Here is a 57,671-nt window from a genome sequence, read left to right on the forward strand (position 1 = left end):
TCGTCGCGGCCGGCCTGAAATGGTCGGCGCAAATCAATCTGACCAACATAGCCAACACCAAATATTACTCGGGTGCCGATAATTACTTCAACAACTCCCCACGATTTGGAATCTTCCCAGGCGCGCCACGTGCGGTGACCGCGTCGCTGCGTGTGGAGTATTGAGCCATGCGCCGCCTGTGGGTTTTCATCCACCGTTGGACCGGACTCGTCATGGCGGGGTTCCTCATTATCGTCGGTCTCACCGGGAGCCTGCTCGCCTTTTACAACGAACTGGACCATCTGGTTGCCCCGCAGCTTTTTGCCACGCCGAGACCAGGCATCGCCCCGCTTGACGCGGCGACGCTCACCGAGCGAGTCGAGGCTCTGGCGCCCGAGGCACGGGTGACCGGAGTCTGGCTTTGGTATCCGGACCAGGTCTTGGTCTCGGTGGGCGGACGCATCGATCCTGAGACGAACCAACCCCATGAGCTGGCCTATGACCAGCTGTTGCTCGATCCCTGGACCGGGAACGAACTCGGCCGGCGCGCCTGGGGCGACATCTCGCAAGGCTCGATCAACCTGATGTCCTTCGTCTACAAGCTCCACTATGCCTTGGCGCTCGGGATGCCGGGCATTTGGATCCTAGGCTTTGTGGCGCTGGCCTGGACGATCGATTGCTTTGTCGGATTCTATCTCACCCTGCCTGTAGGCCATCACAAATTTTGGAAGCGATGGAAGCCTGCCTGGCAAATCAAGGCGGGCGCGGGAGTCTTTCGTCTCAACTTCGATCTGCATCGCGCGGCCGGCTTATGGCTTTGGGGCGTTCTTCTCGTCTTTGCCTGGTCGAGCGTCTACATGAACTTGTGGGACACCGTCTATACTTGGGCGACGCGGGCGGTCCTTGAGTATCATGCACCCTGGACTGAACTTGTCGATCGGCCCCAACCGCTAAAGACTCCCCGCCTCGATTGGCGCGAGGCGCAATCCGTCGGAGAACGCTTGATGGCGGAGGCGGCCGCGAGCCATGGTTTTAGTGTCGAAAACCCCATCGCTCTTTCGTTCGATTCAAAGAAAGGGCTCTATCGGTATGGCGTCCGAAGCAGCAAAGATATCCAGGACCATCGCGGCAAGACAGACCTTTATTTCGACGGCGAGACCGGAGCCATGACTTTGCTGTTGCTACCGACCGGCCAATTTGCCGGCAATACGGTCACATCCTGGATTTACGCGCTCCACATGGGAAATATCTTCGGACTGCCGTGGCGCATTTTCGTTTGCGGCCTGGGTCTTGTGGTCGTCCTTCTGTCGGTCACGGGGGTCTATATTTGGTGGAAGAAGCGCTCCGCCCGAAAATTAGCCCGATCTCGAAAGCGGCTTCCCACAGAGATTGACGATGCCGAGACCGCTGCTTACGGTAGATCAAAGCCCGCTTGAGCATTCGCATGAAGGATGTCCACGACCTCATTGTCGGAGGAGGCACACCGGCGATCGATCCCGCGGTCGAGTCTATCCTGCATGCAAAGAGTCATGCGGTGGCGCGTGACACCCTATCCTCGACCAAGCCGCGACGCCGGATCCGAATCTTGCCTTGGTCGATCGTGGCGCTGTTGACGGGAGCAGCCGCTGGCGCCTGGGTTCTTTTACGTTTCCAGGAGGCGCCGGCCGGAAAGCCTGCGCCTTTGGTCTCGGTCGCCGCCGCGACAGCGGTCAAGGGCGATCTCGATGTCACCCTTGCCGCACTTGGCACGGTGACGCCGCTTGCGACCGTCTCGATCAAGGCCCGGATCAGCGGCCATTTGGTGCGGCTTGGCTTTGAGGAAGGCCAAGAGGTCAAGGCAGGCGACTTCCTCGCCGAGATCGATCCCCGCCCCTACCAGCATGAATTGGTCCAAGCGCAAGGTCAGCTCACGCGCGATCAGGCGCTGCTCGACAACGCGCGGCTCGATCTTGAGCGCTATCGGCAGCTCGTCACGCAAAACAACGTCTCCCACAAGCAGTTTGACACGCAGCAGTCGCTGGTTCGCCAATATGAAGGCATGGTCAACATCGATCTGGCACTGCTCGATCGCGCGAGGCTCAATCTCGAGTATTGCCACATCACCGCCCCCGTCTCGGGGCGGGTGGGGCTACGCCAGGTCGATCTCGGCAATTATGTGCAGCCGAGCGATGCAACCGGCATTGTTGTGATCACGCAGCTTCAACCGATCGCCATCGTTTTTCCGGTCGCAGAGGATCATTTGTCCACGGTGATGGGTCCAGTCCTTGCCGGCAAAAAGCTGCCCGTCGAAGCCTATGATCGTGGCGGCGCCCGGCTTCTCGCCAAGGGGACGCTTGCGACCATCGATAATCAGGTCGACCCCGCGACCGGCACCGTTAAATTCAAGGCCCGTTTCGACAATACGGATCTGGCGCTGTTTCCCAATCAGTTTGTGAATGTGCACCTCCTTGTCGAAACTCTGCAGGATGCGACCCTCGTTCCGAGCACCGCCATCGAATACGGACCGAAGGGCGCCTTTGTCTTTGCGATCCAGAACGACGATACGGTCGCGATGCGGCCGGTGACATTGGGGCCCGCCGAGCGTGGAAGTGTCGCCGTGCTCGCCGGCATCGAACCGGGCGTCCGGGTTGTGACCGGCGGAGCGGATCGGTTACGCGACGGCACCAAGGTAAAACTCGTTGCGGACAGGAAGGCGGAAGCAAGCTCTCCCGATCGCGGCGGGCGATGAACCCCTGCGCATGGTTTATCCTACGGCCTGTGGCGACCACCCTTATAATGGTCGCGCTGTTGCTCGCGGGCGGCGTCGGCTTTTTCCTCCTCCCGGTCTCAGCATTACCGCAGGTTGATTACCCGACGATCATGGTTCGAACCTTTTATCCAGGGGCGAGCCCAGACGTCATGGCGACGGCTATAACGGCGCCCTTGGAACGCGAACTCGGACAGATACCGGGACTGGAGGAAATGAGCTCCACCTCGTCTGGCGGAGCCTCGAATATCACGTTGCAGTTTGCTCTCGGTCTGAGCCTCGATGTTGCCACGCAGGAAGTCCAGGCGGCGATCCAGGCGGCGGCCACCTTGTTGCCGAACGACCTGCCTGCACCGCCGATTTATGCGAAAATCAATCCTGCCGACGCACCGGTCATGACCCTCGCGGTCATGTCGAAAACATTGCCTCTGCCCCGCGTCCACGACCTCGCGGACGTGCGGCTTGCACAGAAGATCTCTCAGGTGCCGGGCGTCGGACTCGTCGGTATAGGAGGCGGGGGCCGGCCGGCGGTGCGCATCAAAGTGGATCATCGCGCCGTCGCCGCTTACGGCCTCAACCTTGACGATCTGCGCACCACGATCGGGAGCGCCAACGTCAATATGCCCAAAGGAAATTTTGAAGGGGCGAGGCGGGCTTATGCGATCAACGCCAATGACCAGATAAGAAGCGTCGAGGATTATCAAAAGATCATTGTCGCCTATCGAAATGGGGCGCCCGTCCGGCTCGAAGATGTCGCGAGTATCGAGGAGGGCATGCAGAACAAGGATCTCGCGGCCTGGGTTGATGAAGTACCGGCTGTCCTCCTCAACATTCAACGCCAACCCGGCGCCAATGTCATCGCAGTGGTTGACGCCATCAATGAGATGCTGCCAGCGCTTCAGGCCACATTGCCGGCCGGGATCGATGTCGTGGTGCTGAGCGACAGGACAACCACGATTAAGGCTTCGATCCGCTCGGTCGGATTTGAACTCGCCTTTGCAATCCTGCTCGTGGTCCTCGTGCTCTTTGTGTTCCTTGGCGATGTTCGCGCGACGTTGATTCCGAGCCTTGCCGTTCCGATCTCCCTGATTGGCGCTCTCGCCGCAATGTATCTTTTGGGACTGAGTCTCAACAATCTGACCTTGATGGCGCTCACCGTTGCGACAGGCCTCGTCGTCGACGATGCCATCGTGATGGTTGAAAATATCGCTCGCCACCGCGATGCTGGCCGCCGTCCCCTCGAAGCCTCGCTCATCGGGTCACGGGAAATCGGCTTCACCATCATCTCTCTGACCGTTTCATTGATTGCGGTTCTGATCCCGCTCTTTTTCATGGGCGATGTGGTCGGCAGGCTTTTTCGCGAATTCGCCGTCACCCTAGCAATGACGATTCTGATTTCTGCGATCGTGTCGCTGACCCTGATACCCATGCTTGGGGCCAGGCTCCTGCGATCCGATCTTCAATCCGACGAAAGCGCCATACGACGGATCACCCGTTCGTGGTCGGAAACTGCCGTTGCGTATTATGGCCGTTGTCTCGATGTTGTGCTCGCCCATGAAAGGCTAACCCTCGCTGTTGCGGGGCTCACGCTTGCCATCACCATCACCCTTGCGATCGTCATCCCGAAGGGATTTTTCCCGATCGAGGACACCGGTGCGTTGCGCGGCGTTTCGGTCGCACCGGGATCGATCTCATTTGCTGCGATGGCCGAACGTCAGCAGGCCTTGGCGGAGGTGATTCTCAAGGACCAAGACGTTGCGACGCTCGCCTCTTTTGTCGGGGTCGATGCCATCAACACGACCTTGAACAGCGGCCGATTTCTCATCAATCTGAAACCCTATGGCACGCGCAAGGCAAGCGCCGCGGAGGTCGCGCGGCGCGTGGCAAAGGCGGCGGAGACAGTATCGGGGATCTCGCTCTTCCTCCAGCCGATGCCGGACTTGGCGATCGATTCCAGCAGCGGACGTGCGCAATATCAGTTCATTCTCGAAAGCGCCGACGCTGCTGAATTCGAAGTTTGGATTCCAAGGCTTTTGGAGCGTTTGAAACAAGCGCCGCAACTCGAAAATGTAAGCAGCGATCTGGACACTCATGGACTCGCTGCGATTCTCACCATTGATCGTGACACAGCCGCGCGCTTCGGCATCACGCTCGCGACCATCGACAACGCTCTCTATGATGCTTTTGGGCAAAGGATCATCTCAACCATCTTCACCCAGTCGAACCAGCATCGCATCATTCTCGAAGCCAAACCCTCCCTGACACCGATGGCCGCGACACTTTTGGAGCTTCGTCTTCCATCCTCAATCGTGACGGGCGGCCAGGTGCCGCTGGACGTCATTGCACATGTGGAGGTGAAGCCCGCACCGCTCCTCTTCCGGCATTTTGGTCCTTATCCGGCCAGCGTCATTTCATTCGATCTTGCACCCGGCCGGTCGCTGGGAGATGCGGTGGCATCCATCCGCCAAGCCGAACGCGAGAGCAATCTGCCAGAGAGCATGATTACGCGGTTCCAGGGCGCGGCGCTCGCTTTCGAGGCCACGCTTGCCGATGAACTATGGCTGGTCCTCACCGCCATCATCTGCGTCTATATCGTCCTCGGTATACTCTACGAGAGCTTCATACATCCGCTGACCATCCTGTCGACCTTGCCTTCGGCCGGCGCCGGCGCGCTGGTCGCGTTATGGCTCGCGGGCATGAACCTCGACATCCTTGGCATCATCGGGATCGTGCTTCTGATCGGGATCGTGAAGAAAAACGCGATCATGATGATCGATTTCGCGCTTTCAGCCGAACGGAGCCAGCGGCTACCCCCCCGCGAAGCCATACGGCAAGCTTGCCTCTTGCGTCTGAGGCCAATCCTGATGACGACCCTCGCCGCGCTGCTCAGCGCCCTGCCCTTGATGATCGGAACCGGGATAGGCTCCGAGCTTCGCCATCCCTTGGGGGTAACGATCGTGGGCGGTCTGATCGTCTCGCAGGTCATGACGCTATTCACAACGCCGGCCATCTATCTGGCCCTCGACCGGCTGGGGAAAAAGCTCCACTCGACCAAACCAAGCGAAATCGAGCGGATTCAGCCTCTGGCCGGCGAATGAACGTCGCGGCTCCTTTCATAAGACGGCCGGTCGCAACCACGCTCTTGACCCTCGCGATTGCGCTGGCCGGCAGTCTTGGTTTGATGAAGCTTCCGGTGGCGCCAATGCCGGAGGTCGACCTGCCGTCCATTTTTGTCTTGGCTCAAATGATCGGCGCGAGCCCCGAAACCATGGCGACAAAAGTCGCGGCGCCGCTTGAGCGGCATTTGGGGGCGATTGCCGGCGTTCACGAAATGACATCGCATAACTCGGCGGGCGGCACCGAGATTATGCTCGAGTTCAATCTGGACCGAAACATTAATGGAGCCGCCCGCGACGTGCAGGCGGCCATCAACGCCGCACGCGCCGATCTGCCGCCGGGCCTTAGCACCAACCCGGTGTATTACAAAGCCAATCTCGCGGACTGGCCGATCACCTATCTATCCCTGACATCGAAGACGATGGGTCTCGCGCGAATCCATGATATTGCCACCACTCTCCTGAAGCCGAAGCTCGCCTCAATCGAAGGTGTCGCCTTGGTATATGTTCTCGGCTCGACATCACCCGCGGTGCGGGTCGAACTCGATCCCGATATTCTTTTTAAATATGGAATTGGTCTCGAAAGCATTCGCGCCGCGCTTGCCGCCGCCAATGCCAATAGCCCGAAAGGAGTGGTCGAGGAGGCAGGCCGGCGGTTTCAGATCTATGCAAACGACCAAGCCCAAAGCGCCGCGGCTTATCGCGATCTCGTCGTGGCCTTTCGCAATGGCCGTGCGATCCGGCTACGCGATCTCGGCGAGGTGACCGATTCGGTCGAGGATTTCCGGCCGGCGGCGAACAGCGATGGCGAGCCATCGATCCTCATCCGCATCTATCGTTTGCCCGGCGCCAATGTCATCGAAACCGTCGACCGGATTAGGACCAGGCTGGCGCAGCTGCAGGCAACCCTTTCACCCGCGATCGACATCGCTGTCGTCTCGGACCGGACCGCGACGGCGCGTGCCTCTCTGCTCGATCTCGAACATGCCCTCGTTGTCGCCGGTGTGCTCGTGATCCTGACCATTCTTGCTTTTCTGCAGAGCCTTCGCGCGATCTTGATTCCTGCCGTCGTCGTGCCGGTTTCGCTCCTCGGCACCTTTGGGATCATGCATCTCCTGGGCTACAGCCTCGATAGTCTCTCGCTAATGGCGCTTATTATCGCCACAGGTCTCGTCATCGACGATTCCGTCGTGGTCGTCGAGAATATTACACGTCACATCGAGAAGGGTGTCCCGCGCATTCAGGCGGCGCTCCAAGGGGCTGGCGAGGTCTCGTTCACCGTCCTTGCAATGAGTCTGTCACTGGTCGCCGCATTCCTGCCCATGCTGCTCATGGGAGGCATTCTGGGGCGGATCTTCCATGAATTTGCGGCAACGCTCTCGACAGCCGTCTTGATCTCGCTCCTCGTCTCGCTCACCACGGCGCCGACTCTTGCGGCGCTCGTTCTGAAGTCCAGCTCCGAACGCCATTTCCCGAGGGTCACCTCGATTTTCGGACAGGCCTATGCGTTTTTGCTCAAAGCCTACGACCGAACCCTCGTCGTGGCACTGCGTCATTCAGCATTTACTTTGACGATCCTGTTCCTGCTTCTCTGCCTCAACGTCTATTTGTACATGGTGGTACCAAAGGGCCTGTTGCCTCATCAGGATCCAGGCCGGCTCTTCGGAATGCTGGAAGCGGACCAGTCCACGTCCGTCACGCTGATGCAACAGAAGTTCGATGAAGCGACAAAAGTCTTTCTGGCCGACCCCTCGGTCAAGGGTCTTGCCGCCGTCATCGAAAGCGACGCCAACCGAAATACGGCCGAGTTCTATATTCAGTTGAAACCCAAGCCCGGCCGCAAGGAGAGTGCGGACGAGGTCAATGCCCGGCTGTCGGCCGCCGTGAGTGAAATCCCGGGTCTGGCGCTGCATTTAACCGCGCCGCAAGACATAGTCTTCACAACCGACTCCAACACGTCCGGCCAGTACCAACTGGCGCTTTCGGGCGATGACATCGCTGAACTCAGGACCTGGACGATGCTTCTGGCCGAGGCCTTGGAACAGGTTCCCCAGATCATTCGTCCGAGTGCGGACCAGAAGGAAGGCGGGCTTGAAACCCGTCTCGTGATCGACAGGGACAAAGCCTCCCGCTTCGGCATCAGCGCAAGTCAGATCGACAATACGCTTTACGACGCCTTCGGACAGCGGCAAGTTTCCACCGTTCACGCCCCTTCCAACCAATATCGCGTCGTGATGGAGGTCGCGCCCCGTTATCGGCAGGATCCCGACGTCCTGGACAAGCTTTATATCAGCACGTCGGCGGGGCCCGCCAGCGGGGTGCAAACCAGCAACGCGCCTGCGGGGACCATAAGCGGCATCGGACGGCTGGGGACCAACCCCTTGGCGGCAGCCTCCGTTGCCACGGACGCGGCCCGCAATCAAAACCTGAACGCGCTCGCCAACAGCGCGCGGGGCACAACATCGACCGGCGCCGCGATCAGCACCTTGGCGGAAACAATGGTTCCCCTCTCCACCTTTGCGCACTTCGAGCAAGGCGCGGCGCCGCTCTCCGTCACCCACAAGGGAAACGCCGTCGCAGCGACAATTTCGTTCAATCTCGCCCCGCAGGTCCCGCTCAGCGAAGCGATCGCGGCAATCGAGAGAACGATAGCCGATCTCCGCATGCCGGCCTCCCTTCACGCCGAGTTCTCAGGGACGGCCAAAGCTTACCAGGAGGCGGCGATCAAGCAGGTGCTGCTTATCCTTGCCGCGCTTGTAACGATCTATATCGTTCTCGGGATCCTCTATGAGAGCTTCATCCATCCGATCACAATCCTTTCGACCTTGCCCTCGGCTGGAGTCGGCGCAATTCTCGCGTTGATGGCCTTGCGTACGGAGTTCACAATCATTGCCTTCATAGGCATCATTCTCTTGATTGGCATCGTCATGAAGAACGCGATCATGATGATCGACCTTGCGCTTTATGCGCAGCGCCGACAAAATCTCTCTGCGCAAGACGCGATCCACGAAGCTTGTTTGCGGCGCTTCCGGCCCATCATGATGACGACCTTTGCCGCGCTTTTCGCCGCCCTGCCGCTTGCCCTCGGCACCAGCGATGGCGCCGAGCTTCGCCAGCCGCTCGGGATCGCGATCATCGGCGGCTTGCTGGTAAGCCAGGTATTAACGCTCTACACAACACCGGTGGTCTATCTTTATCTCGATCGCCTTCAGAGAAGATCGTCCCCAAGACGGCTGCGGAACTAGCGATTGACGCGCTCCGCTATTCGCAATCTCGGCTTCGCCAGCGGGAACACGGCTTTACAAGCCCCCGACGAGCCTTTTATATAACAAACTTACATAACGATTACCTTCCCCGCTGCCGCCGGTAAGGTGCGATCGGCCTAGGCAATTTCCCCTATCGGAGGATGCAGGAAATCGTGCACCGCCGCGGGTCGAATCTCGTTCTTGAGGGATCCGATTGAAATGGCGCTGTTTTTGCTTCGTTCTGAAATCCCTTTCCGCCTGGCTTTGCCGCCGGCTTGCACCTCTGGCTGATACCCTATCCATCGATCAGGACTTCTCAATTTTGCAAAAATGCAGCGTTGTGTCATGGCGACGGATTGAAAGCCCCGCCGCGTAGCTTGCTCTGTCCTTCAGGAACGCGTTCACAAAAATAAAGGAGCGCCGTTGTGTTCGATTTGTCGGCCGCGGAGTGGACCGCAATCTTGCTCTCGTTGCGAATTGCGATCGTCGCGACGATCATGAGTTTGCCGTTCGGCATCTTCACCGCCTATGCGCTCGCCCGTTGGCGGTTCCCCGGCAAGATGATCTTGAATGGCGTCGTTCATATGCCTTTGGTGCTGCCGCCGGTCGTCACCGGCTTCCTCTTGCTGATCCTTCTCGGCCGGAAGGGCGTTTTTGGAGGATTCCTCGCCGACATCGGCATTGTCTTGTCCTTTCGCTGGACCGGCGCGGCAGTGGCCTGCGCGGTCATGGGCTTTCCGCTCATGGTCCGCGCCATGCGTCTATCGTTCGAATCGATCGACAAGCGCCTCGAACTCGCCGCGGGAACCCTGGGCGCGAGCCCCATCTGGACTTTCTTTCTGGTCAGCCTGCCGCTGGCCATTCCAGGCATCGTCGTCGGTTCGATTCTCGCTTTTGCGAAGGCACTTGGAGAGTTTGGCGCGACGATCACCTTCGTCTCGAATATTCCCGGCGAGACGCAGACGATATCCGCGGCAATCTACTCTTACACCCAAGTGCCGGGCGGAGACGAAAGCGCGATGCGTTTGACCGTTGTTGCGATCGTAATTTCCTTTGCCGCCCTTGTTGCTTCTGAACTCATTCAGCGGCAGGCGGAAAAGCGGCTGGCGAGTTTCGAATGATCGAGGTCGACGTCGGACTCAAAGTGGGGTCTTTCGACCTCGAAGTGGCTTTCGGCAACGGTAAAGGTGTCGTCGCGCTTTTTGGCCATTCGGGTTCGGGCAAATCGCTGACCCTTAGTGTCATCGCCGGATTGTTACGGCCGGACAGGGGACGCGTGGTTTTGGATGGCACGGTTCTTGTCGACGCGGAGCGCGGTATTTTCGTTCCGATGCATCGGCGCCGAATCGGCCTCGTCTTCCAAGACTCTCATCTCTTCCCGCATCTGAGCGTCAGGCAGAATCTTCTATTCGGGCGATGGTTCGCGCCAAGGCGTGCGCGCGAGATCGATTTCGACGCGGTGACCGAAACCTTGGGAATCAAAGACCTGCTGTCGCGCCGCCCGGCGCACTTATCGGGGGGAGAAAGACAAAGGGTGGCAATGGGGCGGGCACTGCTTTCCTGTCCGAAACTTCTTCTCTTCGATGAACCACTCGCGGCGCTCGACATGCGGCGCAAACTTGAGATCATGCCGTTGATCGAGCAAGTGCGCGACGAGTTTAAAATACCGATTGTATATATTTCGCATGCCATCGAAGAAGTGGTCCGGCTTGCAACGACGATCGTCGTGATCGACGCCGGCCGAGTCAAAGCGATCGGAACACCCGACGAGGTTTTTGGCAGGGCTGCGACACATTCGGGCGAGGAGCGTTTCAATCGCTCTTCGGTGTTGACGATGAAAATCTCCGGCACCGACGCTGCTTATGGTCTGACCGAATTGAACCATCCGGCGGGCACCGTCTGGCTCGCCGGGCCGGCCGGGCCCATTGGAGGCACCATACGCATTATCGTCAAAGCCACCGATGTCACGCTCTCCCTTGGGCGGCCGCACGATCTCAGCGTCCGCAGCGTGCTCGCCGGTACAATCGATGGCATTGAAAAGGAAGGCCCGCTGTCGATGGTCGCAATCAAGCTCGACGGAGAAGGTCATCTCTTCGCAACGGCAACACGCCATGCTCTCGATGAGTTGCATCTCGATTACGGCGCCCGCGTTTTCGCATTGATCAAGACTTCGGCCCTGGACGAGCGAAAAATTGCGTCGGCGCCGCGGGGCTGAGGCGCGCGCCAAAGCTGCAAAATCCGTCGCGAGGGCGGGCGATCGTCTTAGATCACGATGATTTTGGATTGACTCAATCCAAAAGCTTAGAGCGGGATGCTGGCGGAAAACCGACTTCCACTTTTCCTCATCCCGCTTTAGAGTTCCAGCCTGAGTTGCCGCTCGCTTTTCGATTGCGTCTCGCCGAGGGACGAGAGGGTGATACCGAGAAGCCGGATGCCCTTGGATACGGGAAATAGAGGTTCGAGCAAGGAAAGACTGAGGCGCTCGAGTTCGCCGCGGGTTTCGACGGGATGCCCCGTTTGGCTTCGCGTGATCAGCTGGAAATCGGTATATTTGACCTTCAAAGTCACCGTCCGTCCGCGAATGCCGGCGCCTTCGCAATGGCGCCAAAGCTTTTCAATGATTGGAGCCAGGGCCTCGCGCGCATCCTCGAAGGTAAACACGTCGGTGAAGAAGGTATTTTCCGCACCGATGGACTTGCGGATGCGGTTGGGGCGGACCGGCCGTTCGTCGGTACCTCTTGCAATCCAATAATAATAGGGCCCGGACTTCCCGAAGTGCCGCTGAAGAAAGACTAAAGTCTGCGCCTTAAGATCGAGTCCGGTTTCGATTCCGAGGCGATTCATCTTCGCCGTCGTCGCCGGGCCAATGCCGTGAAACCGTCCAATCGGCAAGGTCTGGACAAAGGCAGGTCCCATCTTGGGGGTGATGACGAAAAGCCCGTCGGGCTTCTTGTGATCCGATGCGAGCTTGGCCAAAAACTTGTTATAGGAAACGCCAGCGGAGGCGGTAAGGCCGGTCTCGGCTCGGATCCTTGCCCTGATTTCCTCCGCGATCTGGGTGGCATTGCCGATGCCCTTCGCATCTTCGGTGACATCGAGATAAGCCTCGTCGAGTGACAAGGGTTCAACGAGCGGGGTGTGCTCGGCAAAAATCGCGCGGATCTGGAGCGATACCTGCCTGTAGACCTCAAACCGCGGCTTCACGAAAATCAGATCCGGGCATTTCCGCTTGGCGGTGACGGACGGCATGGCAGAATGCACGCCGAATTTTCGCGCTTCGTAACTCGCGGCCGCCACGACACCCCGCTCCCGCGATCCTCCGACGGCGACCGGTTTGCCGCGCAACTCTGGATTGTCGCGCTGCTCTACGGAGGCGTAAAAAGCATCCATGTCGATATGAATAATCTTGCGCTGCGGCGTCACGTTTTGCGACGCAGCGGCAACACGGCGCTCTGCATCGTTGGAATTGTTTTCCTTTCGATCGGTATTCGCCGACAGCATTATTTTAGACTGGAAGGCCCGCCTGATTCCGGGACGCGACAGGGCCTCGTCGCGCTGATGTTGCCCTAATTCTTTTTTATCATAGAGTGTCATACCCCAGAAATATTGGGGAGCTTAATTGGGCTCATTTGCCAACTGTTTGAAATTTTTAAAATCGAACATTTGTCGCTGCATCCATTTACCCAAAAGGAGATTCAAGGATGAACGAGACAACCCTCAAGACCCAAAAACCCAATCTATTCGAGCTGTCCGGCTACGGGCTGCAAGTCACCTATTCGCTAAGCAGCTTCGAGGGACCTCCACAATTCAATTTTCATGATGCGACACAGAGCAAGCTGTTCAAGGGCGACCAGATTCGAACCGTTGAAACAGAACTCGGTACGCTCGTAAGCGTCACCATCAATCTCACCGTCGACTCAGGCTCCACCACATTCACGCTCGTCGTGCCCTCAGTCAATTTGCGCGGGACAGAGTCCGTGCAGATCGAGACGGTCGGAATAACAACTCTGCACAAGACATCGATCATTGGGCCGCCGAATGGGCAGACCGATTTTTACACCGTCCAGGCGCTGCGGGGAACTGCGGCCAAGGTCGCCTTTTAATTGCTTTGTTGCTGGCCGGCGCGTCTTTGCCGCGTCGGCCCTTCACCGCGGGGCTCGATATACGCTTTTGCCCTGCAGCCCCTCGTGGGAATGATGTAGATTCAAAACACCGCGTGGGGCGGCGCGGAGGTTTTCGGACACGCTGGCGCCGGCGTCGCCTTTTGCAGGCGTCACGCCACCATCGGCCAGCCAGAGCGCCCCCGTCACATAGCTTGCCTCGTCGGATGCCAGGAAAGCAAAGATGTTGGCGATTTCCTCGGGCGTTCCCCGACGGCCTAAAGGTATTCCGTCGCCGATTTTTCGCTGCCCCTCGAGCGGGATGGGGCTTTGGTCGCCGCGCGTCCAGGCTGTATCGATGGCGCCGGGGCAAACGCAATTGGCGCGAACACCATACCGGGCCTGCTCCAAGGCGACGCCCTTCATGAAGGCGTGCAAGAAACCCTTGGAACCACCATAGGGCGTAAACATCGGAGATCCGTTCAATCCGGCCTCCGAACCTGTGCTGATAATGTTGCCGCGAGTCTCGCGCAGATGCGGCAACGCGAATTTGGTCATGAGGAACGCGGTGCGAATATTGTTTCTGAGCGTCCGGTCGAAATCCTCGATCCGGTAGGCGTCGGTCGTGGCGTTGGCAATGAAGATGCCTGCATTGTTGACCAGCACGTCGATGCGACCGAAACGGCGGAGCGCAAGCTCCACCAAGGCCCCGGCCTCGGCTTCTTCGGCCAAGTCGCCGAGATAGGCGTCGGCCTCCCCGCCAATTGCAACGATCGCCTCGGCCACTTTCTGCACGGGATCCGTCGGCAGCCCGCCGAGCACGAGGCGCGATCCTTCACGTGCAAATTTATGGGCAATTGCCTCCCCTATGCCCGTTCCGGCACCGGTGATGATCGCAACTTTATTTTCGAGCCTCATCGCAGCATTCCCTCTGTCTTGCGGAAATCATGACCTATTTCTGCAGAACGCCGCATGGAACCGAAATGTCCTTGATCAAATGAATGGCAAAGTCAGCAAAGGCGGCGGAAGGCGATTGTGGCCGCCTTTGCAACAAGGCTGCATTTCCTTTACGGTAGTATGAAACAGCCGGAAGAGTTGGGAAGGAGGCGTCATCATGACAGGTTCTCCTATGGGGGGCGCCGTGAACGGTCCGCGCTCGATCGCCTTGATCGGGCCCTATGGAAGCGGCAAATCGACCTTGTTCGATGCCCTGATGAGTGCCGCGGGCGCGCCTCCCAAGCGATCAACCGACAGCCGCAAGCGGGTGATGAGCACTGAGGTGCGGCTCGGTCACTGCTCGTTTCTTGGCGACCGCTGGTCGATTCTAGATTGTCCCGGTTCGGTTGAATTTTCCTTCGAGACGGAAGGGGCCCTGACAGCGGTCGATCTTGCCGTGGTGGTCTGCGAACCCTCGGCCGGACGGACGTCCAGCCTGCCGCTCCTCTTGAAGCTGCTCGAAGACTACCAGCTTCCCCATCTTGTTTTTGTCAATAAGATCGACACGCTGTCAGGGCCTCTCGACGATACGCTCGCGGCGCTCCAGACGCATTCGAAGTACCCGCTGGCGCCCCGGCAATTGCCGATTCGTGAAGGCGACTCGATCATCGGCTATGTCGACGTCGTGCGGGAACGGGCTTTCCGCTACCGCACCGACCAAGGCTCCGAGGCGATCGAGCTGCCCTCCGACCTGCGCGAACACGAAAAAGCCGCGCACGATGGATTGGCCGAAGTGCTGGCCGACCAGGACGATGCTCTCCTGGAAAAGCTTCTCGAAGAGATCGAGCCGACGACGACCGAACTTTATCAGCAATTGCACAAGGACCAGGCCAGCGGCACCATCGTCGAAGTGCTGCTGGGTTCGGCGGCACGGGGCCAAGGCATACTGCCCTTATGGAAGACGTTGCGGCACGACGTGCCCAGTGCGGCCGAAACCGCCAGCCAGCGCGGCGTGGCGCCTGGAGATCAGCCGCTGGTTCAGATTTTCAAAACGATCCAGACGGGCAAGCTCTCCTATGGCCGGGTCTGGCGCGGCCTCCTCCGCGACGGCGCAACCTTCGATGGAACCCGCGTCGGCGGTCTTCACCGCTATGCCAGCGGCGAAGCGCTCCGGGTGCCGGAAGCCGAGGCCGGAGAATTGGTCGCGCTCGGCCGCCTCGAGGGCGTGGCGACGGGAGCCGTCCTCGGCAACCCGGGCCCCACGGCCGCGCTGCCCTATCCCGCGCCGCCTCCGCCGGTCTATGCGCTTGCGATCACCACCAAAGACCGCAAGGACGATGTCAAACTTTCCGGTGCCTTGCATAAGCTCGTCGCGGAAGATCCGGCTCTCAGCATCGAGCACGACGTAGAAACCGGCGAGACGCTGCTCAGGGGACAGGGCGAAATCCATCTCAATGCCGCGCTCGAACGTCTCGCCTCGGTCTATAATTTGCAAATCGCGACCGCGCCGCCGAAGATTGCGTTCAAGGAAACAATCAAGCGCCACGTGTCGCAGCATTCGCGGGTGAAACGCCAAACCGGCGGCCATGGCCAATTCGCCGACGTCAAGCTAGAGATCGAGCCGCGCGCCCGGGGCGAGGGGTTCCTATTCACCGACAAGATCGTCGGCGGCGCGGTGCCCAAGCAATATATTCCCGCTGTGCGCGAAGCCGCCGAGGAAGCGATGCAAAAGGGCCCGAACGGCTATCCGGTCGTGGACGTTTCGGTCACCCTGGTCGATGGCACGTTCCACGCCGTGGACAGCTCCGACATGGCATTCAAGAGCGCGACCCGGCTGGCGATTGCCGAAGGGCTTGCCAAAGCCGAGCCGGTGTTGCTGGAGCCGATCGAACATGTGACGGCGAGCGTTCCCAACACTTTTACCGCCGCCGCTCAACGGCTGCTGACCGGCCGGCGCGGCCAGATTCTCGGTTACGCGGAACGACCCGGCTGGCCCGGCTGGGACGATGTCGAAGCCCTGGTTCCGGCCGCCGAACTCAATGACTTCATCATTGAGCTGCGCTCCGACACGATGGGCCTTGGACAGTATCGCCGCCGCTTCGATCATCTTGCGGAAACCCGCGGCTTCACGTCTTAGGGCATCCAAGCCTATAAGCCATTCAAAGCTTCGCGTGTCGGCGCCACCGGCGCACCGATCACGCTCGTGGTTTCCGGCTGCAACGGCTATATCAGCGCAGCATTGTCTCCCACCCTCGGACATCGGCCATGGGCCCTCCCTCGAAGGAAGCTGTTTCAGACCTTGCGAGCCGCAGCTTTGCTTATCACGTCGAAGCTGACCAGCGCGGCGAAAGGCTCGACCGCTTTCTTGCGGCGCAGGCGGCGGCCGCGGAAACCAATCTGTCGCGCACGCGACTCAAAACCCTGATCGAGGCGGGCCAGGTTTCGATCGACGGCGCGACCGTGACCGACGCGAGCCTCTTGCTGCGTGCCGGCCAAATCGTCGGCCTGCAAGTGCCGGCCCCCGTCGATCCGGTGCCCAAGGGAGAGGCGATCGATCTTTCGATCGTCTACGAGGACGACCACCTCTTGGTGATCGACAAACCGGCCGGGCTCGTCGTCCACCCGGCCGCCGGACATGAAGACGGGACGCTGGTCAATGCGCTGATCGCGCATTGCAGAGCCAGCCTCTCGGGAATCGGTGGTGTGAAAAGGCCCGGTATCGTGCACCGGCTCGACAAGGACACGTCTGGCCTTTTGGTGGTGGCCAAGACCGACGCAGCCCATCAAGGTCTCGCCAAGCTCTTCGCCGATCACGGGAAAACCTTGGCCCTCACGCGCGAATATCTGGCCTTTGTTTGGGGCGTTCCCGCGCGGCCGTCCGGCACTGTCGATGCTCCGCTCGCCCGTCATGCCACGGATCGCCAAAAGATCGCGGTTGTGAAGGGCGAACGCGGGCGCCATGCGGTGACCCATTGGCGGCTGATCGAAAGCTTCGCCGGAGAGGCAAGCCTTATTGCCTGCAGGCTGGAGACCGGAAGAACCCATCAGATACGGGTCCACATGGCGCACAGCGGACATCCAGTCCTTGGCGATCCCGTTTACGCGGCCGGCTTCAAAACAAAGGCGGCGCGGCTGCCAGAGGCCGCGCAAGCGCGCCTCAAAAGCCTTTCCCGGCAGGCCTTGCATGCGGCGGTGCTGGAGTTTCCGCATCCCGTGACAGGTGTGCAATTGCACTTCGCGAGCCCCCTGCCGAAGGATATGCAAGAGCTGCGGACATCCCTCGCGGGTGAACGCGCGCTTTGACGGGCCCAAATTCCAACCTCTGTCGCCCGTCGGGAAGGCCCATCATGGTCACCCAATAACAAAGCTGTGATCCTTTGCTTGTTTCGCTCAAGGTTTCACGCTTATTTTATCTCTAGGATGAAACTTCGCGGTCAACATTGCGATAATTTAACTTAACGGAAAGAAGCCGGGAACATCGCTTTTGTACAATAATCTCCTCATTGGAGGAGGAATATTGCTAATCTTTAATGTGAATGCGTTGAATTGCCCCCTTCCGGCCATCACGGGGGCGGTTTATATTGTTCGATCGCATGGCCGACAGTTTATGTGGCCGGTTAAGAACCCGCTAAACAGGGGTTCTAAGGAGAATCTGCAATGAGTGCCGCGCTGCCGATGATTTCAGGTGAAAGTGGGCTCGCTCGCTATCTCAACCAAATCAGACGGTTCCCAATGCTGGAGCCGCAAGAGGAATATATGCTCGCCAAGCGCTGGCGCGAGCACGAGGATCCCGACGCCGCGCATAAGCTTGTGACCTCGCATCTGCGGCTCGTCGCCAAGATCGCGATGGGTTACCGCGGCTATGGTCTGCCGATCAGCGAAGTGGTCTCCGAAGGCAACGTCGGCCTCATGCAGGCCGTCAAGCGCTTCGAGCCGGACAAAGGGTTTCGCCTGGCGACCTATGCCATGTGGTGGATCCGAGCGTCGATTCAAGAATATATTTTACGGTCCTGGTCGCTCGTGAAAATGGGCACCACCGCGAGCCAGAAGAAGCTTTTCTTCAATCTGCGCCGGGCCAAAAGCCAGATCTCCGCGCTTGAGGAAGGCGATCTGCGGCCCGATCAGGTCAAGACGATCGCGCACCGGCTGGGCGTCAGCGAACGCGATGTCATCGATATGAACCGGCGGATGTCGGGAGATGCCTCCCTGAACTCCCCCTTGCGCGACGAAAGCGAAGGCGAATGGCAGGATTGGCTTGTCGATGACAACGTCAGCCAGGAGCATAGTCTGGTCGAACGGGAAGAAAGCGACAATCGCCTCGGCGCCCTTCAAACCGCGCTCAGCGTGCTGAACCCGCGCGAGCGGCGTATTTTCGAAGCCCGCCGGCTCGCCGACGATCCGATGACGCTCGAAGCCTTGTCCGACGAATTCGATATTTCGCGCGAGCGGGTTCGCCAGATCGAAGTCCGGGCGTTCGAAAAGATTCAATCCGCCGTCAAAGCGGGCGTGGCCAAGATCGAAACGCTCCAACGCGGACGAATCGATAACCCCACCGCGCCGGTTTAAGCAGATTTCGTTCGAGGAGATCGCCGAGCTTTGGCAAGAGCTCGGCGAAAATAGCCCCGCCTCGCCTACGATGATAGGGCGACCCGCCTTGATCACGGCCCGCGGGTCTGGCTTGATGATCGCCAGAAACTGATTTTCCGGATATTTTGAGTTGTTGAAAGGGCCGCGCCCCGATTTCCGCGCGCGCATAAAAATTCGTCCCGCGCCGACCCCTCAAAGCATCGCGCTATGCTTTATTTCCTGCAGTCTCCGCCCTATAGAAAGCTCACCCAAGGGCAGATCGCGCCAGCGGCGGAACTCGCGCAGGCGGCGGCGACTGGATGCCAACGACAAGTAGCGGAGACGGGACCGAATGGCGGGACATAGCCAGTTCAAGAACATCATGCATAAAAAGGGCAAGCAGGATGCAATTCGCTCCAAGCTGTTTTCCAAGCTCGCCCGCGAAATCACCGTTGCCGCGAAAATGGGCCTCCCCGATCCTGCCATGAATGCTCGGCTGCGTGCCGCTGTGATCGCGGCCAGGGCCGAGAACATGCCGAAGGACAATATCGAGCGGGCCATCAAAAAAGCGTCCGGGGCAGACGCTGAGACCTATGACGAGGTTCGCTACGAGGGCTATGCGCCGGGAGGGGTCGCCGTCATTGTCGAAGCTCTCACCGACAATCGCAACCGGACCGCCGGCGAAGTACGCTCCTATTTCACCAAGGCGGGCGGCTCGCTCGCTGAGACCGGCGCCGTTTCCTTCCTTTTTGATCATGTCGGCGTCATCGAATTTCCGGCAAAAGCGGCTTCCGAGGACGCCATGATGGAAGCGGCGATCGAAGCCGGAGCCGAAGACGTGCAGTCCAGTGAGGAGGGTCACGAGGTGATAACCTCGCTGGAAGGGCTACGCGAGATCGCGCAGGTGCTCGAGGCCAAATTTGGCGAGCCACGCAAGTCCAGCCTGATCTGGAAGCCTCAAAACATGGTCAACGTCGATGACGAAGCGGGCGAAAAAATACTACGGCTCGTCGGCATGCTCGAAGACAACGACGACGTGCAAAACGTCTATTCCAATTTCGAGATTTCCGACGCCCTCATGGCCAAACTCGCCAGTTGAACGCCTCAAGCCGTGGCTTGTTGGGGAATGGTCTCTTCCGATAGATCGGCGGTTGCTTGGTTCGGGGTGGCTTCGTCCGGGTTGACCGCCATGCGGATGATGGCCGCCCCGATATCATTGATTTTCTGGCGCAGGATCTCATTCTCCTCGCGCTGCAAAAGGGCGGCGCTGGCGGTTTGCGGCGACGTCGCCGCATGCAGGGCTGCCAGTTCGCGGGCCAGGCCATCGCATGTGCGTCGGGCTGCCTCAAGCGCATCTTGCGAGGCGGCATGCGCGGCGCGAAGCCTCTCGATCTTTTCAACATAGCCACGTTCGGTGGCGCGCGCCGTTTCAACCTGCAGCTTGCGATGCTGAATGAGATCCTTTTCCCGCTTGGTTGCGGCTTCCAAAGCCTCTTCCCGATCGGCAATTCTCGCCGCCGCTGTCTTAAGAGTGACTTGGTCGGCTTGATGCTGAAGCTGCAGGGTGGCAACTTCCCTCTCAAGATGCTCGACCTTGGCGCTTTGAGTTAGCAGCGCCTGCTTTTGGTGGACCGCCGAGGTCTCAAACACAGTCAAAGCGTGCCGCTGTTTTGCCGCCAGCGCTCGCGCGGTCGCGAGTTCGTCCCGCAGCGCGGCGAGTTCAGCTTCTTTTCTTTTGAGGAGACCGCTGGCGTCATACACCTCCTTCCCCGTCGCCGCGAGTTCGGCGGAGGATTCGGCCAACGCGCGTTTCAGCGCGGAAAATTCGCTGTCGGCGTCGCTCGTTTGCTGGGAAAGCGCGACAAGGTCCGCCTCCTGCGCAGCAATCACCGCCGCGCGGTGCCCGAGTTCGGCCATATGGGCAGCATTCGTCGAGCTCAGCTTTTCAACTTTCTGCTCAAGCTGTCTGTATTCGACCGCAAATTCGGCCCTCAGAAGATCGCGACCGGCGACGATTTCCGCGGGCGAAAGCGGAACCAGCATCTCAAGCCGCCGCGTCGACAGCCTGATCGCCCGCCGCCAGAACGCCGGGGCGATCGCCAGAGCCAGCAGCCCTGCGATCAGAAACCCGAGCGTGAAAACCAATGCTTGTTCAATCACATCGCTGCCTGCTCATTCCGTCGCCGCGCGCCAAGCCTAGGAAAGAAACCGGAAAAAGCCAATCGGTTTCACAAAAATCCCTATCAGCTTTGATTTTACACTGAAATGATCGTGAATAGAACCGACGGTGTACAAGTCCGTCTTTGGCCCGATCGGCTCGAAAGTTCGTTTGGGGCTCGATTCGCTTGACCGGGGCCCAAGTACGGTCCCAACAGGAAATGGGACCGTAAGGCGGGGAAGCGGCAAAATTAGGTTAGCTTAACCTTAAAGCTTAATGCCGAGGGACTCGGAGAAAATATTCAAATCGTCAGCAAAACGCTGCCCGACGCCGATCAAAATCCCGGAAAACCGCACACGACGCGGATCTCGGAAGGGCGCCCTCATCAGCGCCAAAAATGATCAAATGCTTCGCGCGCGTGAACTCGTCAGAAGGGGTTCCAGGTCGAATTGGGGGTAAACTTCAAATAGCTGACATTGAAACCGAGACGTGCGCCAATTCCGGACCGGATCGGAACAACATAAACCTCGTCATTGACCAGCGCCGTCATCCCGAAGCCCCCGATCAGATAGGCCGAGCCGTCGACGCCCCCATAGCGGCGGAAGATCGCTTGGGTCGAAGGTAGATTATAAACGAGCATCATGGTCCGGTCGCCGTCCGCGCCGGCATCGAAGCCAAGCGACGGGCCCTGCCAGAACACTTTCAGATCTCCGGCATTGCGGGTGTACATGACGCCCTCGCCATAGCGCAGCCCGCCAATGAATGCTCCCCCTGCTTCCTGGCCTAAGACATAGCCATTGGGCTTGCCCCAGCGCTTGGTGGCTGCCTCGACGATGTCGGCAAGTCCACGCGAGACCGATCCGAAAAAGCGATGGCCATTGGCGACAATTTCGTTCGAGGAGAATTCACCCGGCCGACCGTATTGCGGATCCGGTTCCGCCAAAACAGTCTTTGCACGAAGAACCGAAACGCCGGCGGCAAAAGCCGCCAATTTCAGCGCCATTTCTCTTCGCGATTGCATAATTTGGTCCTCCGCCTAGAGCCCCATCCCACAAGGGGTTTTTGGGATGGGATGCACCAAAACAAACAAAAAGGAGCAGAATCGATTCACATGGAACGATGATGCTTCATGTTCCGCGACCAAGCCCATGGCCTGTATCGGTGCGGCCACTGCACCGAGCTTTGAGGCAATGGAGTTAATGAAGGATTGACGCACGCCGAGGTATTATCGTGTCATCAACAAGGCGAAGCTGTGCCGCGTGCAGAAAGCGGTCGTGGCTCGCACCAGTTCAGGCCGGCCCCGCGATCGATCGAGGGTCGCCCCAGGCAACAAAGGCTCCATTTCGAAACTGCGTGTCGGCCTTTCCATATCGGAGCGGATGCTTTTCTTCGTCGACAACAATACCGCCCGCGGCGCGCAACACCGCATCCCCCGCCGCCGTGTCCCATTCCATGGTCGCGCCGAAGCGTGGATAGACGTCGGCGTCCCCCTGAGCCAGGACGCAAAACTTCAGCGATGAGCCTGCCGCACGGCGCTCCTTGATGGGGAGTTTGGCGAGAAACCCTTCCGTCAGGGGATCCCGGTGCGAGCGACTCATCAACGCCGTTAAACCAAGCGCCGGGGCAGACCGCACATGAATGACGCGACGAGCGGAACGCGGAGGCAGCGGCGCGCCCGGCGCGACAGTGCAGACACTGGCGGTGGTCCCGCCGATCCAGAGCTGGTCCAACGCGGGAGCGTAGACAACGCCCGCACAAGGCGCCCCATCGATAATCAAGCCTATGTTGATCGTGAATTCGCCATTGCGGCTCAGAAATTCGCGGGTGCCGTCGACGGGATCGACCAGGATGAAGCTCGACCCGATGACCGGTCTTTCGCCGCGCGACATGGCTTCCTCGGCCAAGGCCGGCAAATCCGGCAGGCGCGCCGCAAGACGCTTCAGGATGATCGCTTCGGCAGCCTCGTCGGCGTCACAAACGGGGCTCGTATCGACCTTGCTTCTGACGTGGCTGTCGACACCATAGACGGCCATGACCGCGACCCCGGCCTCGATTGCGATTTCCGCAAAGACATCCGCCACGGCATCGCGATCGATTGATTCCCCGCCATTGATCTGATTCACGTGTTGCCAGTTACCCTGCTATTTCGCGCGGCTTTATGATTTGTGACGACAAATTTGAAATATGTGCGCATTGCGACGGAAGCAATTTACATTTGCCCCGGCCCGATCGAAAAATCCAATTGTATTCTTGCAAAAGAACACACTGAGCGCTGCGCTCTTCACGCTTGGGCCGCGATCTTTCGGTCCGACGATTTGTTAACCTATTGTTCGCACATTGAAGCGGGTCAGGCTCAGCCGGCTGCGCCGCGTGACCTGGGTCGCTGGCCCCCTTCGAGGGGGCGGCCCTGCCCCGAGGAGCAGGGCATCAGGGAATAACTAAGAATGCGCTGCAATCGTCATGAGTCCCCATGTCCCGGCCACGCCGTGCCGAGGGCCTAGAGCGCTTCCCGATCAGATGGAATCATCTGATCGAAAAGGAAACGCTCAAGTTCAACGAGTGGGAGCATGTTCTGATCGAAAAAGTCGGTCAACTTTTTCGGAACATGCTCTAGCTTTGAAAATCTTTGCGCCAAGAATGGATGAATTATGACGCTGTTTGCCATCGACCCCCTCGATCTCGCCGCGCTTCTTTGCTCGCGGGTGTGCCATGACGTGATTAGCCCCGTCGGCGCCATTATTAACGGCCTAGAGGTTCTCGAAGAGGAAAAAGATGCGGAAATGCGCGGTTTTGCCCTCGATCTCATCAAAAAAAGCGCCGAGACCGCGTCCGCTCGCCTGCAATTTTGCCGCCTGGCCTTCGGCGCAGCCGGTTCGGCTGGAGCCTCGATCGATACAGGGGAGGCCGAAAAGGTCGCGCGCGGTCTGTTCGGCGTCGAACGCACGGAACTCGTGTGGAATGCCCCGCGCCTTCTGATGCCCAAGAACATAGTGAAACTGGTCTTGAATTTGTGTCTCATCGCGGCCGCGGCGATCCCGCGCGGGGGCGTTATCACGGTCACTCTGGCTGGCGGCGAAGAAACAAGCATTCTGATCACGGCTGCCGGGCCAAATGCCAAGCTTGGCGGCCATGTGGCGCCGCTCCTCGCCGGAAATCCGAATCACAATTCGGTCGACCCACAAGGCATTCAAGCCTTTTATACCGGCCTCGTGGCAAAAGCCGCGAATATGACCCTCGGCGTCACGGCCGTTTGCGATCTCGTCACGCTCGAAGCCGAGTCTCAACCGGCGATCGCGACCGCCGAAGCGGTGGGGTAAGCCCGAGCTCCGGTTCGATCGGCGCGGAAATATTGATGCGGAAATATCAGCCGACAAGTTTTGCCGACGCGAATCGCGGTCGACTCACGCCGTGATTCGTTCCTCGTCCTCGCTCGGCTCGCGCAGAACATAACCCCGGCCCCAAACCGTCTCGATGTAATTGCGGCCGTCGCTGGCATTCGCGAGTTTCTTGCGCAATTTGCAGATGAAAACATCGATGATTTTCAGTTCAGGTTCGTCCATTCCGCCATAGAGGTGGTTCAGAAACATTTCTTTTGTCAGGGTTGTCCCCTTGCGGAGCGAAAGCAGCTCCAGCATCTGATATTCCTTGCCAGTCAGATGGACCCGGGCGCCAGCAACCTCGACGGTTTTCTGGTCAAGGTTGACGATCAGATCGCCGGTCGCGATCACCGATTGCGCATGACCCTTGGAACGCCGCACGATCGCATGGATGCGGGCGACGAGCTCGTCCTTGTGGAAAGGCTTGGTGAGATAATCGTCGGCGCCGAACCCTAGCCCCTTGACCTTGTCCTCGATGCCGGCGAGGCCCGAAAGAATGAGAATCGGCGTTTTGACTTTGGCAACCCGCAAAGTGCGCAACACCTCATAGCCCGACATGTCGGGAAGGTTCAGATCCAGCAAGATGATGTCATAATCATAGAGCTTGCCGAGATCGATCCCTTCCTCGCCGAGATCCGTCGCATAGACGTTGAAATTCTCGGATTTGAGCATCAACTCTATGCTTTGCGCTGTCGCGCTGTCGTCTTCAATCAATAAAACGCGCATGTGAGGTCCCAGCCTTCCCCCCGTCGGTCGCCTTGACGGCGCGCAAGATCGTTTAAAGTCCACCGCCGCGGCTGTTCAGCCAGTGGTCCAGCGATGGGTTGCTCGCTACGAATTCCGTAACCTTAACGGGCAATGGTTAACAAAAAGCATTCCCTTACAAAGATGGTGAGAAGTCGGCATCGCCATCCTGCTGGGGTCAGAAGGCCGATTCGTCCCCCGACCCTTGCCATCCTGGCAAACCAAGCTTGCGCGACGAAGAATTCCTCACGCACTGTCAGGCTTTACGAATACGCGTCTGATTGGACCTGCCCCGAGGCCCCGCGGCGTCCGCCCCTGCCTGGCGCGGCCGAATCGGGACGATTGCAACTATATACATCGACCGCGGTGGCGGAAGATTTTCGACTGCTCATGCCACAGGTAACGAATGGGCAACCTTACTGCGGCAGAGTTGGTTCGCGCAGAAAATCCCGCTGGTTATCGGCTTTGGGCAGGGCTTCGAAGATTGCAAATATGTGCGTTTCGAAACCCAAAATAGCAAAGCCTTGAGATATGAAGCCAATCCGACTGGGGATCACGGAGCGGGGATCAAGCCTGCGTCTTGGAGTTGAAATATGAAGTCGCGGGATACACTTGCACGCCTTAGGCGCTTTCAGGTCGACGAAACACGTCGTCGCGTTGCCCAAATCGAAACAATGATCCACGAGTTTTCCAGAATGGCGCGGGAACTCGATCGCGAAATCGCTGTGGAAGAACAGCGGGCCGGCATCTCGGATATGTCCCATTTCGCCTACCCGACCTACGCCCGCGCCGCCCGCGCGCGGCGCGACAATCTGCATCGATCGGCGGAAGAATTGATGAGCCAGCTCGACGAGGCGCGGCATTTCCTCGACGAAGCCCTGATCGATCTCGGCAAATCGAGAAGTCTCGAGGGCCGCGACAAGGGATCCGAACCGGACGCCGAAATCGACGCCGAAACAACCAAAACTCCGGCTGTGCATTTACGACGGATCGAAGCCTAGCCGTTTCCCCGGCTGTTTTCTTAAACTGACCCCTTGCGATCCGAACACGCATCGTGCAGGGATGCCGCCTGAACAGGCGGGGTCTCTCATCGAGGCGCGGGGCAGCCATCGTGTCCGGACAATAATGAAGCGCATTCTTGATTTTTTCTGGCCGCTTGTCGGCGTTGCCGCAGTTGCCGTTTCGCTCTGGCTTTTGTACCGGGAGTTTAAGGGCGCCTCGGTCGGGCCCGAGGTGTGGGACCATTTAAAATCGATTTCGCTGACGCATTACCTGCTTGCGATCGCATCCACCCTCGTCGCTTACGGGGCGCTCGCCTGGTACGATCGCATTGCTCTGCTTCATCTCGGCGTCAAGCATATTTCCTGGCTGTTTATCTCCTTATGTTCCTTCACGACCTATGCTATCGCGCATAACATAGGAGCGACCGTTGTGTCTGGCGCCATGGTCAGGTACCGGGCCTATCATTCGAAAGGGTTGAGCGCGGCGCAGGTCGCTGTGCTCGTCGCGGTCTGTTCGCTGACGTTCTGCCTTGGTACTTTGCTGCTCGGCGGCTTCATTTCGCTGTTGGAGCCCCATCAATTGAGCCGTTTCGGCAAGCTTTTGCCGGATTATCTGAAAGTTTTCACAAATCCGACGACAGCCCGGATCGTTGGCGCGGTGATGCTGGGGACCGTCGCGATCTATGTGATCGGCTCGGTGTTCAACTTCAAGCCGCTGATCATCAAGGGCTTTCGGCTTGAATATCCAAAGCCCGGCATTGCCCTTCGGCAACTCCTTGCGGCGCCGCTCGAACTTCTCGGAGCGGCCGGTATTATCTATTTCGCTTTGCCCGAGGCCGGAAATCCCGGCTATTTTGTCGTTCTCGGGGTCTTTCTCGCCTCCTTTTCGGCAGCCCTCATGTCCAACGCGCCCGGCGGATTGGGTGTCTTCGAACTTTTTTTCATTACCGCGATGCCGGCAATGCAAAAAACCCAGGTCCTCGCGGCCCTGCTCGTGTTCCGGCTTTTCTATCTGATCATTCCCTTGGCGATATCGATCTTCATTATCCTTAATTTCGAGCGCAACAGGCTGAAGGAAGTGCTTCATCACGAAGACCCGCAGGCGGACGTCAAGGTTAAGTCGAGCCCCGACCGGAAGCAGGCGGGCGTCCCTTAAGGTCTGAATTTCACAATTTGCCGGCGTGAGAGCCACAGCATTGGGGGTGGGGATAGCCCGCGCCTTATCGAAGGCCACTAGCCTCCGGCCGTCTTAAAACTACGCCCCGCCATCCCATTACTGACAAGGCATAGATCTGCAGAAGCTAAAACTTTAATGACAAAATAAATAAAGATTCGATTATTCAAACAATAAACCAAGTTTACATTGGTTTTCTTGCTGAATATATGGCCGTTTTTTCATCACATACTCCATGCACACATTACGAAGCTCAAGCCTTTGAGCTTCTTTATTCCTCAGCATGGGGTATGAGTATTGAAGAATATTATCCTTGTGATACTCGGTTTTCTTGTATGTACCGCCACCGCGCAAGCGCAAAGCTGGACCGGAAAAGCCTCCTACTACCGCGGGCGTGGTCAGATGAGTTGCGCCCACCGCTCGCTGCCGTTCGGAACGCATGTGCGGGTGACCAACCAATCGAACAACCGCTCGGCCGTGCTGGTGGTCAATGACCGAGGACCTTTCATCCATGGTCGCATCATCGACGTCTCGACCGGAGCCGCCGATGTCTTGGGTTTTCGTCATGCCGGCATAGCGAAAGTGATGGTCGAGACGGTGCCTGACTAGCTGCCTGCGCCCAACGCCGCAGCGCTCCCGTTCTAGAGCAGGATCGGTCCCACATCGCCGACCACGGTGGTTCCCGGCAACAGACCGCGGGCGCGGGCTTCGATCTTAAAGTCCGATCCGCTGCCGGTGATCTCGAACAGATGGTAGGCGGCCCGCTGATGCGGCGTGCCGCGAACGACGGAGGCGGAAGGCACGCCGACCACGGGTACGAGACCTTTTGGTCCTTTCATTCGCCCCAGGCACTGCCTGTGATTATGGCCGTGGATGATCAGTTCGGCGCCCACGCGGCGGATCAGCGACGCAAAACCGCGCGCGTCCTGAAGACCCCGCCCCAGCGACGAGGCCGTCGCCTGCGGCGGATGGTGCAGCATCACGACCCGCACAAGACCTTGGCGAGCGGTTTCCGCGAGGAGGATTTCCGCGGCGTCAAGCTGCGCGGCGCCCAAATAGCCCGACGCGACGAACAAGGGCATTGGGACGCCCGATGACAAACCGATCAGGGCGACCGCGCCGCGGACCCGCAAATAGGGGAATTGCGCGCCATTGTGCTGCGCCTCGCCGCGTGTCCAGGGCGCGAAAGTCCGCGCCAAATCGGGCAATGATCCTCGCACATAAGCGTCGTGATTGCCGGGCACGAAGCTCACATCTGCCGGTTCGCCTAAGGTATCGAGCCAGTTTCGGGCAATCTGGAATTCGGCCGGCAGTCCGATATTGGAGATGTCGCCGGTCATCGCGATATGGCTGGGATGATGCGCCTTCATATCGCGGACGATCTGATCAAGCGCCGTCATGTCGTGGATGCGCGAGCGGGAGCGTGTCCAGTTCAAATAGCCGGTGACGCGTTTGCCGATGAGTTCTCGGCGGCGGGGGCGCGGCATGGGTCCGACGTGGGGGTCGGACAAATGGGCAAGAAGGAAATTCACGCGGCCAGTTTGTCCGCTCCGCGCGGCGCGTCAAGCGGCGCCGGTGAGAATAGATGTCGCCAACAGAATGGCGCCCTTAAGAATGATTTGCAACACCGTCCGCAGAAAAGGCAGCGTTATGGCGGGCTTTTCCAGTTTGCTCCGTCTTGGTCATCCCCGATAGTTCGGCATGGCCGTTCTTGCCGCGGGAGTTTGATTTTTGTAATTGGAAGGCTTCTAACAAGGCGGCGAGGCGGGCGCGGACTCGCCGTCACCACGAATTGACTGGCGCGGGACAATCGTTTCTCTACCATTCAGAATCAATAAAAATACAAATTCGCAAATAATTGAACGGTGGCTCATGGCTTTTTTAAACCGCTCGGTCCTCATTGCGGGGGCCCGCGTGATGGCGATTATCTTGGCCGGCGCCCATCTCGGAGCCGGGCCGTTTAGTTCCGGCACGGTCAAATACGTCCTAGAGCTGTTTACAAGCCAGGGTTGTTCTTCCTGTCCACCGGCGGATCTATTGCTTGCCACCATGGCGCGACAGCCCGACGCCGTCGTCGTGTCCTTTCCCGTCGATTATTGGGACTACATCGGCTGGAAGGATACGCTCGCCTCGCCTGCCTTTACCGAACGGCAAAAGGCCTATGCGGCGGCACATCGGCAGGGACATGTCTATACGCCCCAGGTGATTGTGAACGGGCTTATCGATGTGGCCGGAAGCAATCGCGACGAGATTGGGGAAGCGATCCAGGAGAGCCGGGGCGTCGAAGGCGCCTTGAGCGTGCCGATGCACCTGTCCGAAGCCGGCGGCCGTTTTTCGGTCGAGGTCGCCCAGGGCGGCGGCGGTCCCGCGGGGGTTTTCCTGCTGCGAGTCGCCCGCGCCCGCACGGTTCAAATCAAGCGGGGAGAAAATGCTGGGCGCACTGTGACCTACACCAATGTCGTGCGCGCAATCGATCGGCTTGGCGATTGGAATGGCGAGACCACCACATTCGACATGCCGAGCTCGAATCGCGAGGGTGAAGGTTTTGTCGTTTTAGTGCAAAAGGGCACGCTGGAGCGTCCGGGCGTAATACTTGGCGCCGCCAAGACCGAAGGTTTGTGACGTATCGGCGACAAGCCAATCTGCCGCTCGAACCGGCCCTTTGCAAGCAGGAGCCCCGTGGCGCGGCGCATTTCCTCGAGTCCTCATGATTCATCAGACCCCGCTCATCGCGACGATTGTCGCAGGACTTGGCCTGGCCTTTATTCTGGGCCTCGTCGCCGTTCGGCTCCGTCTGTCCCCGTTGGTCGGCTATCTCTTGGCGGGTGTACTGATTGGCCCTTTCACGCCGGGCTTTGTCGCGGACCAGTCCCTTGCGAGCCAATTGGCTGAAATTGGCATCATCTTGCTGATGTTCGGGGTCGGACTTCACTTTTCGCTCGCCGATCTTCTTGCGGTTCGCGCGATCGCGGTGCCCGGAGCGATCGGCCAGATCGTGATCGCGACCCTTCTCGCCATGGCTCTTGCTTCGAGCGTGGGCTGGCCGCTGGGGACCGCGCTTATTTTCGGCTTGGCATTGTCGGTTGCGAGCACCGTCGTTTTGCTTCGCGCGCTCCAGGAGCGGCATCTGATCGAAAGCGAACGCGGCCGGATCGCGATCGGTTGGCTGATCGTCGAAGATTTGGTGATGGTCCTGGTGCTGGTTCTGCTGCCAGCGACGGCGGGTCTGCTCGGCGGCAAGAACGAAGGCAGCAGCCATCAAAGCAGCGGCGGCCTTTCCGCCCTCTTGCACGCCGATAGCATTTGGGCGGTACTCGGGGCCACCTTGGTGGAGGTTGCCGCGTTTGTCGGCATCATGCTCATCGTCGGGCGGCGGCTGATCCCCTGGATTCTGCACTTCACGGCCCATACCGGCTCACGCGAGCTGTTTCGCTTGGCCGTCCTCAGCATTGCGCTCGGCGTCGCTTTCGGCGCGGCGACCCTGTTCGGGGTCTCCTTTGCCCTGGGGGCATTTTTCGCCGGAATGGTCCTTGCCGAGTCGGCTCTCAGCAGCCAAGCGGCACGTGAAACGCTTCCCCTGCGCGATGCTTTCGCCGTGTTGTTTTTCGTGTCGGTCGGAATGCTGTTCGACCCCTCGATTCTGGTGCGCCAGCCCTTGCTGGTGCTTGGCACGGTTTCGATCGTCGTGATCGGAAAGTCGCTGGTGGCCCTTCTCATCGTTCGAGCATTCGGGCACCCCTTGGCGACGGCGCTGATGATATCGGCCAGCCTTGCCCAGGTCGGGGAATTTTCCTTTATTCTGGCCGGGCTCGGGGTCGGTCTCGGGCTTTTGGGCGAAGATGCCCGCGACCTGATTCTTGCGACGGCGCTGATCTCGATTCTGATCAACCCCTTGCTGTTCATCGCCCTCGATCGGTGGGAAGAGGCGCCAAAACCGTCAAAAGCGCCGCCGGCAAACGGTGGGCAAGCTTTAACCGAAGACCGGGCCATCCTGGTCGGTTATGGGCGGATCGGCCAAATTGTGGGCCAAGAGCTCGTCCGAAAAAAGCTGAAACTTGTCGTGATCGACGAACAGGCCGACGGGATGGAGCCGCTCCGAGAAGCCGGCGTCGAGACGATCATTGGCAGCGGAACGGATCCGAAACTGCTCAATTTGCTGCAGCTCGATACCGCGCGTTGGCTTGTTGTCACAATATCCGATCCGTTCGAAAGCGGCGATCTCGTCGAACGCGGGCGAGCTGCCAACCCGCAGCTGAAGATCATCGCGAGAGCCCATACCGATGCGGAAGCCGAATATTTGAAAAAGCTTGGCGCGGACCATGTGGTGACCGGCGAAGCGCAAATCGCCCGTGCCCTGGTCGCCCACATTGAGACCTCGTCTTAACAGGGCTACACGGCAGAGCACTCTCCCAACGCCGCCATGAATCCTCCCTTTTCCCGATCCCGGCCTCAGCCTATACAGGGGGCCCCCGCGCCTGTGCTTTTAATGCGGAACTGGCAGCAAGGAGTATCAACGCGCCATGATGAGCAATTTTTTTCGCGGTTGCGCCGCCGTTCAGATTCTTGCCGTCGCAGCCATTCTGGCAAGCAGCGGCGCGTCTATCGCGAGATCGGCCCGGCATAAGGAGACCAAACCCGCGCCAAAGGCCGAGCCAAAGCCGCCGGCAACGCCCGACGCGAAGAACAGCGGCAAGCCGGTGCAACTCGCGAGCTACGGGGATTGGGGTGTTTTTCTCGCGCAAGGCGCCAAATCCAAAACCTGCTATGCACTGGCCACGCCCAAGGATCGGGCTCCGGCTGCGTTGAAGCGCGACCCAGCCTATGTTTTTGTTTCCAGCCGCCCCGGCGAGAACGTCCGCGAGGAAATCTCGATCATCATGGGATTTCCGGTGAAGGAAGGCGCGCCTGTCCGCGCCGAGGTCGGCGGCGCCTCGTTCGATCTGATCGCCAAGGGGCCGAACCTATGGATCAAAAATCCCGCCGAAGAACCGCAATTTGTCGAAGCCTTGAAAAAGGGCTCGAAACTCGTCGTCCGGGCTCCCTCGCTAAAGGGCAATGTGACAAGCGATAGCTACCTCCTCGTCGGCCTTTCCCAGGCGCTCGACCGAGTTGGGAAGGAATGCCCATAAGGGCTTTTGCCCGGCGTTTTCGCATCCGGCGGCGCCATGGATCCTGCGGCATCAAGTAAGCGACGCATCCGCAGAATTGCTCGATCCTCCCGACGGGTTGGGAGTATGATGCAATTTGCTTGTCCCAGGCTCATCTTGGCGGCAAGGCGGATCGCGCGAACCTGCGGGCCATGGCCTGCATAGAAGAGTCGGGGATCCTCGGCAAACGGCGGCAGCCTTGTTCTGGGCCTGCCCTCTGGGAGGAGAGTAACCATGTCCGGTAAGATCTATCCTGTTGCGTCCGACTGGAGCAAACGGGCCTATATCGACAAAGCGAGATATAAGGATCTCTACGCCCGCTCGCTCGCCGATCCCGAGACTTTCTGGGCAGAGCAAGCATGGCGCATCGACTGGATGAAGCCTTTCACCAAGGTCAAGAATACGTCTTTCGGACCCGAATCGGTGTGGATCAAATGGTTCGAGGACGGAACCACCAATGTCGCGCATAATTGCATCGATCGGCATTTGCCCCGGCGCGCGGATCAGACCGCCATCATCTGGGAAGGGGACGACCCGAAAGACTCAAAACATATAACCTACAAACAGCTGCATGAGGAGGTCTGCCGCCTCGCCAATATCCTCAAGGCGCATGGCATCGGCAAGGGCGACACGGTGACAATCTATCTGCCGATGATTCCGGAGGCGGCTTACGCAATGCTCGCCTGCGCCCGGGTCGGCGCCATCCACTCGGTTGTCTTTGGCGGATTTTCCCCGGATTCGCTGGCCGGGCGAATTGACGGATGCCATTCGAAGCTGCTGATCACCGCGGATGAGGGGCTGCGCGGCGGCCGCAAGACGCCATTGAAGGCAAATGCCGACGAAGCCGCCGCAAAAAGCGGCGGAATCGTAAAGACCATGCTGGTCGTCCGGCATACCGGCGGCGAGGTCGAATGGACGCAGGGCCGCGATGTCTGGTATCACGAGGCCGTCGCCGAAGCCTCGACCAATTGTCCCTGCACCGAAATGGAGGCCGAAGATCCCCTCTTCATTCTCTATACGTCAGGTTCGACGGGCGCTCCCAAGGGGGTGCTTCACACGACCGCCGGCTATCTCGTCTACGCCTCGCTGACACATCAATATGTCTTCGACTACCACGAAGGCGATATTTATTGGTGCACCGCCGACGTCGGTTGGGTGACCGGCCATAGTTATATTGTCTACGGCCCGCTCGCCAATGGCGCGACCACTTTGATGTTCGAAGGGATTCCGACCTACCCGAGCATGTCGCGCTTTTGGGAGGTCGTCGATAAGCATCAGGTCAATATTTTTTACACCGCGCCCACCGCCGTCCGCGCCCTGATGCGGGCCGGCGAAGAGCCGGTCAAAGCCACAAGGCGCACGTCTCTTCGGCTGCTGGGCTCGGTTGGCGAGCCGATCAATCCGGAAGCCTGGGAATGGTACTATCAAGTTGTGGGGGACTCGCGCTGCCCGATCGTCGACACTTGGTGGCAAACCGAAACCGGCGGCATCCTCATTACGCCGCTGCCCGGCGCGACCGAGCTCAAGCCCGGCTCGGCGACGCTGCCATTCTTCGGCATCAAACCGGAAGTGGTGGACTTAGGAGGCGCTGTCCTCGACGGCCCCTGCTCCGGCAATCTGGTCCTGGCGGATTCCTGGCCAGGCCAGATGCGCACGATTTATGGCGACCACCAGAGGTTTGTCCAAACCTATTTTTCAACCTACCCGGGAAAATATTTCACCGGTGACGGCTGCCGGCGCGACGAAGACGGCTATTACTGGATCACCGGCCGGGTCGACGATGTGATCAATGTCTCCGGCCACCGGCTCGGCACCGCGGAAGTGGAAAGTTCATTGGTCGCCCATGAACTGGTCGCCGAGGCCGCCGTGGTCGGCTATGCGCACGATATCAAGGGCCAGGGCATCTATGCCTATGTCACCTTGATGATCGGGGTCGAGCAAAGCGACGAACTGCGCGCCGACCTCGTCGCCTGGGTCCGTAAGGATATCGGCGCGATCGCCTCGCCGGACATCGTCCACTTCACACCCGGACTTCCCAAGACCCGTTCCGGCAAAATCATGCGCCGCATCCTGCGCAAGATCGCCGAAAAAGAGTTCCACGCCCTTGGCGATACTTCGACGCTTGCCGATCCTGGCGTTGTCGACGATTTGATCCGCAACCGAATCGAGTGAACCGAGTTTAGGCACCGATACCGAACGGCCACAGATCCGCCATATTTTAACCATGCTTGGAGTTTCCGCAGCTAAAGCCCTCAACCCTTGATATATGGAAGCAAGCCTCGGATTTCGTGCGCTTATTCGGTCCGCTTCGATGATCGGTGGGTACGTCAATGGGCAATCAACGCGCAAACTTTCGACATATTTTTGACAAAATTATCCTCGGCACCGCACTTTTTGCGTGCTTAAGTATTTTCGGACCGACGAGGGAGGCGCAGGCGCGGGAAACCATCGCGTTTGCACCGAGCTACCCGGCCGGAACAATCATTATCAAGCAAAGCCAACGCAGGCTTTATTTCACGACTGGAGCTGGGACCGCGGTGAGCTATCCGATCGCGATTGGGCGCTCGGGCCGGGCCTGGCAGGGTGAAACCTTTGTGCAAGGCAAATTCGTCTCCCCGGCCTGGGTGCCGCCTGCCGTGGTCCGTCACGATCACCCGAACTTTCCGGCGGTGATCCCAGGTGGATCCCCGCGTAATCCCATGGGTGCGGCGGCGATTACTTTGAACCTCTCCGAAGTTGCCATCCACGGCACGACGCAGAGGATGCGGCGCTCGGTCGGCACCGCGGCATCCTACGGCTGCATAAGAATGTACAATGAGGATGTCGTTGACCTTTTCCACAGGGTTCAGGTGGGAACGAGGGTGGTCGCCATCCCTTGAATTCTCCTGGCGCCGACGCCATTTCGCCGATTTCTGTGGACGAGTTTCGACCCGTCCACAGCTGTCCGCCGAGCATTCTGCGACTGTGGATTCCTCCGTGTCTGGTCCGCGGCCCCCTCAACCGAGATCGGCGGACGACCTCTCATGAGCGCGCTACGCCCATGATTTGACCGGCTTTCGCGCCGCGGCCGCGGCGCGAGCCTGCTGTCCCGGCCTGACCGGGGTGCATTGACCCATTCGCGCGGGCCGCCGAACCCACGAAGCGCAAAGGTCTTTATTTTACCGCCGGATTGGTCTAACCATCTCATCGGTATGGGCGGTTGCGCCCGAGCCGTGGGCATCGGTCGGCCTGCTCCTTGCTTTACATCTGAGGGGTTCTGGCCAACCGCGTTCGATTGGCGTTATGATTTATTTATCTGGCTGATCCCTGGGTTCCGGAAGACAACTCCTGCAGCGCCGGAAAACAACCATGGCACCGACAATCAATTAGAGGAGCAATCGGTGGAAACGAAGGTTCTCGATCAAGCCGAGCTCGTCAACCAGATCTTAGATGTGATTGCCAAAGAAGGCATGGTGGCCCCCGAAAAGGTCACCCTGGACGCGACGATTGAAAGCCTGGATCTTAAATCAATTGATATTGTGATGATTTTAACAGCGATCGAGGAAAAGTTTGACGTCTATATTCCGATGGACGGGCCCTTCCACGAAGCAAAAAGCGTTGGCGATTTGATCGACGCTATCGCCGCCTACATCATCAAAGAAAAAGCCTGAATGGCTTCCTCCGCACCGCGCGTTGTCATCACCGGCATGGGAGCTGTTTCTGCTGCGGGTATCGGCGCGCCGGCCCTTTGGCAGGCCGCTCGCGACGGGCGCTCCTGCGTCAGTGAGATCAGCTTCGTCCGCCCCTATCGCGGCCGCATAAAACGAGCGGCCCAGGTGCAGGATTTCGATCCCGCCGCCCATGTTTCGCCCAGCGAAATGCCGTTTAGCGATCCCGTCACGCAATATCTGTTCGCGGCCGCGCAAGAGGCGGTCGTGCAGGCGGGACTGGGTAACGCCAAGCCCTTCGGTCCACGCACGGCCACCATCATCGGCACCGGCATCGGTGGCATGCACACCATTGAGAACGGGCTTTATCTGACGCTGGTCGAACAAGGACGTCCGGATCCCTTGACCGTACCGCGTCTAATTCCCAGCGCGCCGCCGTCCCAACTCAGCATCCGCTATGGCTCCACGGGGCCGTGCTTTACGGTGGCAAGTGCCTGCTCCTCGGCGACACAAGCCATCGGAATAGGCTTGCATCTCATTCGCTCCGGGCTCGTCGACCGCGCGATCGTCGGCGGAACGGAAGATTGCGTATCGAATAGCGCAATGCTCGCCTGGGAAGCGTTGCGGGTCCTTACGCCGGACCTCTGCCGCCCATTTTCCAAGGGCCGCAACGGCATGGTCCTGGGCGCCGGCGCCGCAGTGTTTATCCTCGAGAACGCGGAAGTGGCCCGCAGCCGCGGCGCCGAGGCATTGGCTGAACTCGCCGGCTACGGCACCTCGACCGACGCCAAGGATCCCGTCCGCCCCGATGTGCAAGGAGCGGCCGCTTGCATGCGGAATGCGCTTGCCGACGCCTCGGCCGAAGACGAGGAAATCGATTACGTCAATGCGCACGGGACCGGGACCACCGCCAACGACGCAACGGAATCCGAGGCGCTGGGGATTATCTTCGGCAAGAGACTTTCGCTTCTCCCCATCTCTTCGACGAAGCCCATTCATGGGCATGGACTCGGGGCCGGCGGCGCTCTCGAATTGGTGGTGACGATTGGAGCCATTCGCGAAAATATCGCTCCGCCGACCATAAATTGGCGCGAAGCAGACGTGAAATGCCCGGTCGATCCCGTGCCGAACGAAGCCCGCCCGATGCCCATCCGAACCGCTTTGACCAACTCCTTCGCGTTCGGCGGCATCAATGCAAGTCTCGTGGTAAGGCGCGCCGAGGCGCCATGATGGCGGCGCAAAATCCCGTGCATTCCCACGCCGAAGATCAAAAGGCGCGCGGCGAGGACGCTCCGGTCTGCCTGTCCCCCTTCGAGGTGCGAACCGAATCGTCGGTCGTCGCGGCTTTTTCACGGGAGACCGGTGGCCAAGAAACCGGCGATTTCGTTCCGCTCACTTTCCCTTTCTGCTGGCTGACGCTGCCAAAGGTCCGCGCTGAGATCCTCGAAATGATCGGCGGTGGAACCTTTGTGCCGGTCCATGAATCACAAAGCTTTGCCTACGAACGAGCGTTGCACCTCGACACCGATTATCTGCTCGCCTTCGAGCTATCCCAGGTCGCCAAGCCGCCGCGCGTCATCGTGCGTCTGACCATTTTGACCTTGGCGGATGAGGTTTGCGCCCGGTTGGAGACCGTGCTGCGGATTGTCGCGCTCACTTCGAAAGCAGCGACATGATCGAAGGCAGCCCCCAACCGGCGCCGCCCGACTGGCCCAAGGTCGGAGACGAGATCGACGAACAAAGCTTCGGACCTTTCGATCGCACCGCGCTCGCCCGCTATGCCGAAGTTTCCGGGGACGATAATCCCCTGCATCTCGACCCCGATGTCGCCAAAGCTGTCGGGCTCGCCGCACCGCCGGTGCATGGCATGCTGATGCTCTCCTGTTTCGAGCCGGCTCTCCGGGCTTGGCGGCCCGATCTTTTCATTGCGGGGCTTTCCGCCAAGTTCTTGCGGCCTGTGCTGGCCGGCGAGGCCATTCGCATTTCGGGCCGGGTCGTGCGCCGGCAAGATCTTCCCACGCCCAAACTCATGCTGCGCATGATTGCGCGCGGGCCCAATCAAGATTTGGCGATTCTTGGAGAAGCGACGGTGCTTCCCAAGACTCTCGCCCCGCGCTGAGATGCAGCCGCAAACCATTCTGATCACCGGCGCCTCGAGCGGCATTGGGCGGGCGCTCGCGCTGGTTTACGCAGCTCCAGGCATTTCCCTATCTCTGATGGGCCGCGAAGCCGAGCGGCTCGAAGCCACCGCTACCGCCGCCCGCGCGAAAGGCGCCGAGGTCACGGTCGGACTGGTCGATGTCCGTGATCAACAGGCGATGGCGCAGTGGATCTCGGTCAGCGACCTGCAGCGCCCCTTTGATCTCGTCATTGCCAACGCCGGGATCACCACGGGTTTGGCGCCAGGAGAACTTTCCGAAGATCCGGCTGCGGTTCGCGCCATTACCGCCGTCAATCTGATCGGGGTATTTAATACAGTCGAACCTTTGATTGCGCCGATGTGCGCACGGAAGTCGGGTCAAATCGCCTTCGTCGGCTCCATGGCGGGCTTGCGGGGGTTGCCCTACGCGCCAGCCTATTGCGCAACAAAAGCGGCGGTCCATTCCTACAGCGAATCACTGCGAGGACGCCTCGCGGCGAGCGGTGTCCGCATCAGCCTGATCATCCCCGGCTTCGTGAAGACGCCGCTCAACGACAGCATCGAAGCCGTAAAGCCGCTTGAAATCAGCGATACCCAGGCCGCCCTGCTGATTCGCCGCGGTCTCGCGCGCAAGAAGCCGATCATCGCTTTTCCACTGTCACTTTACCTGTTCACAAGGGTCGCGAAATTGCTTCCCGTCCGACTCACGGACACAGTCTTGGCGCAATTCAAGGTTAAAATACCGATAACACGAGAGCGTATTCGTTAACGAATACTTACGCCTTTAGTTTGTTTCCCCAAGCTCCCGCGCATCTTCTACTGGCTTAAGAGGCTATTCACTCAATTCCTGCAACAATTTGTTGCAAATTGTTGGTTGCCGGAAGAGCGCTTTCCATTCAAATCTTTATCATGTTGATGCCTGCGGCTCGATCCTCCCGTCGGTTCGCTTGCGCCAGTCCCGCCTAGGCGGGGTGCGCGACAGATCGAAGGTAAGGCGCATGAAAATGCGCAAGGTGAACCTGGTGGCATCGACAGCGGTCGGTGAGTGACCGCGTCACGGGGGCTTCACCTTGGTTTTCCTGGATCTTCTGAGATTTTGCTGCGAAATCGGCCTGTTCGCTGCAGTGTTGGGGCTCTTGTTCGTCGGCGGCGGCTTTCTCATTCTCATCGGCATCAATATTTTCGAGCAAGCGACGGGCAGGCTGCTGGTTGAACCGCTCAAGGCACCCGCCCTTCCCGAGGCTGAACTTCCACATGTCCTCGTCCAGATTCCGGTTTTCAACGAAGCGGAAATGGTCGCGGATTGTTTGAAGTCCGCTGCCGCGCTCGATTGGCCGCGCAATCGGCTGCACATCCAGCTTCTGGATGACAGCACCGACGAGACGACTGCGATCGCCAGTGCCGTTGTCGGCCAGTTGCGCCAACAGGGTTTTAACATTCTTCACCTTCATCGGGCCGACCGGACGGGCTACAAGGCGGGCGCTCTGGCCGCTGGCCTTGCGCAGTCGAATGCGCCCTATGTCGCCATCCTCGACGCCGATTTCCGCCCGCCATCGAATTGGCTGCGCGCCATCGTTCCCGCTCTCATCGCGGATCCGACCGCCAGTTTCGTTCAATCGCGCTGTGAATTCGCGAATTATGAGACCAATTGGCTGACCCGCGCCCAGGGCCTGATGTTCGATGCGCATTTCATCATGGAACAGGCGACACGCTTCCGCGCCGGCTGGCTGTTTCAGTTCAACGGCACTGGTGGTGTTTGGCGGCGCGCCGCGATCAACGCCGCCGGCGGATGGTCCTCCGATTCGCTTTGCGAAGATCTCGATCTGACCGTCCGCGCCGAAATGGCGGGTTGGCATGGCCTTTTCGCAATGGAGCCCGCGGTCCCTGGTCTTGTCCCGGACAAGGTTTCGCATTGGCAGGTTCAACAAAGGCGTTGGTCGAACGGTTTTGTGCAGGTTGCTCGCAAGCTTCTGGTTGACGTGTGGACGTCGCCTTGGTCGATTTGGCGAAAGCTTTCGGCCAGTTTCCTCATCCTGATCCAGGCGTTTTATCCCTGCGCCGCGATCGCCTGCACGACTTTGCTGCTCTGCGCGATCATCAGGGGGGGCGATCTTGAGCCCTATTTTCCGGTGATCTCGACGATCGCCGCCTTGATCCTGTTGATCGGCATCGGCATGACCCTCGTCCCCTATGTCACTTTGCGGCGGGGCTCGTTTTGGCGCTATCTCGCAACGCTCGCTTCGCTGACCCCGCTGATGATTTATGTCAGCGTCTCGAATGCGCCCTCGATCCTTAAGACCATGTTCGGGTCAACGGAGATTTGGGTCCGCACCCCGAAGGCCTATTCCATCCCGGCCGCCCTGCCCGTAGTTGAAGAGCTGAGCGACTACTAAGCCGGCGTCGTTCCGCGCAGGACGACGAGCAGCGCTCGGCCCCTGTTCCACAACAAGCCTCAACAAAAAGGCGCGGCGTCGCGAGGTCGACACCGGCCATGCCGGCTTGCCGCCTCCCCGATTTGCCAGATGACAGCCGCGCGACCTTGGCTTCGCAGACCCGCTGAGGTCAGTGCCTCGGACGCCACGGTTATGCAGATCATGTCGGCGAGACCGAAACCACGTCATAAAGCCGGCCCCAGCAGCCCTCGCCGGAAGGGCACCCGAAGCGGCGCCCCCTAGAGCGGGATGATTTTAGACGGAAGCGTATCCTGCGTTTGTCAGATAGTTTTGGCATTCGCCAGAAGGGAAGAGGTCGAGGAGCTCTCCGGCGCGGCGCCATGTGTTTTCGACGGTGCGCTCGCTGGCCTTTCGCAGCAAGTGCTTGAGTTTGGCGAAGACCTGTTCGATCGGGTTTAGGTCTGGCGAGTAGGGCGGCAGGAAGAACAGCCGCGCGCCTGCTGCTCGTATCGCGCTTCTGACGGCATGCGATTTGTGGGAGCCGAGATTATCGAGAACGACAATGTCTCCGGGAGAGAGCGTCGGGACAAGGATCTGCTGGATATAGAGCTGGAACAGTTCGCCGTTGATTGGACCGTCGACGACCCAAGGTGCATCGATGCGATCATGGCGCAGGGCGGCGAGGAATGTCATGGTCTTCCAATGGCCATAAGGGACCATCGCTCTCAATCGCTGGCCGCGCGGGCTCCGGCCTCTGAGCGGCGCCATGTTGGTCTTCACCCAGGTCTCGTCGATGAAGACGAGACGCCTGCGATCAATCCGGTCCTGATAGGCCTTCCAGCGGGCGCGTTTGCGGGCGACGTCAGGCCTGGTCTGCTCCGCCGCCACGACGGTTTTTTTTGAAGCTCAGCCCCTCGCGATGGGCGAACTCCCAGACCGACCTGTAATCGACCTTCACGCCGCGCTCGGCAAGCTCCGCCGCCAGTCCGCGCAATGTGAAAGGAGCAGACGACATCCGGGCGCGCAGCCAGTCGGCGTGAGCGCCCGACAAAACGCGCGGCTTGTAGCCGCCGATCTGCCCCGCAGACACACTGCCGGTCGCGCGCAGGCGTCCCGACCATTTTGAAACGCACGAGGGGCTAATCCGCAATGCCGCCGCTACGACGCGGATCGTCTCGCCCGCCGCCACCCGCGCCATCGCGCGCTCACGAAGATCACTTGAATAAGGTCGCGTCATCCATGTTGGCCTCGCAGCCCCAGCACGAAGCTTGAATCACATAACTCCACAAAAAGGAATCTCCCGATTCCGCCAAATCTCATCCCGCTCTAGGGGGCCCGGGCACTCGCCAATGAGGCCTGGGCGGCGGCGCTGCGGTCCACCCGTGTATATAGGGTGAACCGCGGATCGAAGATGAACTTAAACAACAGCCCAAACCAGGATTTATGGGTTTTAAGATCGGCGTAAAACTCCGGCGCCATTTGCTTCAGCTGCGGCAGCCGTGACCAAGGCACGTCTGGAAAATCATGGTGTTCGTTGTGATAGCCGATATTCAGCGCGACGAAGTTCAAGGGACCATAATAGTCGAACGTCTCCTGAGACGGATCCGCGGTAAAATGTTCCTGGACCCAACGTGCGCCAAGCGGGTGCAAACCTCCGACCGAAAACCAGAATGAGGCGAAGAGATAGACAAGCGCGTTCGGCCCGAAGCAAACGAGGACCACGAGATCGTAAAGGAACACGCAGGCGCCGTTGATGAAAGTCCAGCGGCTCCACATCGGCACGGTGCCTCTGAGCCGCTGGAGCCGCACCAGTTGAAGAACCGGAAAAAGAAACATCCATGCGGCCTTGCCGAAGGCGCTGTTGCCGAACAGGCGCGCCTCCCAATGGCTCGGAAGATCGGCGTCATAGTCGTAATCGCCAAGATGCGAATGGTGCTTCATGTGATAACAGCGAAATCCCATCGCCGTTGGAAAGGTGTTGGGCAGGTCGGCAAGAATGGCGACCCATTTGTTCATGGAATTGCTTTTGAGAACGCAATTATGGGTCGCATCGTGAATCACCACAAACATCGCGTGATTGGCAAAGGCGCCAACGCAAAAGGCAATGAGCAAGGCCGCCCACCAATAGCTGAGACCGAGCCAGCCGAGACCGGCCGCGATCAGGGTTTGGCCGGCAACGACCGCAAGGGTGATCGCCGCCGTTCTCCAATCATGCCCGATCAGGCCGGCGACTTCCGGATGCGCCTTCAGGATCGCGCGGCGGCGCGGTGGATGCGGCCGTTGAGCAAGCGTGGGAATATAGCCTGCGTTCATCACAGTGCCTTTCAAAGCGGCTGCCGATCCAAGATTGCGTGCATCAGCACTCATGCGGCCATCCTCCAATAAAATGGGCGGCGCGCGAAAAACGAGTCCGCGCGAAGCGGTTTGGCGTCGAGTCAGGCCGCGAGGCTTTTCTCATAGACGCGATGCACCTTGTCGATGCGGGCGCCGGAAAGCTCGATCGGCCGGCGCATGCCGAAATTATCCTCCAAAACCCAGCCGAATTCGACATGTTCGATCGAACTCGATTTGCTGCGGTCGCGCATTTCCTCAATAAAAGCCAGAATGACCGCGCCGCCCGCGGCCTTTCGATGCAGGGCGCGGCGGATCCCGAAAAGCGCAAGCCGCCCCGAGGTAAAGGCGTGGTTTCTGATCCGGGAAATCACGCGCGGCAGACCGAAGGGAAAAAGGCGGCCTCCAAGGTCCGCGGTGACCTCATGCAGGTTCGGCAAAATGATCCCGAAAGCCTGCGCCTCTCCGTCGAGTTCTACCATGAAACCGCCTTCGGGAGGCATCACCAATTTGAGACCGTCGGCGCTCGACATGAATTCGGCGAGAGTGAAAGGCACGAAGCCCCAATTTTCACTCCAGGCATCGTTAAAAATATCGACGATGGTTTCCGCTTCCTTGCCGAGATCCTTGAGATTGAGCGTCCTGATGTTCAGCCGTTTGCGCCATTCGGGCCGGGACAGGATGCGAGCGCTCGCCTCGCGGTCTTTTTCGCCGACGTCATAGCGATAGGAAATAAGGTCGCGCGCCTTCTGGTAGCCTTGGCGTTCCAAAGCCTCGCCGAGATAGGCTGGGTTCCAAGGCATAAACACCATGGGGGTGGCATCGAACCCTTGGACAAGAAGTCCAGTCTCGCTGTTCACCGATGGCGAAAAAGGGCCATGCACCACACTGGCCCCATGTTGGCGAAGCCAATCTTCGGCCGCCCTGGTCAGAGCGGCAACCACCTCGTCGTCGTCAATGGCATCGAGGCAGCCAAATTGTGCCCGCGACGCGCCGCGCGGCGTGTAAGCCTCGTCGTAGATCTGCGCGGAAATCCTTCCCGCAAGCTTGCCATTCTTTCGGGCGAGCCAGGTTTGCGATTGGACCAGCTTGAAATGCGGATTGAGTTTGTGCGCAAACATAGTCCAGCGTTCCGCATCGAGCGGCGGCGCGAACCCCGGTTGATCCTTGTAGATGAGTCGCGGGAGCCGGCAAAAGGCGAGAAAATTGAACAGCCCATCAGCCGGAACGGTCTCAATTCTGCTCATCGGCTAGGGCCTTTTTTTCGAGCGGCCAGAATGCGCCGGCTCTCCCGCCACAGTTTGAAGCGAATAAATCGTGGCTGGTGCGAAAAAGCTGTCAGGTCGCGGCGCTCAGCGAGCGTGTGGGCGCCAAACGAACACTGTCGCGCTTGGCCAAAAGATCGGTCACGCCTCTGATTTCAGCTTCGGTGTGAAGGGTCGAAAGGAAGAACCGCAGACGCGGCTGATCTTTCGGTACGCCGATCTGAATGATCGGCGGCACGTAATAGCCATTGTCCATCAAATGGCTGGAGGCTGCCAGGGTCTCCAGGCTGTCGGAAAAAAGGATTGGAACGACCCCTCGCCCGATCGCCGGCCCCGTATCGAGCCCCGCGTCATGCGCGAACTCCATGAAGAGTTCGGCATTATGGCGCAAGCGCTCGATGCGCCAGGTCTCTTCCTGCATCAATTGCAGCGCCGTTTCCGCCGCCGCCGTTATGACCGGCGACAGGCCGACGCTATAGACGAAGCCGGGCAAGGTATACCGCAGCCAATCGATGACCGGAGCCTTACCCGCAACGAAACCGCCGCACGACGCAAGCGTCTTCGACAGCGTGCCGATGATGAGATCGATTTGTTGCGGGTCGACGCCGCAATGCTCCCAGAGGCCGCGCCCCTCGCTCCCAAGGACCCCAATCGAATGGGCCTCGTCGATCAGCAGCCAAGCCTTGCGCTTCTCCTTGATCTCGACCAGCCGAACCAGATCGGCGATGTCGCCGTCCATGCTGTAAAGACCCTCGGCGACGACCAGCGCATTGCGATAATTGCCGCGCCGCTCGCGCAGGAGAAAATCCAGATGGTCGAGATCATTGTGCCGGAAAATAATCGTTTCGGCGACCGTCGCCTTGGCGCCGCTGACGATACTGTTATGTGACAATTCATCTATGAACAGCACATCGCGCGAACCAAGGATGTGTGAAATAGTTGTCACATTGGTGAGATAGCCGCTGACCAGGGTCAGCGCCGCCTCGACTCCAAGAAAATTAGCAAGGCCGGCCTCCAAGCGACGGTGCGTCGATCGTTCGCCGCCGACAAGACGGGAGCCGAGCGCCCCGACGCCGAATGTTTCCAGCGCGGCCCCCGCGGCGGCCTTGACCGCCGGGTGAGACGCGAGGCCGAGGTAATCGTAATTCGCGAAGCTGACGAAGCGCCGGCCGTGAATTTCGGCTTCCCGCCGTAAGCTGTCGATAGGTGCGAAGAAAGGATCGCCGCCTTCGAGATAAGCCTTTCCGGCGAGCCGGAAGCGCTTCGTTGCATAATCGGCGAGGCTATTGATCTTTTGCACTTTGGGTTCGGAGGTCCAGATAGGTTCACGGGACGATTGGCAGGTCCGGTCTTCCCTAACATTATTGGCGTTAATCAGTCGCGCCGATCCGGTGACAGCCGAATCGTGGCATAGCATTATGCGCCGGAGGGAGCAAAAGGGGATCATCGCATGAGCCGTCCGACCCCGCGTCATTAAATCCCAAAAAAACGATAAAATCCTATTTTTTCAAAAGTTTAGCGCACATTGTCAATTCGGGTTACAAACCGTAACAATAGGCCTATCGTGATTTTGTCGTGCTCTCTTGCGGAAGATCGCGCGAGCGATCACGCAGAACGAATCACCTGCTCTTTGGCAAGCTGCCTGTGGATAACTCTAAGAGGCGCAGCGCCGATTGTTGGTTTTATTATGAACAAACGATGAAAGCGCGTTCCGCAATGCCTTCTGCTGAAATCGGCCCGTCCCGATTGTAACGGCGGTCGGTCCTTTCCGAGGCTAGGTATTGACTGCGAGCGTTTCCATTTCCTGCGCCACGGCCTCCGCAGCTTCGTTGGCTGGCTTCGTCCGCGGCATGGCAGCAAGCATTTCGGCAATGACGGACGCCACATGATTGGCGACCGCCTTGCGATCTTCCCCGCGCGCAAAGGCGAGCGGCTTTCCGAACACGAGCTCGCATCGGATAGGCTCACCTTTGATGACCGACCAAAGATGCGGCAGCAAGGCCGCGTCGCCGAACCATGCCGCCGACGGCGATGAATAGCGGATGGCAACAGGCTGCACCGCGACCTTATCGACGCCGCTTGCCATGGCGAGAAGATCGCGCGCGGCCGCGAAATGCGAACTATGGAACTTACGAAGCGCCATGCCGTCGCCAGTCGTGCCTTCGGGAAAAAGAAGCGTCGGGCGCCCCGCGAGCAGCCGTCGCGCAATTGTCGCATTCGCGCCGGGGATCGACCTTCGCCGCTGGCGATCCACGAAGACGGTCTCTTGCAATCGCGCAAAAGTCGAGGCGATCGGCCACCCTCCGACCTCTCGCTTGGCAAGAAAGCAGACCGGCTCGACGCTGCAAAGCGCGAGGATGTCGAGCCACGACACATGATTGGCGGCCAGCAGCCGAGGCCCTTCCGGTTGCGGACTACGCTCCGCATGAACGCGAAGCCGCAGCAGCGCGATGATCGTCCGGCTGAATGCGACAGGAAGCCACAGCCGGAGAGGCCAGCTTCGGCGCAAAGCGATCCATTGCAACGGTGCCGCCAACAAAAACAGAAGCAGCGCAAAGATGATCGCCGTGACGCGGAGATAAGCCATGTCTCAACGAAGGTTGGCATTGTGATTCGCGCGCTCTTCTAAAACACCCAACTTGCAGTTTGATGACAACAGCCCGCTTGCGCCGGCGTGTTGTGCGTCCTTTGCGTCATCAAACTTTCGCGTCCCGCTAATAGATCTTCCATATTGGCTCTCGGCGAGATTCGTCAGCTCATGTGGAACATTGCAACGCCCTTCAGCAGCAGGGGCGTTCTTCGCCCCGCCTCCTTCATAAAGCCGCGCCGCGCGCGACGAGATCTCTCGGGCCTGCCGGCCGTGCTTGCTCGCTTCGGGCCTTTTGAAATCCGCTTGGCGTCGACAAATCGCGAGATTCGCAAGGCGCAGCAACTACGCTTCAAGGTCTTCTTCGAGGAAGGCCGCGCGAGCGCGCCGCGCGCAGCCTTGACCAGGCGGGATGTCTGTCCGTTTGACAAATTCTGCGATCATCTTCTGGTCATCGACAAGGAGAATCAAAACCGTTTTGGTCGCACGAAGCCAAAAGTCGTCGGTGTGTACCGCCTGCTTCGCGGAGAGGTCGCGGCCCGCCATCAAGGTTTTTACAGCCAAACCGAATTCGATATTGGTCCCCTGCTGGACCGCCATCCCGGCAAACGCTTCTTGGAATTAGGCCGTTCATGCGTTCATGCGCAATATCGGTCGAAGCGCGTCATCGAGCTCTTGTGGCGGGGCCTTTGGCTCTACGCCAAGCATCATCAGATCGATGTTCTGATCGGCTGCGCGAGCCTGCCGGGCGTCAATCCCCTCGCCCTCGCTCTGCCTTTGAGTTTCCTCCATCACCACGCCGCCGCGGATGAAGAATGGAGCGTGCGGCCTCTGGCCGGTCGCGGCATCGGCATGGGGATTTTGACCAGCGAGGCCGTCGATGCGCGCAAGGGAATCGCAGCGCTTCCACCGCTGCTCAAGGCCTATTTGCGGGCCGGCGCGAAGTTTGGCAATGGCGCGGTGATCGACACGGAATTCGGCACGACCGATGTCTTCACCATCATGCCGCTCGCCGAGCTGGAAGAGCGCTATCAGAATTATTATGGCGGCCCGATGGAAATGCCGGAAAGCTATGTCGCCTGAGCGAGGCTCTAGAACGGCTCCTTGAACGGCCGCAAATCGAGCTCGTGCGTCCAGGCACTCCTTGGCTGACAGTGGAGACCCCAATAGGTGTCGGCGATCGCATCGACGTGGAGGAGCCCGTCGGCACCCTTCGCCTTCACAAACTCGGGAAATTTGCTTTGCGCATATTCTCCCTGAATGACCCCATCGATGATCACATGGGCAACATGAATTCCTTGCGGGCCGAACTCCCGCGCAAGCCCCTGCGCCACGGCCCGTAAGGCCGCCTTGGCCGACGCGAAAGCGATGAAAGGCGGCCGAGCCCGCACCGAGGCGGTGGCGCCGGTGAACAAAAGCGTGCCGCGCTGCTTGGGCAAGAACCGCCGCATCGCCGCCTGCCCGACCAGAAACCCGCCGAGGGCGTTCTGTCGCCATGTCTTTTCGAAAATCTCCGCATCGGTCTCCAGCGACGGCAGCATGATATTGTTGCCGACGTTGTAGGCGACGAGCTCCAAGTCGGAACCGATTTCCGTCTGATCGAACAACGCGGCGATATCGCTTTGGCGGGTCGCATCCGTTACCTTCGCCTCGGCGATTCCCCCGGCCTTGCGAATGGCCTCAACCGTGAGCGTCAATCTTTGCTCGGTACGGCCCGCGACGACGACCCGCAATCCCTCGCGCGCGAAGCGGCGCGCCAGCGCCGCACCCAGCCCGCTCGGCGCTCCGACCCCAACGACCACTGCGGTGCCTGCCAACGTCGAGCCCCTCATCGTTCGACCGTGCACGCCCGAATAAGAGCTCAGGGCCGGCCGAAGACAAGGAGAAAATTATTGGCCGGGAGAGACAGCTGCTGTTTCAGAATAATGCCGTGCTTGTTGCCGGCTTTTTCAATGTCTCTGACATCCTTCAGTCCCCAAGCGGGCACGCGCGCCGCAAGAATCTCCTTGTCGAAGGCCTCGTTGGAGGGTGTCGTATATCGTCCATCCACCTTGAACGGCCCGTAAATCGCCAGAAAGCCCGTATCCTTCAACGCCCGGGCCGCGACTTGGGCGATACCGTCGGCAATTTCCACGGGCGCGACCTGAAACAGGTTGATGACAAAAATGACATCATACCGATGGCTGCCATCGGGCCAAGTCTGCTGTTTGGTGAGGTCGATATGGACGGGATCCCAGACATTGGCATTGGCACTGGCAATCCGGGTTTCTTTGATCGCATCGAAGACATCCGTGTCGTAGTCGGACGGCTGAAATCTTATGTGCGGAAAATGCGGCGCGAAATAATTGATATGCGCGCCGCTTCCGCTGGCAAGTTCAAGGGCATCGCCCGAGGGTGGAAATAGCTGCTTGAACACATCCAGGATGGGGTCACGGTTGCGCTTTCCCGCCCAGGCGACATAGGTGCTCAAGGGATAGGGATCGATGTTGGGGCGAACCTCGGAAACGGCAGGTTCCTTGATGCTTAACTGAACGTCGGACATGGCTTGCTCCTTAATGCTGATGCTGCTGTTCTGGGTATCTTGAGGATTGGGATGAGAACGACGCGAGGGCGTCGCTACCCGCGCCAGGCTCGTCGGCGGCAGGCTCATCGGCCAATAGATTGGTGAGTTGAGTATCCAGCTGGCGGTTGTAACCGGGGTCGAGCCCGAACAGCGCCAAATGTCCCCATGTCGAGGACACCACCGCTAGCTTGCTGCCGGGAACCAGTTTCTGCTCGGCTGCGATATCCTTGAGCGGAAAGAAGCCGTCCTCTTCGATGCCAATGACGAGGGTCTTTGCCTTGATACGGGAAAGAGCCGTTTTCAGGTCGCCGTCGGCCAAGCGGCTTACATCATTGTCCCGCCATTTCGACGCCAGCAGGATCAGATTGTTCGGATCTTGCGGGAGGAAGTGAGCTTCGACGAATCCGACAAGAAAATCATCGACGGAAGAGAAGCCGAGTTTGCGCCATTCTTCCGTATTGAAAAGATCGGGGGTGAACCCAGAAGCCGCAAATAACCGGGCATGGCGTCTGAGGCCGCGATGCACGGCGTCGGGTGTCGCGTACCAACCGCCGTCCCAAGCAGGATCGCTGGTGATCGCCTCAATGAAAGTTTCAAGGAGCAGCTTATTATGGGCCGTGCCCTTGGCAGTCCCCGCGATCGGCGCGGCGCGCCGGACAAGGTCTGGAAAGCGCACCGCCCAATCATAGGTCATCTGGGCTCCCATCGAGCCGCCGAGAACGAGTTCCAGGCGCTCGATGTTGAACTTTTCAGTGATTAGCCTGTGCTGCGCCCGCACATCATCGCCGATCCGCACCCGCGGAAATTTCGCCGCATTGAAGGGCGGGGAAGCATTGTCCGGCGAGGTCGAAAGACCATTGCCGATCTGATTGACGAGAATGACAAAATATTTGGTGGGATCGATTGCGCGGCCGGGACCGATATAGGCTTGCTCCAGGATTTTGCTTGTTCCGGAATACCAGGACGGAAAAAGGATCGCGTTGTCCCGGTTCGCAGACAGATTTCCAATCGTCGCATAGGCCAGCTTCAAGCCCCTGATCGTCCCACCGTCCTCGAGCTCAAAATCACCGAGGTCGAAAAGCTCATAAGGGCCATGGTTTTCTTGAGAATAATAAGGGTTTGGCACGATTTGCCTCGGGGGACGGCGAAACGCCGTGGGATGGGGTGGACGCCTGTTGAAGAGGCTGCGGACCGGAGCGGCGAAGAGAGCATCGGCCAGGGATTATCCTTCCGCCACGACTCGCCCCTTGACTCCCGCCGTCTCGTTTTGTAGTAATTTATTCTATAGAACTTGTCAACTAAGATATTGACAAGCCCTCTGACCCAAATTGCTTCAAGAACGTAGGAGATGATCAATGAGCGACGGCAAAGTGTTCCTCTATGCAGAGATTCAAGTGTCCATCCCATTTGCGGAATTGGATTGGGCGCCGATCAATCTCGCCATGAAGCAAGAGAAAGGGTTGAACAGCAAAACCTGGCTGAGTGGGATCAACACCAACACGATCGGCGGCTTTTACGAATTCGATTCGCGCGCGGACGCCAAAACCTATGCGGAAGGCTATCTTGCACATGCGGCCAAGCAACTCGGCGGCGATCTCTCGGTCAAATTTTTTGACGCAGGCGTTGTCGCCGAAGCCAGTCGTGGCATTGGCTCGCCTTATTATTCGGAGTCTCGATTATCCAACCCCGATCGCCATGCTGAGAAGAGCAAATTAGCGGTGGTCGCCGAGACCGCGTGAATCCTGCACGGCCCCCGCTGGATGATCTCTGGTCATTGACCGATTGGGCTCGCAAGAGGCTGAAGTGCCCCTCAGTACCCTACCGCCAACGTGCCGCGTTGGCGCGTATCGGCGGCGCCCATCAACAGCCCATCCCCGCAAAGAATGCTCTCGGCCGAACCCCAGGCGCCGTATGTAACGACCTTATGTCCCAAGGCCTCGAGCAGGCGTATCGTGTCCACCGAAAGGCCGCGCTCAACCTGCAATTCATCCGGCTGCCATTGGTGATGGATGCGCACCGACGCCGTCGCCTCGGCTATGTTCATGCCGAAATCGAGAGTATCGAGGATGATCTCCGTGACAATCGTGATGATCCGCGAGCCCCCGGGCGAGCCGGTGACAAGTTCAAGTTTTCCATCGCGAAAGATCATGGTCGGCGCCATCGACGACAGCGGCCGTTTGTGTGGCCCCGGCGCGTTGGCGATACCCCCGATAAGCCCATAGGCGTTCGGCGTTCCGGGCTTCGCCGCAAAGTCGTCGAGCTCATTATTGAGGAGGACGCCCGTGCCGTCCGCGACAAGGCCGAGGCCGTAGGAAAAGTTCAAGGTATAGGTGTTGGCGACCGCATTGCCGTCGTTGTCGACAATCGAAAAATGGGTTGTCTGATCGCTTTCATAGGGCACGGGATCGAGAGGTTTGATCTCAGCCGAGGGGCGGGCGCGCGATGCTGAAATCTCGGCCCGCAGCTTCTCCGCATAGGCTTTGGAAATCAGCCCGCTGACGGGAATTGAAACTTGATCCGGATCGCCAAGATATTCGGCCCGGTCGGCGTAGGCCAGTTTCATCGATTCCGCCATGAGATGAATGGTTGCAGCGGAATCGGCCCCTTGGGCGGCAAGCGGAAAGCCTTCCAATATATTGAGCAATTCGATGATGTGAACGCCGCCGGACGAGGGTGGCGGCATCGCGATGACGTCATGGCCGCGATAGACGCCATGCAACGGCACGCGTTCAATCGCGCGGTAGGACTTCAAATCGTCTTGCGTCATCCGGCCTCCGGCGGCACGGACACTCGCAACGATTTTCTCCGCCACCGGCCCTTCATAGAAAGTGCGATCGCCGTTGCGGCCAATCGCCTCAAGAACGCCGGCAAGATCCGATTGCACGAGCCTGTCGCCGCGCGCGAGCGAAGTAACACCATCGCGGAGAAAAATCCGTGCAGTCGTCGGCCAACGTTTCAGCCGGGCCTCCGCGCGCGGCAGAGAATCGGCGAGATCCTCGCCGACATCGATACCGCCGCGGGCGAGCGCGACCGCCGGAGCGACCAGCTCGGCCAAAGAGAGCTTGCCCGATCCGTAGATTTTGAAAGCCGATGTAAGGCCGGCCACGGTCCCTGGCACGCCCACTGCAAGCCCGCTGTCACGCGACTTGGCGGCCACCGCTTCGCCCGCTTCATCGAGAAACACATCGCGCGGCGTATCGGCCGGGGCCGTTTCGCGGTAATCGATCGCGACGTCTTTCTTCTCTTTGCCAAGATGAATTAGCATAAAGCCGCCGCCCCCGAGATTCCCGGCGCGCGGCAAAGTCACGGCAAGGGCAAATCCGACAGCGACCGCCGCATCGACCGCGTTGCCCCCACGCCGCAGGATTTCGACACCGATTTTGGCCGCCGTCCCTTCCTGCGCGACGACCATGCCATGCCGCGCGAGAACCGGCAGAAAACGCGCGCCTTGCAAAATAATCGGCGGCGGCTGGGGTGCTTCCGCGCGCGGACTCGCCACGCTCGCAAGACACACAAGCGCGAGCATGCTCGCTCGAATGGAACTGCGTAACACAGCGGACAGGTTTGGGAGGGCCAACACTCTTCTCATGACAATTCGCTATGATCCAAAACGACGGCAAGGAACGTCGCACCATAGCGGTCGAATTTTTCCTGCTGAACTCCAGGAATGCTCATAACCTCTTCGCGGGTCTTGGGACATGTCTTCGCCATCTCGAACAAAATCGCGTCATCGAAAATAAGCACGGGAGCCTGCCTTTGCCGTAGGGCGATTTCAAGACGCTTCGCTTTGAGCGCCACGAAGAGTTTATTTTGCCGCGCCGTCAGCTGCTCGATTTGCATCCGCGCCTTGGGCGGCTCAAAGGTCCAAGGCTTATCTCCCATCTCTTCTACTTGGGCGAGATCAGTTGCCCCCGAGTCCGCGAAAAAACCGGCGGTGCGATGGGCAAAAAGGCGTCTTGCAGCTCGCTGGATTGCAGAGGGGACTCTTTGCGCGGCGGCGATACGCGCCAGCGATGGCCACCGCCCGTCGCAATTGTCACAATTGCCGCAAGGCATCGAGGCCTCTCCAAAGGCCCCGAGCAAGGTCTGGCGGCGACAACGCGGCGATTCGCACAAGGCGACCAGGGAGTCGAGCTTCTGTCTCTCGATCCGTTTGCGATCTTCCGGCGCATCGCTCATGAAAATTTGTTTCGCGCGCTTTTCAATGTCGCTTTCATTGAACAGCGTCATCGATTCCGCGGGGAGTCCGTCGCGCCCCGCCCGGCCGGTTTCGTGATAATAGGCCTCGATGCTGTCAGGCAAATCCGCATGACACACGAAGCGGACATTGGGCTTGTCGATCCCCATGCCGAACGCGATGGTGGCAACCATAATCATCGCATCATGACGCAGAAACTCGTCCTCGCGGTCGGATCTCGATTGGGGTTCAAGTCCCGCGTGATAGGCAAGTGTCGGCACCCCGCGTTCGGCCAAGATTTGCGCCAGGCTTTCGGAACCCTTGCGCGTCCTGCAATAGATAATGCCACTCTGCCTTTTGTGCCGATGAAGAACTGTTTCGATCTGGCGGATGGTATCGGTGCGGCGACGGAAGGCGAGGCGGATATTTGGCCGATCGAATGACCGGACAAAGACATTCGGCGGCGCGGGAAAGAGCCGCTCGGCGATTTCCGACCGGGTCGATAGATCGGCCGTCGCAGTGACCGCGATGATCTGAAGATCGCCAATGGCCCGCGCCGCTTGCGCAATGCCCAGATATTCCGGGCGGAAGTCATGTCCCCATTGGCTGACGCAATGGGCCTCGTCAATGGCGAACATCTGCGCGCCGGCCTCGCGCAGAAGCGCCGGCATATCGGGGCGTACCAGGCGCTCGGGCGAGACATAGACAAGGCGATAAAGACCACGACGGAGGCCGGCCTCCACCGCCGCATTATCCGCGCCGCTGATTGACGAGTTCAACGTCGCTGCCGCAATTCCACGCGCTTGCAGTTGCTGGACCTGGTCACGCATCAAGGCGATGAGAGGCGAAACAACGACGGTAAGACCTTTACGCACCAGCGCCGGCAATTGGTAGCACAGCGATTTGCCAGACCCCGTCGGCATGATCGCCAAAATGTTTTCGCCCGCGAACACGGCTTCGAGAATTTCTTGCTGACCCGGCCGGAAATCGGCAAAGCCGAAAACGCGGTTCAGCGCTTCCTTCGCCTCGCTCATGCCGGCGTCCACGACGCCCCCGATTTCACGACGCGGCATGTTCAATCAGCGCGAGAATCTCATTCTTCATGCGGGCCATTAGAGCCGCGGTTAGGGCCCTGCGGGGGGATTCGATTGTTCTGTCGGCAATGATTTGGCCTGGCGCCCCGGACAAAATAATGATTCGGTCGGCGATGGAGATCGCCTCCTCGACGTCATGGGTCACGATGAGGGTCGTCGCCTTGTGCTTTAAGACGAGGGCCAGAAGTTCCTCCCGGAGACGAGTTGCGAGATTGGCATCGAGGGAGACGAAAGGCTCGTCGAGGAGAAGAAGATTGGGCTTGACCGCAAACGCGCGGGCGATTGCAACCCGCCTGGCAAGTCCGAGGGAGAGTTCCGCTGGAAAATGATCGAGATGCATGGACAGCCCGAGCGCCGCAACGATTTCGGCGAGATCGAGCTCGCTTGAAATCCCAACGAGGCTCAGATTGTCCGCAACGCTACGCCACGGCAAGAGCCTCGGTTCTTGGAAAACCATTCCGATCCTATGCGACGGCGGCAATGATACGCGTCCTTGGAAATCTGGATCGAGCCCCGAGATGATGCGCAGCAAGGTCGTCTTGCCGCAGCCGGAGGGCCCAAGCAGGGCACAAACCTCTCCCTCGCGCAACCCGAATGCGACATCGCGCAGAACGAGGCGCGTTTCCCCGGAGGCGGCCCGAAAGGCTTTCGCCGCGATGGAAACTTCAAGCTCCATGTGGCCGCCATCGCGCAACATGTCGCTCAAAGGGCTGCACGACGAAAGTTTCAATCGCCAGCATGAGTCCGACGAAAGGCAGCGCATAGGCAAGAAGTCGGGTCACGTCGAACAGCTGGAACGCCAAGCCGATCTCAAAACCAACGCCATTCGAGCGGCCAAGTAGCTCGGCAACGAGGACCACCTTCCAGACCAGCGAAAGCCCCGATCGCATCGCCGCCGCGACATAGGGCGCAAGCTGCGGCAGCACGACATGCCTAAGCCTCGCACTGAGCGGCATGCGGAAAACCCGCGCCATTTCATCGAGACCGACGTCAAGCGCGCGCGTACCCTCGCGCAGGGTCACTGTGGTATTCGGCAATTTATTCAGCGCAACCGCTCCGATTGCCGCGGCCTCATTCAGCCCAACCCAGATATAAGCGAGGACGATGAGAACAAGAGCCGGGAGATTCAAAAGCACGATGATCAGCGGATCGCACAATTGGTTCACGGTCTTATTGCGGCCCATGATGACGCCGAGCGCAGTCCCCAACACCATCGCCAGCATAAACGCAACGGCAACGCGCACGAGGGTAATTGCAAGATTGGCAAACAGCGCGCCCGACCGCATCTCTGCCCCAATGACAGACATGACCGCAAGCGGCGCGGGCAGCAGATTGGTCCCGGCGAGGCTCGAACCCAATTGCCAAGCGAGAATCAGCAGCGCGAGCGGAGCCAATTTGAAGAGCATGGGAGAAGTTTCCAGCAGTCTCAAAAGTCGGGGTTCTGATAAAATGTCCCCTCGTTGAGTTCCGCCGCATTGCCGACGAGATCGGGGCCGCCGATCTTGGCCAAGACGCGGTAGAGCGCGCGGGCATCGGCGGCTTCCTCTGCAACCGAGCGGCGCGGGATACCATCGACATAATACTTGCGGTACAGAGCGAGTTGCGCCGGATCGACGATCCCCAGCTGATGGCCGATCTTCTCCCAATCGGCATCGGAATGGACGAGAATGTTTTTAGCTTCCGCCGCAATTTTGAAAAATTGCGCAAGGGCGGCGGTGTGGCTTTGCGCGAAGCCTTCGTCAAAAACATACCCGACCATGGCCACCGGTCCCTTGGCGCCGAGGCGCTTTTCCACGTCACCCATGCTAATGAGGCGCCGGAACCCGCGCGCTTCGAGGGCCACGCAAAAGTTCCAATAGTTCAAGGTGGCGTCGGCCTCGCCACTCACGGCCTTTTGATAGAGAAGAGGCGGTGCGCCATAGATGATGTCGGCCTGCGCCGCGATGTCAAAATTCGATTGTTTCGCGAGCGCCTGCAGCAACAACCAGCTCTTGTCCAAGGGGCCGCCGGCGACCGCGAACTTCTTGCCCTTTAAGCCGGCAAGTTCCTTGATGGGGGAGCCCGCCGGAATCATCACCGCTCCCAGCGCGGTCGAATAGGGTGAAAAAACCATATGGCCGCCGAGATTTCTCTGGCGCGCGACCCAGAGCCAATCGCTGAGGATCATATCGGCAGCGCCCCCCATCAAGGCAATCTTTGCCGCTTCGGGCGAGGCAAGCTCTGTGACTTCAATGTCAAGACCCGCCTTCTTGTCCAATCCGCGCGAGGTTATAATCGCGAGTTCCCAGGCGAAAGTTCCGGTCTTTTGCACCGCAAGGCGAAGCTTTTCGGCTGCTGCGGCCTCGCAATTGAAAAGGACCGTTAGGGCAAGGTAAAATGCAGCCCGTCCAAATCGCTCGCGAAAGGAAAGCCGGCGGAGTGGTGTCATGAATGCTGCCTTAACTCTTTGATCGCCGCGGAAACGGAACTCGGCTGCGTTTCCGCACGGCGGCGGGTTGTCTTTTGCCATAGTCTCAGGATACATGTTTTGCTAAGCGAGCCATAATGAGGATCGCCGGGTGGGTCATGGTGAATGCCATGGGTGAGACGATCAATCGAATGCCCCTCGCATGCAAAGGGAAGGAAACCGGATATGACTCTTAAATATGTCTGCGTTATTGCCACAGCCGCTTGGGTCGGTTCCATCGCGGGGGCTATGGCCGCGGGGGATGCCGCCGAAGGCGAAAAAATCTTCAACAAACTGCCCTGCCACACATGCCACAAGGTTGGCGAAGGCGCCACGAATTTGGTCGGCCCTGAGCTGAACGGCTTGATCGGGCGCAAGGCTGGCTCCGTGCCGGATTACAATTATTCGGAAGCCTTCAAGAGTTCCGGAATTACCTGGGACGACGCTTCGCTCGGCGAATTCCTCGCCAATCCAAAGGCCAAAGTTCCGGGCACGAAGATGATCTTCACGGGTGTCCCAAAGGATACCGATCGGGAAAATCTCGTCGCCTATCTCGCGCAGTTTGGCGCGGACGGAAAGAAGAAGTAGTCCGACACGACGAAAGGCCGCTGGTCCGCGCCGTAAAAGACCTGCGTTCCAGCGCGCCATCCGAATCGGAAGCTTTGACTTTCGACTTAAACGTTGCCTATGGGGTCTCGCGTCGCGAAAGCATCCCCCGCGAAGGATCATAGGCAACGAT

General features: G+C 59.3%; 51 protein-coding genes and 1 pseudogene (2 of these 52 only partly in view). 31 read left to right on the forward strand and 21 right to left on the reverse strand.

Features of this window, described 5'->3' with window-relative positions:
• The 7 genes from CU048_08835 to modC form a co-directional block, all read left to right on the forward strand.
• A protein-coding gene (locus CU048_08835; protein QBR71368.1) for a TonB-dependent siderophore receptor crosses the window boundary here: on the forward strand, nucleotides 1–164 show its end. Its footprint begins 2,119 nt before the window's first position; only the last 164 of its 2,283 coding nucleotides appear in the window; its start codon lies off the left edge, out of view; it ends in the stop codon at nucleotides 162–164.
• Nucleotides 165–167: 3 nt separating this feature from the next.
• Nucleotides 168–1,415: a peptidase gene (locus CU048_08840; GenBank protein QBR71369.1), complete on the forward strand. Its 1,248-nt coding sequence runs from the start codon at nucleotides 168–170 to the stop codon at nucleotides 1,413–1,415.
• Between the two features lie 8 nt (nucleotides 1,416–1,423).
• A complete protein-coding gene (locus CU048_08845) occupies nucleotides 1,424–2,707 on the forward strand; it encodes a multidrug transporter subunit MdtA (GenBank protein QBR71370.1) in 1,284 nt (427 codons plus the stop codon).
• Nucleotides 2,704–5,823, forward strand: a complete 3,120-nt coding sequence (locus CU048_08850; GenBank protein ID QBR71371.1) for a multidrug transporter subunit MdtC — start codon at nucleotides 2,704–2,706, stop codon at nucleotides 5,821–5,823. Before CU048_08845 ends, CU048_08850 begins: the two co-directional genes overlap by 4 nt.
• Nucleotides 5,820–9,086 (forward strand): nodulation protein, encoded by a 3,267-nt coding sequence (locus tag CU048_08855; protein ID QBR71372.1) that lies wholly within the window; start codon nucleotides 5,820–5,822, stop codon nucleotides 9,084–9,086. The genes CU048_08850 and CU048_08855 overlap by 4 nt, the downstream gene beginning before the upstream one ends.
• Before the next feature lie 425 nt (nucleotides 9,087–9,511).
• On the forward strand, nucleotides 9,512–10,207 hold the full coding sequence (locus tag CU048_08860) for a molybdate ABC transporter permease subunit (GenBank protein QBR71373.1): 696 nt from the start codon (nucleotides 9,512–9,514) through the stop codon (nucleotides 10,205–10,207).
• Nucleotides 10,204–11,301, forward strand: coding sequence for a molybdenum ABC transporter ATP-binding protein (gene modC, locus CU048_08865; GenBank protein QBR71374.1), 1,098 nt, complete (start codon nucleotides 10,204–10,206; stop codon nucleotides 11,299–11,301). Before CU048_08860 ends, modC begins: the two co-directional genes overlap by 4 nt.
• A gap of 137 nt (nucleotides 11,302–11,438) precedes the next feature.
• Here modC and CU048_08870 read toward each other — a convergent pair whose 3' ends face one another.
• Nucleotides 11,439–12,587: a DNA polymerase IV gene (locus CU048_08870; protein QBR72790.1), complete on the reverse strand. Its 1,149-nt coding sequence runs from the start codon at nucleotides 12,585–12,587 to the stop codon at nucleotides 11,439–11,441.
• A 200-nt stretch (nucleotides 12,588–12,787) separates the two neighbouring features.
• On the opposite strand from CU048_08870, the gene CU048_08875 reads away from it, so the two are divergent.
• A complete protein-coding gene (locus CU048_08875; protein QBR71375.1) occupies nucleotides 12,788–13,189 on the forward strand; it encodes a hypothetical protein in 402 nt (133 codons plus the stop codon).
• A gap of 42 nt (nucleotides 13,190–13,231) precedes the next feature.
• On the opposite strand, the gene CU048_08880 is transcribed toward CU048_08875, so the two are convergent.
• Nucleotides 13,232–14,104: a short-chain dehydrogenase gene (locus CU048_08880; GenBank protein QBR71376.1), complete on the reverse strand. Its 873-nt coding sequence runs from the start codon at nucleotides 14,102–14,104 to the stop codon at nucleotides 13,232–13,234.
• Between the two features lie 196 nt (nucleotides 14,105–14,300).
• Between CU048_08880 and CU048_08885 the strand changes: the two genes are divergently transcribed.
• From CU048_08885 to CU048_08900, 4 genes are all read left to right on the forward strand, one after another.
• On the forward strand, nucleotides 14,301–16,259 hold the full coding sequence (locus CU048_08885; protein ID QBR71377.1) for an elongation factor G: 1,959 nt from the start codon (nucleotides 14,301–14,303) through the stop codon (nucleotides 16,257–16,259).
• A 128-nt stretch (nucleotides 16,260–16,387) separates the two neighbouring features.
• Nucleotides 16,388–17,425: an RNA pseudouridine synthase gene (locus CU048_08890; protein QBR71378.1), complete on the forward strand. Its 1,038-nt coding sequence runs from the start codon at nucleotides 16,388–16,390 to the stop codon at nucleotides 17,423–17,425.
• Nucleotides 17,426–17,779: 354 nt separating this feature from the next.
• Nucleotides 17,780–18,688, forward strand: coding sequence for an RNA polymerase sigma factor RpoH (gene rpoH, locus CU048_08895; GenBank protein QBR71379.1), 909 nt, complete (start codon nucleotides 17,780–17,782; stop codon nucleotides 18,686–18,688).
• Nucleotides 18,689–19,040: 352 nt separating this feature from the next.
• The gene (locus tag CU048_08900) at nucleotides 19,041–19,787 is read left to right on the forward strand and encodes a YebC/PmpR family DNA-binding transcriptional regulator (GenBank protein ID QBR71380.1); all 747 of its coding nucleotides are present in this window, start codon (nucleotides 19,041–19,043) and stop codon (nucleotides 19,785–19,787) included.
• Between the two features lie 5 nt (nucleotides 19,788–19,792).
• Here CU048_08900 and CU048_08905 read toward each other — a convergent pair whose 3' ends face one another.
• The 3 genes from CU048_08905 to cysQ form a co-directional block, all read right to left on the reverse strand.
• Nucleotides 19,793–20,848, reverse strand: coding sequence for a hypothetical protein (locus CU048_08905; GenBank protein ID QBR71381.1), 1,056 nt, complete (start codon nucleotides 20,846–20,848; stop codon nucleotides 19,793–19,795).
• 425 nt (nucleotides 20,849–21,273) lie between these two features.
• Nucleotides 21,274–21,867, reverse strand: coding sequence for a DUF1134 domain-containing protein (locus CU048_08910; protein ID QBR71382.1), 594 nt, complete (start codon nucleotides 21,865–21,867; stop codon nucleotides 21,274–21,276).
• 268 nt (nucleotides 21,868–22,135) lie between these two features.
• Nucleotides 22,136–22,942 (reverse strand): 3'(2'),5'-bisphosphate nucleotidase, encoded by an 807-nt coding sequence (cysQ, locus tag CU048_08915; protein QBR72791.1) that lies wholly within the window; start codon nucleotides 22,940–22,942, stop codon nucleotides 22,136–22,138.
• 69 nt (nucleotides 22,943–23,011) lie between these two features.
• Here cysQ and CU048_08920 point away from each other — a divergent pair, with 69 nt between their 5' ends.
• Nucleotides 23,012–23,284 carry a hypothetical protein gene (locus CU048_08920; protein QBR71383.1) on the forward strand — a complete coding sequence of 91 codons (273 nt, stop codon included), beginning with the start codon at nucleotides 23,012–23,014 and terminating at the stop codon, nucleotides 23,282–23,284.
• Between the two features lie 210 nt (nucleotides 23,285–23,494).
• Nucleotides 23,495–24,163 carry a histidine phosphotransferase gene (locus tag CU048_08925; GenBank protein QBR71384.1) on the forward strand — a complete coding sequence of 223 codons (669 nt, stop codon included), beginning with the start codon at nucleotides 23,495–23,497 and terminating at the stop codon, nucleotides 24,161–24,163.
• A gap of 84 nt (nucleotides 24,164–24,247) precedes the next feature.
• Here the strand turns inward: CU048_08925 and CU048_08930 are convergent, their stop codons facing one another.
• Complete coding sequence (locus CU048_08930; GenBank protein QBR71385.1) at nucleotides 24,248–24,949, reverse strand: DNA-binding response regulator; 702 nt, start codon at nucleotides 24,947–24,949, stop codon at nucleotides 24,248–24,250.
• Between the two features lie 611 nt (nucleotides 24,950–25,560).
• On the opposite strand from CU048_08930, the gene CU048_08935 reads away from it, so the two are divergent.
• The 3 genes from CU048_08935 to CU048_08945 all read left to right on the forward strand — a co-directional run bounded on the left by CU048_08935 (nucleotide 25,561) and on the right by CU048_08945 (nucleotide 27,751).
• On the forward strand, nucleotides 25,561–25,968 hold the full coding sequence (locus CU048_08935; protein ID QBR71386.1) for a flagellar export protein FliJ: 408 nt from the start codon (nucleotides 25,561–25,563) through the stop codon (nucleotides 25,966–25,968).
• A gap of 124 nt (nucleotides 25,969–26,092) precedes the next feature.
• Complete coding sequence (locus CU048_08940; GenBank protein ID QBR72792.1) at nucleotides 26,093–27,124, forward strand: hypothetical protein; 1,032 nt, start codon at nucleotides 26,093–26,095, stop codon at nucleotides 27,122–27,124.
• A 420-nt stretch (nucleotides 27,125–27,544) separates the two neighbouring features.
• The gene (locus CU048_08945) at nucleotides 27,545–27,751 is read left to right on the forward strand and encodes a hypothetical protein (GenBank protein ID QBR72793.1); all 207 of its coding nucleotides are present in this window, start codon (nucleotides 27,545–27,547) and stop codon (nucleotides 27,749–27,751) included.
• Nucleotides 27,752–27,783: 32 nt separating this feature from the next.
• Here the strand turns inward: CU048_08945 and CU048_08950 are convergent, their stop codons facing one another.
• A complete protein-coding gene (locus CU048_08950) occupies nucleotides 27,784–28,674 on the reverse strand; it encodes a metallophosphatase (protein QBR71387.1) in 891 nt (296 codons plus the stop codon).
• Between the two features lie 385 nt (nucleotides 28,675–29,059).
• On the opposite strand from CU048_08950, the gene CU048_08955 reads away from it, so the two are divergent.
• The 11 genes and pseudogenes from CU048_08955 to CU048_09005 all read left to right on the forward strand — a co-directional run bounded on the left by CU048_08955 (nucleotide 29,060) and on the right by CU048_09005 (nucleotide 40,469).
• Nucleotides 29,060–29,764: a DUF1223 domain-containing protein gene (locus CU048_08955; GenBank protein QBR72794.1), complete on the forward strand. Its 705-nt coding sequence runs from the start codon at nucleotides 29,060–29,062 to the stop codon at nucleotides 29,762–29,764.
• Between the two features lie 85 nt (nucleotides 29,765–29,849).
• On the forward strand, nucleotides 29,850–31,526 hold the full coding sequence (locus tag CU048_08960) for a Kef family K(+) transporter (GenBank protein ID QBR71388.1): 1,677 nt from the start codon (nucleotides 29,850–29,852) through the stop codon (nucleotides 31,524–31,526).
• 280 nt (nucleotides 31,527–31,806) lie between these two features.
• A pseudogene (locus tag CU048_08965) lies at nucleotides 31,807–32,271 on the forward strand (hypothetical protein).
• Between the two features lie 252 nt (nucleotides 32,272–32,523).
• Nucleotides 32,524–34,461, forward strand: a complete 1,938-nt coding sequence (gene acs / locus CU048_08970; protein ID QBR71389.1) for an acetate--CoA ligase — start codon at nucleotides 32,524–32,526, stop codon at nucleotides 34,459–34,461.
• Nucleotides 34,462–34,619: 158 nt separating this feature from the next.
• On the forward strand, nucleotides 34,620–35,168 hold the full coding sequence (locus tag CU048_08975; GenBank protein ID QBR71390.1) for a L,D-transpeptidase: 549 nt from the start codon (nucleotides 34,620–34,622) through the stop codon (nucleotides 35,166–35,168).
• Nucleotides 35,169–35,669: 501 nt separating this feature from the next.
• Nucleotides 35,670–35,939, forward strand: coding sequence for a phosphopantetheine-binding protein (locus tag CU048_08980; protein QBR72795.1), 270 nt, complete (start codon nucleotides 35,670–35,672; stop codon nucleotides 35,937–35,939).
• Nucleotides 35,940–37,166: a beta-ACP synthase gene (locus CU048_08985; GenBank protein QBR71391.1), complete on the forward strand. Its 1,227-nt coding sequence runs from the start codon at nucleotides 35,940–35,942 to the stop codon at nucleotides 37,164–37,166.
• Nucleotides 37,166–37,612 (forward strand): hypothetical protein, encoded by a 447-nt coding sequence (locus CU048_08990; protein QBR71392.1) that lies wholly within the window; start codon nucleotides 37,166–37,168, stop codon nucleotides 37,610–37,612. The genes CU048_08985 and CU048_08990 overlap by 1 nt, the downstream gene beginning before the upstream one ends.
• Nucleotides 37,609–38,055, forward strand: coding sequence for a hypothetical protein (locus CU048_08995; GenBank protein QBR71393.1), 447 nt, complete (start codon nucleotides 37,609–37,611; stop codon nucleotides 38,053–38,055). The genes CU048_08990 and CU048_08995 overlap by 4 nt, the downstream gene beginning before the upstream one ends.
• 1 nt (nucleotide 38,056) lies before the next feature.
• Nucleotides 38,057–38,845 carry a short-chain dehydrogenase gene (locus CU048_09000; GenBank protein ID QBR71394.1) on the forward strand — a complete coding sequence of 263 codons (789 nt, stop codon included), beginning with the start codon at nucleotides 38,057–38,059 and terminating at the stop codon, nucleotides 38,843–38,845.
• Nucleotides 38,846–39,146: 301 nt separating this feature from the next.
• A complete protein-coding gene (locus CU048_09005) occupies nucleotides 39,147–40,469 on the forward strand; it encodes a glycosyl transferase (GenBank protein QBR71395.1) in 1,323 nt (440 codons plus the stop codon).
• Between the two features lie 294 nt (nucleotides 40,470–40,763).
• On the opposite strand, the gene CU048_09010 is transcribed toward CU048_09005, so the two are convergent.
• The 5 genes from CU048_09010 to CU048_09030 all read right to left on the reverse strand — a co-directional run bounded on the left by CU048_09010 (nucleotide 40,764) and on the right by CU048_09030 (nucleotide 46,652).
• Nucleotides 40,764–41,706, reverse strand: a protein-coding gene (locus CU048_09010; GenBank protein ID QBR71396.1) for an IS630 family transposase whose coding sequence is annotated in 2 segments (ribosomal slippage) — nucleotides 40,764–41,369 and nucleotides 41,371–41,706 — 942 coding nt in all. Because the reading frame shifts where the segments join, the coding sequence is not laid out codon by codon here.
• Nucleotides 41,707–41,795: 89 nt separating this feature from the next.
• On the reverse strand, nucleotides 41,796–42,836 hold the full coding sequence (locus tag CU048_09015) for a fatty acid desaturase (protein ID QBR71397.1): 1,041 nt from the start codon (nucleotides 42,834–42,836) through the stop codon (nucleotides 41,796–41,798).
• Nucleotides 42,837–42,904: 68 nt separating this feature from the next.
• Nucleotides 42,905–44,047 (reverse strand): hypothetical protein, encoded by a 1,143-nt coding sequence (locus CU048_09020; protein QBR71398.1) that lies wholly within the window; start codon nucleotides 44,045–44,047, stop codon nucleotides 42,905–42,907.
• Nucleotides 44,048–44,138: 91 nt separating this feature from the next.
• A complete protein-coding gene (locus tag CU048_09025; protein QBR72796.1) occupies nucleotides 44,139–45,365 on the reverse strand; it encodes an 8-amino-7-oxononanoate synthase in 1,227 nt (408 codons plus the stop codon).
• Between the two features lie 474 nt (nucleotides 45,366–45,839).
• On the reverse strand, nucleotides 45,840–46,652 hold the full coding sequence (locus tag CU048_09030) for a 1-acyl-sn-glycerol-3-phosphate acyltransferase (GenBank protein ID QBR71399.1): 813 nt from the start codon (nucleotides 46,650–46,652) through the stop codon (nucleotides 45,840–45,842).
• 171 nt (nucleotides 46,653–46,823) lie between these two features.
• Here CU048_09030 and CU048_09035 point away from each other — a divergent pair, with 171 nt between their 5' ends.
• Nucleotides 46,824–47,735 (forward strand): ornithine--acyl-ACP N-acyltransferase OlsB, encoded by a 912-nt coding sequence (locus CU048_09035; protein QBR71400.1) that lies wholly within the window; start codon nucleotides 46,824–46,826, stop codon nucleotides 47,733–47,735.
• Between the two features lie 8 nt (nucleotides 47,736–47,743).
• On the opposite strand, the gene CU048_09040 is transcribed toward CU048_09035, so the two are convergent.
• Genes CU048_09040 through CU048_09050 form a run of 3 tightly spaced genes read right to left on the reverse strand, consistent with a single transcriptional unit; the run spans nucleotide 47,744 to nucleotide 50,344 of the window.
• Nucleotides 47,744–48,484 (reverse strand): glucose 1-dehydrogenase, encoded by a 741-nt coding sequence (locus CU048_09040; GenBank protein QBR71401.1) that lies wholly within the window; start codon nucleotides 48,482–48,484, stop codon nucleotides 47,744–47,746.
• Between the two features lie 29 nt (nucleotides 48,485–48,513).
• Entirely contained in the window at nucleotides 48,514–49,194 is a 681-nt protein-coding gene (locus CU048_09045; protein QBR71402.1) for a hypothetical protein, read from the reverse strand.
• 10 nt (nucleotides 49,195–49,204) lie between these two features.
• Nucleotides 49,205–50,344 carry a hypothetical protein gene (locus tag CU048_09050; protein ID QBR71403.1) on the reverse strand — a complete coding sequence of 380 codons (1,140 nt, stop codon included), beginning with the start codon at nucleotides 50,342–50,344 and terminating at the stop codon, nucleotides 49,205–49,207.
• Nucleotides 50,345–50,570: 226 nt separating this feature from the next.
• Here CU048_09050 and CU048_09055 point away from each other — a divergent pair, with 226 nt between their 5' ends.
• Entirely contained in the window at nucleotides 50,571–50,954 is a 384-nt protein-coding gene (locus CU048_09055) for a hypothetical protein (protein QBR71404.1), read from the forward strand.
• Between the two features lie 71 nt (nucleotides 50,955–51,025).
• On the opposite strand, the gene ggt is transcribed toward CU048_09055, so the two are convergent.
• The 5 genes from ggt to CU048_09080 are packed head-to-tail and all read right to left on the reverse strand — an operon-like array spanning nucleotide 51,026 to nucleotide 56,914.
• Entirely contained in the window at nucleotides 51,026–52,804 is a 1,779-nt protein-coding gene (gene ggt, locus CU048_09060; protein ID QBR71405.1) for a gamma-glutamyltransferase, read from the reverse strand.
• The gene (locus CU048_09065; GenBank protein ID QBR71406.1) at nucleotides 52,801–54,465 is read right to left on the reverse strand and encodes an ATP-dependent DNA helicase RecQ; all 1,665 of its coding nucleotides are present in this window, start codon (nucleotides 54,463–54,465) and stop codon (nucleotides 52,801–52,803) included. The genes ggt and CU048_09065 overlap by 4 nt, the downstream gene beginning before the upstream one ends.
• Nucleotides 54,452–55,162, reverse strand: a complete 711-nt coding sequence (locus CU048_09070; protein ID QBR72797.1) for an ABC transporter ATP-binding protein — start codon at nucleotides 55,160–55,162, stop codon at nucleotides 54,452–54,454. The genes CU048_09065 and CU048_09070 overlap by 14 nt, the downstream gene beginning before the upstream one ends.
• Nucleotides 55,152–55,892 carry an ABC transporter permease gene (locus CU048_09075; GenBank protein ID QBR71407.1) on the reverse strand — a complete coding sequence of 247 codons (741 nt, stop codon included), beginning with the start codon at nucleotides 55,890–55,892 and terminating at the stop codon, nucleotides 55,152–55,154. Before CU048_09075 ends, CU048_09070 begins: the two co-directional genes overlap by 11 nt.
• A gap of 20 nt (nucleotides 55,893–55,912) precedes the next feature.
• Nucleotides 55,913–56,914 (reverse strand): ABC transporter substrate-binding protein, encoded by a 1,002-nt coding sequence (locus tag CU048_09080; protein ID QBR71408.1) that lies wholly within the window; start codon nucleotides 56,912–56,914, stop codon nucleotides 55,913–55,915.
• Between the two features lie 204 nt (nucleotides 56,915–57,118).
• Between CU048_09080 and CU048_09085 the strand changes: the two genes are divergently transcribed.
• Complete coding sequence (locus CU048_09085) at nucleotides 57,119–57,520, forward strand: cytochrome c family protein (GenBank protein ID QBR71409.1); 402 nt, start codon at nucleotides 57,119–57,121, stop codon at nucleotides 57,518–57,520.
• Nucleotides 57,521–57,617: 97 nt separating this feature from the next.
• On the opposite strand, the gene CU048_09090 is transcribed toward CU048_09085, so the two are convergent.
• Nucleotides 57,618–57,671, reverse strand: partial view of a multidrug ABC transporter permease gene (locus CU048_09090; protein QBR71410.1) — the final stretch only. The gene runs 789 nt beyond the window's last position; only the last 54 of its 843 coding nucleotides appear in the window; its start codon lies beyond the right edge, outside the window; the stop codon is at nucleotides 57,618–57,620.

It is taken from the genome of Beijerinckiaceae bacterium, assembly GCA_004564215.1.
Taxonomy (GTDB): domain Bacteria; phylum Pseudomonadota; class Alphaproteobacteria; order Rhizobiales; family Beijerinckiaceae; genus Methylocapsa.

What these genes read in the sequence shown, in the direction of transcription:
- rpoH (QBR71379.1), top strand. Translation starts at nt 17,780, where the DNA reads ATGAGTGCCGCGCTGCCGATGATTTCAGGTGAAAGTGGGCTCGCTCGC.
- CU048_08935 (QBR71386.1), top strand. Translation starts at nt 25,561, where the DNA reads ATGAAGTCGCGGGATACACTTGCACGCCTTAGGCGCTTTCAGGTCGAC.
- CU048_08945 (QBR72793.1), top strand. Translation starts at nt 27,545, where the DNA reads ATGAGTTGCGCCCACCGCTCGCTGCCGTTCGGAACGCATGTGCGGGTG.
- CU048_08900 (QBR71380.1), top strand. Translation starts at nt 19,041, where the DNA reads ATGGCGGGACATAGCCAGTTCAAGAACATCATGCATAAAAAGGGCAAG.
- CU048_08975 (QBR71390.1), top strand. Translation starts at nt 34,620, where the DNA reads ATGGGCAATCAACGCGCAAACTTTCGACATATTTTTGACAAAATTATC.
- CU048_08925 (QBR71384.1), top strand. Translation starts at nt 23,495, where the DNA reads ATGACGCTGTTTGCCATCGACCCCCTCGATCTCGCCGCGCTTCTTTGC.
- CU048_08880 (QBR71376.1), bottom strand. Translation starts at nt 14,104, where the DNA reads ATGAGGCTCGAAAATAAAGTTGCGATCATCACCGGTGCCGGAACGGGC.
- CU048_08960 (QBR71388.1), top strand. Translation starts at nt 29,850, where the DNA reads ATGATTCATCAGACCCCGCTCATCGCGACGATTGTCGCAGGACTTGGC.
- CU048_08840 (QBR71369.1), top strand. Translation starts at nt 168, where the DNA reads ATGCGCCGCCTGTGGGTTTTCATCCACCGTTGGACCGGACTCGTCATG.
- CU048_08870 (QBR72790.1), bottom strand. Translation starts at nt 12,587, where the DNA reads ATGCTGTCGGCGAATACCGATCGAAAGGAAAACAATTCCAACGATGCA.
- CU048_09045 (QBR71402.1), bottom strand. Translation starts at nt 49,194, where the DNA reads ATGTCCGACGTTCAGTTAAGCATCAAGGAACCTGCCGTTTCCGAGGTT.
- CU048_08995 (QBR71393.1), top strand. Translation starts at nt 37,609, where the DNA reads ATGATCGAAGGCAGCCCCCAACCGGCGCCGCCCGACTGGCCCAAGGTC.
- CU048_09020 (QBR71398.1), bottom strand. Translation starts at nt 44,047, where the DNA reads ATGAGCAGAATTGAGACCGTTCCGGCTGATGGGCTGTTCAATTTTCTC.
- CU048_08985 (QBR71391.1), top strand. Translation starts at nt 35,940, where the DNA reads ATGGCTTCCTCCGCACCGCGCGTTGTCATCACCGGCATGGGAGCTGTT.
- ggt (QBR71405.1), bottom strand. Translation starts at nt 52,804, where the DNA reads ATGAGAAGAGTGTTGGCCCTCCCAAACCTGTCCGCTGTGTTACGCAGT.
- CU048_08875 (QBR71375.1), top strand. Translation starts at nt 12,788, where the DNA reads ATGAACGAGACAACCCTCAAGACCCAAAAACCCAATCTATTCGAGCTG.
- CU048_09075 (QBR71407.1), bottom strand. Translation starts at nt 55,892, where the DNA reads ATGCTCTTCAAATTGGCTCCGCTCGCGCTGCTGATTCTCGCTTGGCAA.
- CU048_08890 (QBR71378.1), top strand. Translation starts at nt 16,388, where the DNA reads ATGGGCCCTCCCTCGAAGGAAGCTGTTTCAGACCTTGCGAGCCGCAGC.
- CU048_08855 (QBR71372.1), top strand. Translation starts at nt 5,820, where the DNA reads ATGAACGTCGCGGCTCCTTTCATAAGACGGCCGGTCGCAACCACGCTC.
- CU048_08885 (QBR71377.1), top strand. Translation starts at nt 14,301, where the DNA reads ATGACAGGTTCTCCTATGGGGGGCGCCGTGAACGGTCCGCGCTCGATC.
- CU048_09040 (QBR71401.1), bottom strand. Translation starts at nt 48,484, where the DNA reads ATGAGGGGCTCGACGTTGGCAGGCACCGCAGTGGTCGTTGGGGTCGGA.
- CU048_09030 (QBR71399.1), bottom strand. Translation starts at nt 46,652, where the DNA reads ATGGCTTATCTCCGCGTCACGGCGATCATCTTTGCGCTGCTTCTGTTT.
- CU048_09080 (QBR71408.1), bottom strand. Translation starts at nt 56,914, where the DNA reads ATGACACCACTCCGCCGGCTTTCCTTTCGCGAGCGATTTGGACGGGCT.
- CU048_09065 (QBR71406.1), bottom strand. Translation starts at nt 54,465, where the DNA reads ATGCCGCGTCGTGAAATCGGGGGCGTCGTGGACGCCGGCATGAGCGAG.
- CU048_08850 (QBR71371.1), top strand. Translation starts at nt 2,704, where the DNA reads ATGAACCCCTGCGCATGGTTTATCCTACGGCCTGTGGCGACCACCCTT.
- CU048_09035 (QBR71400.1), top strand. Translation starts at nt 46,824, where the DNA reads ATGTGGAACATTGCAACGCCCTTCAGCAGCAGGGGCGTTCTTCGCCCC.
- CU048_09055 (QBR71404.1), top strand. Translation starts at nt 50,571, where the DNA reads ATGAGCGACGGCAAAGTGTTCCTCTATGCAGAGATTCAAGTGTCCATC.
- CU048_08910 (QBR71382.1), bottom strand. Translation starts at nt 21,867, where the DNA reads ATGCAATCGCGAAGAGAAATGGCGCTGAAATTGGCGGCTTTTGCCGCC.
- CU048_08955 (QBR72794.1), top strand. Translation starts at nt 29,060, where the DNA reads ATGGCGATTATCTTGGCCGGCGCCCATCTCGGAGCCGGGCCGTTTAGT.
- CU048_08930 (QBR71385.1), bottom strand. Translation starts at nt 24,949, where the DNA reads ATGCGCGTTTTATTGATTGAAGACGACAGCGCGACAGCGCAAAGCATA.
- CU048_08845 (QBR71370.1), top strand. Translation starts at nt 1,424, where the DNA reads ATGAAGGATGTCCACGACCTCATTGTCGGAGGAGGCACACCGGCGATC.
- CU048_08940 (QBR72792.1), top strand. Translation starts at nt 26,093, where the DNA reads ATGAAGCGCATTCTTGATTTTTTCTGGCCGCTTGTCGGCGTTGCCGCA.
- CU048_09015 (QBR71397.1), bottom strand. Translation starts at nt 42,836, where the DNA reads ATGAGTGCTGATGCACGCAATCTTGGATCGGCAGCCGCTTTGAAAGGC.
- CU048_08990 (QBR71392.1), top strand. Translation starts at nt 37,166, where the DNA reads ATGGCGGCGCAAAATCCCGTGCATTCCCACGCCGAAGATCAAAAGGCG.
- CU048_09000 (QBR71394.1), top strand. Translation starts at nt 38,057, where the DNA reads ATGCAGCCGCAAACCATTCTGATCACCGGCGCCTCGAGCGGCATTGGG.
- CU048_09070 (QBR72797.1), bottom strand. Translation starts at nt 55,162, where the DNA reads ATGGAGCTTGAAGTTTCCATCGCGGCGAAAGCCTTTCGGGCCGCCTCC.
- acs (QBR71389.1), top strand. Translation starts at nt 32,524, where the DNA reads ATGTCCGGTAAGATCTATCCTGTTGCGTCCGACTGGAGCAAACGGGCC.
- CU048_09085 (QBR71409.1), top strand. Translation starts at nt 57,119, where the DNA reads ATGACTCTTAAATATGTCTGCGTTATTGCCACAGCCGCTTGGGTCGGT.
- modC (QBR71374.1), top strand. Translation starts at nt 10,204, where the DNA reads ATGATCGAGGTCGACGTCGGACTCAAAGTGGGGTCTTTCGACCTCGAA.